This is a genomic window from Rahnella woolbedingensis (assembly GCF_003602095.1).
Lineage (GTDB): Bacteria > Pseudomonadota > Gammaproteobacteria > Enterobacterales > Enterobacteriaceae > Rahnella > Rahnella woolbedingensis.
Genome location: NZ_RAHH01000006.1, coordinates 170,853 through 221,571, shown reverse-complemented (window position 1 = coordinate 221,571; position 50,719 = coordinate 170,853). Strand labels below are relative to the sequence as shown.

The window sequence follows — 50,719 nt, the reverse complement described above, 5'->3', positions numbered from 1 at the left end:
ATGCAAGGGAAGTGAGAGAAAAAAGGTCGAAATATCCTTTAAAAAACAATGCTGGTCACCTTAAGTGACCAGCATTAGGCTTTATGCCTCCGTTTTTTACGTCCGAGATTAACTGAAAATATCGCAAATAAAGGGAAATATTTGCATATAAACTTCAATATCAAAAATTTGATTTAAGTCTGCTGAGACTAAGTGCAATTTTTTGCTGCGGATTCAGACGGATAATAGTTTATTTTTTCGGCCTTATTGTGCATCGGGGGCCGTGGTGTTACATATGAGCCACTTTTTGCCACAGGAATGACTTTTTGTTGCGCTCACTCCTTTCAAGCTCTCTGTTCCGTATTGATCTGCGCCGCCTGATCCTGATTTTAGCCGTGATGAGCGCCTTTGTGACGCTCGCCAATAGCTTTTATGCCAGCTATCGTGTTCAGCGCCAGTTACTTATCGACAATACGCTCGAAGAGAACCGCGTTTACGCGACGAAACTGGCCGCCAGCACCGAACAGTTTCTGAAAAGTATGCAGAAACAGCTCGCCTACAGCAGTGTGATCGCGGCGAGACATTTTGACGATCCTGCCGTTCTGCAATCTGAAACCGCACGCCTCAAATACCAGACTGACAGCTTTAACTCCGTGGTACTCACCAATGCGCAGGGACGGATCCTGGCGACGTCGCCAGACAGCCTGCAACTTGTGGGCCATATCCTCAATACCCCCGGTGCTATTCAGGCTCTGAATGAACGGCGTCCGCTTATCAGTCAGCCCTATATTTCAGCGGCTCAGAATCTGGTGATTGTGATTTCTACGCCGGTTATCACGGCAGAGGGCAAATACCTGGGGTATATCGCCGGCACCATCTACCTGCGCCAGAAGAGCATTTTGAATGAGTTGCTGGGCGAGCATTATTATCGCGATGGTTCTTATATTGCCGTGCTCGATAAAGAGCGACGTATTCTCTATCACCCGGATGCCTATCGCATCGGGGAAGTGGTTAAGCCCCGTCCGCTGACCGAAGCAGCCAGAAAAGAATCCAACGGTAGCCTGATGGTCACTAATCTGGCGGGGCAGAACATGCTCGCCGGTTATGCCGTCGTACCGTCTTCTGGCTGGGAAATTGTCACGCAGCGACCGACCGACTCGACGCTTAAACCGCTCGAAGGGCTGATGGTCAAAGTGCTTAAACACCTGACACCGCTGGCGCTGCTGACGCTGATTTGTGTCTGGCTGTTCTCCCGGATGATCGCCCGTCCGCTCTGGTTACTGGCGCGCAGTGCGAACGAAATGGATAAACCGGATATTTCTACCAACATCCGTGAAATCCCGTCCTGGTATTTCGAGTCGAACCAGCTCAAACGAGCCTTGCTGATCGGCATTAATTTATTGCAGAAGAAAATTGGTAAACTGAAATTCGAGACGCAGACCGATCCGATGACTGGGCTGTTTAACCGTCGCGGGCTGGCGATGGCGCTGGAATCTGTGGTGCAGATGCGTCAGCAGTTTTCTGCCATAGCGCTGGATATCGATCACTTTAAGACGATCAATGATTCCTACGGCCATGATACCGGTGATGAAGTGATCCAATCACTGGCCGAACAAATCCGCCATAACGCCCGTGAAAGTGACATTCTGTGCCGCGTGGGGGGGGAAGAGTTTCTGGTATTGCTGCCAGATACCACCCTGGCTGAAGCACAAATGATTGCCGAACGCCTGCGTCAGAACGTGGAAAACCTAGTGCTGCCGGGGATCCGCCCAATCACCATTTCACTAGGTGTTTCTTACTGGAATCAGCAGCAGGGCGAACCGGAGACGTCATTGAAACGAGCCGATGAGGCGTTATATAAAGCCAAGCAGGAAGGGCGTAACCGCGTAGTTGTCGGGCCGCAATAACGGTTTACTCAGTCAGGGCTCTATCTGCCCTGACAGGGTTATTTAGCAATGAACAAATAATGCTGTGGCAGAAAATGTCACATCAGGTATCCGGCTGTCATTTTGCGCTCTGTAAGCAGGTACTGCCTCTGTTACTCACCACGCCATCAGAAGCCCCGCGCAGGCGGGCATTTGAGTTAAGCAACGGTTACATCTGCCTGCACCGGCAGTTAACAGCTCATTGAACAACGGTTTACCTTGCCTGCCGTCCGCGGGCAACGTCTCACTTTCTTTAACTCTGCTAAACTTAATGTCAGTAACCGGCGAGGATTTTCTTACTTCGCTGTCTCCGGTTATTTTCCACCCGTGAAGAAGGATGCCGCTATGACGCATCAAGAACAATTGCAGGCCCTGATGGTTCGCATTGACGCGCTGGAACAACGTGAAAGACAACTGACTTATGCCTCAAATGCCTATCAGGCCATTTTGACGACATTGCTGGGGATCCTGGACAAACCCACGCGTGACAAGCTGATCAGCATGGTCGATCAGGCGCATGATGTGGCTTATGCCAAAGCCAGTCTGGAGCAGAAGGGAAACATTCTCGGCGCAGATGATATTACGCAGCGCATTTTCTTATTTGCGCAGGGGCGTGCGGCGCAATCCAAATAATGGCAGGCTGATGATGGTTTAACGACTCGTTACCCGAAAAGGTCGCGAGGATTTTGTGTTGCCGTCATTCAGGAACGACGGTCGGTTTTCAGCATATTGATGGCGGCACCGAGCAGAATGCGGCGCTGGACGCCGGTCGCCGTGATCAGTTGTTCATCGAGATACCCAATCAGCGCATCGGCACTTAACGGCTCACCTCTGTGGCGCATCTGAATTACGCCATCACCAATAATTCGCGCGACTTCATCCCAAAGCGGTTGTATCTCACTTTCCGAGAATTTCATAACAGCTCCCGTTTGTGTGATTTACGTACAATCTACCATCTGAGTGGCGCGTGGCAAGTCTGATCACGGAGGCGGGGAAGTCACAGGCAGAGAAGGTAAGAATGATTTCTCCTTCCGTAAAGCGTCAACGGAAGGAGAAATAGGCTGTTGTTAATGCTTAATTACGTACAAGTCTTTGGTGTAAATGTAATTCAGCAGGCTGTCGTTGAAGCCCCCGACATACGGTTTTACCAGACGTGCGCTGACATAGTGATACAGCGGAATAACCGGTGATTGTTCGGACAGTATCTGCTCTGCCTGCTGATAAGCTTTGCCAACGTCGGCTTTGTCGGTGGCTTTCAGTGCATCATTCAGTGCCTGATCATAAGCCGCATTGCTGAATTTTGGCGTGTTCTCGCTGTTGCCGGTACGCAAGGTATTCAGGAAAGTGGAAGGCTCGTTATAGTCCGCTATCCAGGCGTAACGCACGACTTCATACGTTCCCTGATGCATGGTATCGAGCATAGTTTTCCATTCCTGATTTTGTAATACGGCGTCCACACCCAGATTCTTTTTCCACATTGAGGCCGCGGCAATCGCAATGCGCTGATGCGCTTCTGACGTGTTGTAGAGCAGGTTAAATTTCAGCGGATGGTCCGGGCCGAAACCGGCTTCGGTCAGCAACTTTTTAGCTTCTGCGTTACGTTGGTCTTGCGTCAGGCTGGCTTCTTTTGGTTTGGCGAAAGTAAAGCCACCGGTGTTATCCGGCGATAAATGCCATGCCGGAATTTGCCCCTGGCCTAACACTTTATCGGCAATAATCGACTTATCAATCGCCAGATTCAACGCTTTACGTACGCGCACATCGTTAAACGGCGGCTTCTGCGTGTTCATCGCATAGTAATAGACGGCGAGATAAGGGCTGACGTGAACCTGTGAGCTCAGCTCTTTCTTCAGTGAGGCATACAGCGGCGAAGGCACGGTATAAGTGATGTCGATTTCGCCGGCTTTGTAGCGGTTAACATCTGCCGTGCCTGAAGCGATCGGTAAATACGTCACTTTATTAATGACCGTATGCGCGTTATCCCAGTAGTTCGGGTTGCGTACAGCGGTGATGCGCTCGTTGACTGTCCAGGTATCAAGCTTGAAGGGACCACTGCTGACCAGATTTCCCGGCTGGGTCCATTTATCGCCGTATTTCTCGACATCTGCCTGGCTGATTGGCGAAAGGGAAGGGTGCGCCAGCATACCGAGGAAATAGGAAAGCGGCTGATCAAGGGTGATTTCAAGCGTTTGTTTATCCAGCGCTTTGATTCCTAACTGATCGGCGGTCTTTTTACCGTCAATAATCTCTGCGGCATTCAGCACATGCATGCTGCCAAGATAACTTTCATAAGGTGAGGCAGTCTTCGGGTCGATCAGGCGTTGCCAGCTGAAGACCACATCCTGCGCGGTAATAGGTGAGCCGTCAGACCAGACAATGCCGGGGCGCAAATGGAAAACCCAGGTTTTGTTGTCTTTGGTTTCCCAACTGCCAGCGAGTGATGGCTGAGCATCGCCCTTACTGTCTATGGTGACTAACCCGGCAAACAAATCACTGATGATGTTGAATTCCACATCGCTTTCCACTTTGTGCGGATCAAGAGATGCTGGTTCACTGCCATTGTTACGGACAATTTCCTGTTTGGCCGCCAGCTCTACACCTGCGGGAACGGTCGCAGCGTAGGTGGTAAATGAAGCCATAAAAGTGGTAGAGAGAAGAAGCGCGAGGGGGATTTTTTTAAAGCTTCCATAAGTTTTACGTATCGTCATTGCCATTTCCTGCCCTGTCAATATGGTTAAATATCAATGATTAACAGGGTATTCATACCTTTGTTCTGACACTTTAGCAATCTTTATGAGACTTTTGTTATTACTCTGTGAAAGGCAACACAGTGGATCAGAAATCGGCATTTTCGTGCGCAGGGATCCAGTAGCCATCAATAAAATCTTCGATAGGATAGCACCCGGCCTGCCGTAAGCCTTGCTGGTACATTGCAACGGTACATTGTTTCTGAGTGTTAAAGGCATCCACCACCAGGTCTTCACATCCTCCGCCCAGATAACAAATGGTCAAAACTAGAGCGAACATAGCGCGTCTCCTTCTTTGTCATCAGATTAAGCATAGAACTAATGTGCGCGTAACAAAATGTAAGAACGTGCGTTTGCTGGATATTTGTTCGGTTGAAAAGAGGGAAGGAAGCAGAAATGGCAGAAAAGAGAATTTCCATAAAGGGCATGATATCCTCGCGACCATAATTTTTATGAATGACGTAATGGAAGGAGCAGCTCATGTCCGAATCTTTAAACAGAGAACAGGAAATCGAATCTGATCTGGTGGCATGCCAGTTGGTGATTAAGCAAATTCTGGATGTGATTGAAATCATTGCGCCAGCAGAAGTGCGCGAAAAGATGTCCCATCAGCTGAAAAGTATTGATTTCAGCAAGCATCCGGCAGGTGCCGATCCGGTGACCAAACGTGCAATTGAAAAAGCGATTTCATTAATTGAACTGAAATTCACTAAGCACGATAGCTGATCAATGACAGCATAAAAATGATAGTCATGCCCGTGCTGACGGGCATGACAAGCTAAAAATGTGTGTTATTTATTGTCGACCACTTCGCCGATTTTTTTGAATATCGGACAGTTCGCTACACCAATGACTCCGCTGTCTGAATGAATATACTGAGAGCTGACAATCCCTCTGGCCGTTAAGTACTGGCACTTCAGGCCTAATCCCGCCGCATTCTCGCTACTGCCGACCGTTACGCCGTACCCTGAAAAAAGAAAAATGGCATAAATCACGGCCAGCACAATAATCGTCTTGACGATACCCATTCTGAAACTCCCTAAATATCTGTTCCTGAATTATTCAGGATATTGATAAGCATAGTAGAAGTTATTTTTATCAGAATGTCATTGCTGATGTATCTGAATCCGAAAAAGGCAAAAAAATGACCCCTGAAAAGGGGCCATTTTATTGACAGAACGAATGCTCAGACCTGCAAATTACCAGCGGTATTTCATACCGGCGTTTGCTGCCCAAGGCTGATCAACATCGCTGCCGCCAAGGTAGTTAGCACCTGCGTAGATGGTGAAGTTTTTGCTCATGTCGAACTGAGCGCCTAAACCAACGCGTACCGCTGAACCATCAATGCCGTTATCGATACGGTCACCGTTGATGTCGGCATCGTTGTTAGCATCTTCATAGACATAGGCCAGCGTTGCGTAAGGGCTGACGGCCTGGTTAGCACCCAGGTCGAAGGTATAACCGATGTTGGTACCTAACTCATAACGCATGCTGTCATAAGCCTGATCGCTGACTTGCATGTTGTTGCTCATGCTGTAGTCATCATTGCCAATGAATACACCGGTGGTGCTGGCATACGGAGTCAGGTAAGCTTGTGGTGCGAATTTCCAGTCGTAACCGGCTTTCAGACCAAAGCCCCATGCATCCGTTGAACTATCACCAGACACCTGCTGACCATCACTCATGGTGCTGTCAGTAGAGTTGTTGAAGTGGCTATAGCTCAAAGAGGTATCAACGAACAAGCCATTTTTGAAGTCCAGGCTTGAATATACGCGAGCTGACTGGCTGTCTGTATCTGCATCAGCATCATCCATAGACAAACTGGATTTTGCGAAGCTTGCCGCCATACCGACCAGCCATTGACGATCGCCGCCACCTTCAGTGACTTTATCCAGGCCGATCATAATACCGTTGATGTCCTGATCGTAATCAACTACGCCGTTGTCACCATTTTGATGGCCACCGAAGTAGTTGACCCACACGCCGCCTTTGTCATCACCTTGGGTGTGACGTGAGCTGTCCATACGGTTGCTCAGGGTATCCTGCTCCATGTTCCAGGTTTCAGCATTAGAAGAAGGCAGGCTCAGAGCGGCGTTTGCCGTAGAGGTGATCCCTTGCTTAGCCAGAACGACAGTGTCGCCCTGTTGTTGAGCCTGGTATTTGTAGGCACCCAGATCAGCAGTGTTTGCATGAGTAAAGGTAGCGTTGCCGCCGTAGGTGCGGATCAGCTCTTTATTTTCGTAATCAGCAACACGGCCTTCACCGGTCGCGTTATTGACACGAACCTGATAGTTACCGTTAGTCACGCCATTAACTGCAAGGTGACCGTCGGAATTGATACCCACAGTACCGCGATCATAAACATAATCAGCAGCAGTATTATCGCGGGCGTTGTTCATATCGGAATTCAGTACGAACTCACGGCTGCCCACGTTGAAGGTACCGTCATCAGTCAGCACCATATTGTGCGTATCGACCTGGCCTGCGCCTAAGTTCAGCTCAGAACCGTTGCCTACGGTAATGGTGTTTGCATACAGAGACGCGGTTTCTTCGGTCAGGGTTGCTTTACTGCCTGAGCTCAGATTAAGGGCGTCAGTATAAACCTCACCATGTGCAGCAATTTTCAGGCTTGATGCATTAGTCAGGGAAATATTGTCGGCCAGCAGGGCAGAGTCAACAACATTGACCTGTGACTGATTGTTCACTGTCAGATTATCGATGTTAGAATACTTAGTGGTATCCCATTCAGAACCGTTGTTCAGTGCGACATTGAACAGCCCGCTCTGATAGACCTGATCACCACTCAGGTAACCCGTTGTAGTATTGAATACTGAACCAGGCCAGATGCTGTTAGTGCTACGGTCGTACAGCATTGCATCAGCCTGCACATTAGAGGTCGCTGCGCCTACCCATTTGCTGCCATTATCCAGGGTCAGATTAAGTTCGTCAGTATCATCCCAGCCGTTGGTATCAGGTACGCCATCACCGTTGTTGTCGTGACCGCCAACATAGTAATTATGATCAAAGCTGCTTTCGAAATAGACGTCGCCGGAGATTGTTGAGTTATTGAAAACAGCAGTTGTTTTCATTGCGTTATCAGCGGCAGAGTTAGCAATTACGGAAAGTGCGATATCGTCAGCCGCAGTGCCTGAGGCACTGATATTACCGTAGTCACTTGGTTTATCTGACTGGCCGTAGAAACCCGTGGTTTCTAATTCAGTGTATGAACCTGAGGTCAGCACAGAATCATTTACTGTCAGGGTATTATCAAAAGTATTACTGTTATTAACATCAGTATCTACCCACTGATAGCCCTGTGACAGTGCAATACCGGCAACGTGAGAATTATTCTGGATAAGAATATTACTTTCCTGATCCAATGTAACCGCAACGCCCATATCGTAGGTGTTAATGTGGTCATGGTCACGGACTTTATCTGCATCAGTTACGTCATAATCAAAATGTTCGTAAGTATCATTGATAGTAGAATTATCAATGGTCAGTTGCAAAGGTGACTGGTCGTAATCATTACGTACATCGCCGCATTCAGTCGTTATGCACTCGGAAGTGATCATCCCGTTAACGGTTGTGTTAGTAATATTCAGCGTATTATTGGTGCCGTTATCAAAACCCAGATAGTAGGTAGAAAGAACACCGTTCACGACAGAATTATTGATAGAAGAGTAGATGTCTCCCCCGGTGTAACTGGTGTTTGCACCGTCATTGTCGACATAACCGCGGTAGCCGATATGACTCGCCAGTGCGGAGTCATGATAGAAGGTATCGTAGACGGTACCGGAGATATCAGCAGACATCGCCGCAGGTGCAGTTACCGCAACAGCGCAGGCCAGCGCTATTTTAGAAACGAAGAACTTTTTATTCCATGCATGCATTTATTAATCCCTCAACAAAAAATAGTCAGCATGAATCAGCTGGTAATTATTTCAGCCACTATGCTTTCATTTATATAACAGAAGAGACAGAAGAACTGTTCGACGGCGGGATGATATTTTAATGCATGGTGTAATTCAATAAAGAAGTTCCAGTGAAAATTAATTAAATGATGAGATTTATATTTTATTTTCAGGTTTTTTTGCTTTTTAATTTCCTATTAAAGCAAAATACTTTCTTTATGCTTTCTAAATAAAACGCATTTTTTATAAAAAACTATAGTTAACCAGGCAGTACCTGATGCCGATTTAAGAGCGTGTTGGATGTTTTCCGCTGAATGAACCGCTTTTCCAGAGATTATGCTTTGTGATGAATGGCTTTTATCTTTTCCTGTTGTTTCTCTATGCAGCGTTTTAATGTATGAGTAATGAAGTTCATTTTTAAGAAAATCAGAAGGTGAAGTTTTTTTTTGAAAGGGGAATGATTAAGTTGCTTTATTTGATGCAGGTCAACTCTTGCTTAATAGGTATATATAGATAAAATGTATGCATTTCTATATATGATTTACGTATGTGATTATTGCAGGATGTTTAGCCTGTAAAGCCGATGCTTTGTTATATCGCTGTTTAAGATTTTCGTCGTACTATGTCTGTCTGTTCATTCATCCGTTGGACGTCGCCTTTGAGCCCTGATAGACGCTGTTTAAACCAAAAGAGACCTGCCATCAAATTGAAAAAACCTGTTTTCAATGTCAGGAGGGTCGTCACGTTTGTCCTTTTCCTGCTCATTTGCATTGGCCTTTACCTGCTTGCGCTCAACAGCTATTGCGATCAGGGAGGGAATTTTGATCTGGGCGTATGTGCGATCACCTCCTTCATCCCTTTTTAAGGGAATTATGCCTGAAATCATGAACTGTCGGCAGCCGGCGTTAAGAAAAGCCTGTTTTTTCGTTAAGAGATTTGTGAATGACTTCCCTGATCTGCCGGTGATGGTAAGATGAAGGCTCTGAAAATTCAGTGGTAGGGTCGTCAATGTTTGATTTCGCAATGGGCCAAAACAGCCTGGCTTCATTGGTGCTGTGCGCACTCTCAGCTTTGCTATTTCTGCTGGTGTGGTTTTTTATAAGCCGGGCCAGTGTCAGGGCAAATGAACAAATAGCTTTGTTGCAGGAGATAGCTGAGCAGCAACGCCAGCAAACCGAGTTGCTCAAGGTTCTCGCTGCACAGGCGCGAGGCAAATTGCCTCCTGTTGAAGCAGAAGATGATTCTGCTCTCAGCCTGCGTGGTTTTATTCCTGAAAGATAATCTTGTTCCGTAAGCCCGCCTTCTGGCGGGTTTCCCCTGCGGCTAAACCTTCATAAATCTGTCTTATTCTTCCGGTAGTCTCCACGCATGTGCCTTGCAGGATGGAAGAACTAATGATCAAATGGTCGGAAGAAAACGATAGCGAAGTCAACCACAACATTGCTTTACTGACGGGAGAGGAACCTGAGAAGTGGTATCCCTACGGTGGTATGAAGGGCAAAGATTATTGCAACAACCCCTCCGACGCGTGGCCGATTATTTGCGCCAACAAAATCAGCATCAATTTTAAAGAGTTGCAGAGCGATCCGCTCTGGCTGGCTGAGATAAGCAGCCCGAATGGGCAGTGGCAGGCGCAAAGCAAACGGCCTCTTCGTGCAGCAATGGTATGTTTCCTGCTTAGTAAGACTTGCGCATAATCAAAAGCGCAGAGATACTCAGATTGTGACAAAGTTTTGCAAAGAAGTGATTCGAATAAGCGTCGCATAAAGCGATGCGTATCAAGTGATTAATGTTTCCTCATTTTGACAGTTGTGTCTAAGGCGGAGTCCATTATGAAGCGCATCATTAAAGGTGATAAAACTCTTTCCCATCTGGTGGTTGCTCATGCAGCTATCGACAGTCATGAAAAAGCCTACGGCAAACGCCGGCAGGGTTGGCCTTCTACCTATCTTATTAAGTATAAAGATGCGCGTGTTGCAGTCGAAGTCGTGACCCGCAGACAATCCTATGTTGCAACCCTCATGATCGGCGCCAGAAATCTGACCAAACTTTGCGGTATGCCTGCCTGAAAACAGGAATACATCCCCGTAATCTCAAACCGTGTCGTTAAACTGACACGGTTTTGTTTTATACCGGCTTTCTCATCAGCTGGCGGCGGTAAATATTTCCCCGACGGAAAGGGCGCTTCAGTAACCCCGAAATCAGGCTGAAAAGGTCAAGCATCAGCAGCATTGTGCCGGTGATCGCCAGAACCATCAGCGTCAGAACAGCGAAACCGGTGACTTTCAGCGAAACGGGAACTTTCACCCGGCGAAAACGCGAATTGAGCCACAGGCGTCCGTATTGAGTCTGGATCTGCATAATATGCGTGAGTCGCGCAGCAAATGAGCGACGGCGTTGAGTTGTGTTCCTGGTCATAAATTTCCTCCTTTTTGAATGTCCTCAGTAAAACACACAGTTATTAAGATTTTCTTAACCTCATTCAGCTGCTGAATTGGCACATAATTTTTCACTTTCTGCCTGTAGTGCGATTAATAAATATGCTACTTAAAATGATGTGATCACACATTCGTTCAAACCGTAAAGTTTTCCTGTGGAGTCTTATGCCTGGTAAAAATCCCTATTACGACCCTTCAAAATCTCATCATACGCCCGACGGTTTCACCAATGCCGAACCGCAGAACCGGCAGGAGGGGGATTTCAAACGCTGGAGAAAAGAACGTAAAGCTCTTCGTCTGCCCGCGCCACCAGAAAAGGGCTATGAACATTTCATCAGCCAGTGGTGGCAGAGTGCTGATTTTAGCGGAACGGATGATCGCTTATGGTTTTTAGGGCATGCATGTTTATTGCTACGGGTGGCCGGACGTTACGTTCTTATGGATCCCGCACTGTCGGCGCGAGCGTCGCCGCTGAGCTTCTACGGACCTAAACGTAAAACGCCCGTTGCTGCAACGGTTGAAATGTTGCCTCCGATCGACGTGGTGTTATTTTCACATAATCACTATGACCATCTGGATCGCGCGACCGTGCGCAAGCTCCTGCGACGTTTTCCAGATGTGCAGTTTATGGTGCCTTTAGGTATGAAACCGTGGCTCGAACGGCGCGGAGCACGGTATATCGAAGAACTTGACTGGTGGCAGGAACATCAGTTTGGTGATCTGACTTTTTCAGCCGTGCCTGCACGCCACTGGAGCATGCGGACATTTTGGGATCGTAATCAGTCCCTGTGGTGTGGTTGGGTCGTCAGAAACGCTGATTTCCGGTTCTATTTTTCCGGAGACAGTGGCTACAGCAATCAGTTTGAACTCATTGGCCAGCGTCTCGGACCTTTCGATTTAGCCGCAATCCCTGTCGGTGCCTATGCACCAAGATGGTTCATGAGCGCGCAACACATGGATCCGCAGCAAGCTGTGACAGTCTTTTCACAATTGCGTTGTCAGAAAGCCGTTCCGATCCATTGGGGTGTTTTTGAATTAGCGGATGACTCACTGGATCAACCTTTAAACGAATTAGCGCAAGCTATATCTCAAAGTGACTCGCCTGAAATGGCATTTAAACCCTTAAAAATTGGCGCAAGCATTTCTAAAGATTGAATATCATTTGTCGGTTCTCAGGAGAGAGCAAAGTGCAATTATTGATTTATTAAATGAGAAGTATTATCACTTATAGGTGTGCATATACGAAGGCATACCATGTGAAGGGGTTACTGATATGTTAATTAATTTCCAGGGAAAGAGGATTATCCCGTACCGGTTATTTATCTGATGAAATAATTATTTGTATCAGGACGCGCTTAAACCCGCTGGCCGGTGGTCATCCCCGGGATTGCTTAAGATACAGTGCATTATGCTGATAGTGTTGCAACACTGCGTTCGTCAGTCCCGGCATGGGGTGCCGGACAGTGGCTCACAGTTTGTCCGCTTTCCGGCGAATCAGAATGATAATATGAGATTTTGATCACGGTAATTAATACTAAATTTTCATATTGATATTTTATATATGAATAAGCCTGTTAAGAATCTTTGCGCAAGTGTTATACCGATTTAACCAACGCGTAAACTTCAATTCATTATAATGTCAAAAATGAGACTATTAGAAAAATGTATTAGAAGTGCGGGGGGGTTAGAATTGAAATCCGAAGGGGAAGGGGATTTTTTTTGTATTATCTGATGCAGGCCAAAGGCGCACAGTTAAGGTGCATTTATTGTGTGATCCCTCAAGTTTTGCACCATTTTATCTCTCTGTAGCCTAATTGATTATTGCATAACCAGTCATATTGCCGGGTCATGAGTTCTTCCGGTTGCCCGTTCTGTTGCACAACTGTTCATTTTGCCCGACAGACGCGCCCTCACCCGAACGTGACCTTGCTGCAGATGCAACTTTATCACGTCGAATCAGGTCATCAGGAAAAGCTTTTAGTCAGTATTGACAATAAAAATTCAAATAAAGGTGTGTTTTACGCTTACGGTTCTGCATTAAATGATCAATAATCAAAAACAGGTCGTTATTGTTTTGTTTGATATGCAGGTAAAACTGCAAAGCAGAAAAAAGCATGTCTATCAACATATTTCAGCATAACTGAACACTAAGTGCCTTTAACCGGCTCAAATATGTGCGACATGTCCATCACTGATTAAAAATGGCTTGCCATCGAATTCAGAGTATGTGATAACGCATCTGGGTAAAACGAGGTACAGTTCTGTATATGTGTGGCATTTTCAGTATAGAAGTTCTGAGTAAAGACGTTCACGTTGAATACCGCTTCTCTGCCGATTCTAATCTTAGTGCCTCAAGCAGTAACGACTCTAGTTTGTCTATGTAACGCCTACGGGCGGTTTAAACAATCCAAAGGAAATACTCAAGATGGCAAAGATCAAAGGTCAAGTTAAGTGGTTCAACGAGTCTAAAGGTTTCGGTTTCATTACTCCTGCTGACGGCAGCAAAGACGTGTTCGTACACTTCTCTGCAATCCAGGGTAACGGCTTCAAAACTCTGGCTGAAGGCCAGAACGTAGAGTTCGAAATCCAAGACGGCCAGAAAGGCCCGTCAGCAGTTAACGTAACTGCAATCTAAGCAGCGCCAGCTGTAAAAAACCCGCCAAGGCGGGTTTTTTTGTGTCTGCTTTTCATGAATATAGCGGATTTATTGCCAGACAACTTTACCGCAGTATCATAATGGCGGATTGCTGATTGCGTCCGCTGATGCCCGGATGCGAAGGGTCTTTTTCCCGCTGATGGCTGTTGCGCCGAAAACTGGTGTATTTGAATCCTGTCCCCGCTGTTGTGAAACCCGCCGTTGTACAAATCGTGCAACTGCCTGCGTGGTCAATAGCGGCAAATCCCAAAGCTTCCAGTTTAGCCTGTGCAATCGCAGCCAGATTAAGATGACGATGACGGGGTGAAATCAGGGCAGGGGGTAAATCGAGTTGTTGCATAAATGTATCAATCAACTCCTGACTGACTTCGTAACAGCAGGCCTGCGCCGCAGGGCCAATGGAGACAATCCAGTCACGGGTATCACCCGACTGATTAATCCGCTGCGCCATTTTCTCCAGAATTCCGTCGATAATCCCCCGCCAGCCAGCGTGAACAGCAGCTACCTGTTTGCCATCTTTGCGACAAAAAATCACCGGCAGGCAGTCCGCGGTAAATACGGCCAGCAGAACACCGGGCACGGAAGTGATAAACCCGTCAGCTTCACCGCAATCCTGTCCGGGCTGGGTTACATCAACAATCCGGGTGCCATGAACCTGCTTCTTTTCCGGGCGAGTGGCTTCAAAGGCTTGCAGATGAGCAGGGAGTAAGGATTCTTTGTCACCGAAGCCATGCAAAACGCCGGGGATGTGGCTGAGTAAAACTGAGCTGTCACTCATCTCGTGTCTCGGTCAGGAAAATGATATGGCTTCAGTGTAGCTGCCTTTTATGCGCACTTTCCAGCAGTTGCAACCACAAGGCGCCTTCTTTAGACTTAACCCTATTGCGAACTTTCGCCTCCTCAGACTTTCCTTGCAGGTTTCTCCATGACGTATCAGTGCCCGCTTTGTTTCCAGCCGCTTACGCTGACAGGTCAGCAATGGCGTTGCCCGGCCAATCATCAGTTTGATCATGCCAAAGAGGGTTACGTGAATCTGATGCCCGTACAGCACAAACGCTCGAAGCAACCGGGTGACAGCCCGGAAATGATGATTTCGCGTCGTGCCTTTCTTGACGCTGGGCATTATCAGCCTTTGCGGGACCGTCTGTCGGATATCCTCGATGAAGTCATTCCTGAAGATGCGCAGGCGTTACTCGATATCGGCTGCGGGGAAGGGTATTACACCGCGGCTTTTGCTGAACGGTTAGTGCAGCATCGCAGGCTGGAAGTCTATGGCCTGGACGTGGCCAAAGTGGCTATCCGTTATGCCGCCAAACGCTATCACGATGTGTCTTTTTGCGTGGCGTCCAGCCACCGCCTGCCCTTTGCAGACAGCTCGCTGGATGCGGTTATTCGCATTTATGCGCCCTGTAAGGCTCAGGAACTGTACCGGGCCATTAAACCCGGTGGTTTAGTGGTGACGGTCGCACCGGGTCCGCGTCACTTATACCAGCTGAAAGGTCTTATCTATCAGGACGTGCAATTGCACGCCGAACTGGATGAACAACTGGATGGTTTTGAACGGGTAAGCACTGAGGCGCTTTCCTATGACATGAGTCTTACAGGCGAGCGGGCATTTGATTTATTGCAGATGACGCCTTTCGCATGGCGGGCAACAGAAGACGTGATGGCTGATTTAAAGGCTCAGACAGCCTTTGAATGTGAAACAGATTTCCTCATACGGATACATCAGCGCGTTTCGGTGTAATCAGTGCAAATAACCCGGATGCCCGAACAGGATATTCAGTCCTATTCCGATTAGCACCACGCCACCTAAAACTTCGGCCCATTTGCCTAACAGCGGGCCGATAAAGCGGCCTGCCATAATCCCTAACGTGGACATCAGCAGAGTCGCCATACCGATAAAGAGTGCGGTCTGGATGATGTTCACTTCCAGTAGTGCCAATCCCACGCCGATTGCCAGTGCATCCAGACTTGTGCCAATCGCCGTGGCGGCCAGGATCCAGATACTATGGCGCGCTGCCGTCGTAAGGCTTTCATCGGGCTTGTTTTTCAGCCCCTGGGCAATCATTCGTGTGCCAAGTATAACCAGCAGGATAAACGCGACCCAGTGACTCCATTGCGTGATGTACTGGCTGGCAAATAAACCCAGACCCCAACCAATCAGCGGTGTTATCGCTTCAATAACACCGAATATCAGGCCAGTGCGGAGCGCTTCACGCAGGCAAGGGCGGTGAAGGACTGCGCCTTTACCGATGGACGCAGCAAAGGCATCCATTGACATGCCAAAAGCCAGAATAAGCGTTGCGGATAAGTTCACGAGTATATCCCCCAATAACGGCGCAACCTTATCATGATATTTTTATGCACGACAACACCAAATAAAATAGGGTTTTTTATATCCGGGCTTGAATTAATATTTTGCAGGTAAAAGCGTTTTTAAATGTAGGGTTAAATAACAATCAAGTTAGTGTGGTGATATTACTGATAAGCTTAAGTAGAAAAGCCATAAATATGCCTATGGCTATAACTGATAGAGGGGTGGTCATGATTTAACTTACTGATTTTCAACCATTAATTTGTATATTTTTTCAAGATCGTCAAGTTTGTTAACGCGAATTAATAACTTTTTCTGTTCTAATTCAAATGCCAGTACACCGTCTTCTGAAAGGTTCATGCTGCGGATCCTGTCATAGGTGATGAAGGTGTTCGCGAAATAAAAACCCTCCGGTTTGAACAGCATTTTTGGCCAGCGGATGAATGAAAGATAGAAAGCAATCAGGCCCAGTCCAATTAACAGGTAATTCGTTACAGCAGTACCGTTAGCATGGATATTGTTATATAGCAGGATTGCCAGCAGACCGATGAAGATAATGGAATCCAGTTTATTACGACGTCTGAGATTCACACGCAGGCGTGTTTCACCATTTTTGGTCCCCATGATGAACTCATCGTAAATGGCGTAGGCCAGTAACAGGAGGATGAATAACGCGAGGACAATATCGGTAACAGACATGAAAACTCCAGCTTACGGCCACAAAAGGCAAATCAAAAAACAGCAAAATCAGGTCATAAAAAAACCGGGGGAGTGATCCCCCGGTTTAGCGGTTATCAGAGACCTAACAGGCCAATCCAGTAACCGAAGATGCCGATGGCGAAGAAGCCAATGATAATCCACAAGGCGTTAACTTTCTTACGCAGCAGCCACATACAGCCGAAGGTCAGCAGTAATGGCACCAGGCCAGGCATCAGCTGATCCAGAATCGTCTGGACAGTGGTAACCGTAGTATGGCCTGTCTGGTCAGTGATCTTTGAGACCACCAGCGGAATGTTAACGTGCGTCCATTTATTAACCAGGGCCCCCATGACAAAGAGGCCGAGAATTGACGCCCCCTCAGTCAGTTTCTGTAAGAAGCCGCCGCCCATATCGTTAACGATATCGACACCTTTTTTGTAGCCGTAAGACACGCCGTAGTAGCGGGTCAGCAGACGTACAAGGTTAAACAGAACGAAGAACAGTAAAGGACCCAGCAGGCTGCCGGTCATCGCGATACCCGCGCCAAGTGCAGCAAACACCGGACGTACAGTACCCCAGAAGATCGGGTCACCCACACCAGCCAGAGGACCCATCAGACCGACTTTCAGGCCGTTGATGGCCGCGTCGTCGATAGGTGCGCCGTTGGCACGCTGTTCTTCCATCGCCAGCGTTACACCCAGTACAGGGGCGGCAACGTAAGGATGGGTGTTAAAGAATTCCAGGTGGCGTTTGATTGCCGCTTTGCGATCGTCATTGTTTTCAGGGTAAAGACGACGGATGGCAGGCACCATACAGAAACAGAAGCCAAGCGCCTGCATACGTTCGAAGTTCCATGACCCCTGGAAAAGGTTGGAGCGCATAAACACACCGCGAATATCGCTGGCCGTGAGTTTTTTAACTGCAGTTTGATCAACCATGTCCTTCACCCTTAATCCAATTCGTTGTCGAGATCGTTAACACCCGGTGCCGCAGTTGCTTGCGCAGACTTGTTGTATTTCGGGCTCAACTGGATGTAAAGAATAGCCATCACCACACCAATCACACCCAGTGCAACCAGGTTGAAGTTGGTGAATGCAGCAGTAACGAAACCAAGGTAGAAGAATGGCATCAGGTAGCCGGCACGCATCATGTTGATAACCATGGCGTAACCAACCACAACGATCATACCACCGGCAATATTCAGACCGTTGGTGACCACTTCAGGGATAGAAGCCAGCAGGTCATGAACAACCGCAGTACCCACAGACACAGCAACAATCACCGCAGGGATTGCGATACGCATTGCCTGCAGAATCAGCGCAGAAACGTGGATCCAGGTAATGGCGTTCAGGTTACCTTTCTCAGCCGCTTTATCCGCTGCGTGCTGGAAGGCGACAGTGATAGTACGAACGATAATGGTTAATACCTGACCGGCCGCCGCCAGCGGGATAGCCAGTGCGATACCGGCACCGACAGACTGTCCACCTGCGATAACCAGAATGGTAGAAATGATCGAGGCGAGGGCGGCATCCGGTGCAACAGCAGCACCGATATTCATCCAGCCAAGTGCAATCATTTCCAATGTACCGCCGATGATGATCCCGGTTTTAACATCACCAAGAACAAAACCGATCAAAGTACAGGCAACTAACGGGCGGTGAAACTGAAATTCATCCAGGATCGAACCCATCCCGGCAATACATGCAACAATAAATATCAGCACAATTTGTAGTGTGGTGATCTCCATTGCACTTCTCCTATGACCAAAGGACGCTGAGGTTAAACAGGCACATCAGGCAGATAACGTTGATGTCATCTGCACATTGGCGATGTGCTTATTAATTCATCTTATTAATGAGATCCATCATCTTGAGGCGCGAGTCTGTAGAGACTTTACGCACTTCAAGTTCGATACCTTTTTCATTCAATTTCTTGAAAGCTTCGATATCTTTTTCGTCGACAGATACTGCGTTATTCACCTGAGTTTTACCCTGACGGAAAGCCATACCACCGATGTTGATGGTGGTAAATTTCACGCCACCCTCAACCAGACGCAGGACGTCAGTTGGGTTAGTGAACAAGAACATGACGCGGTCGCCAGCGTATTTTGGGTTATCCCAGACACGGATGGCTTTTGCGACGTCGACAACGTGTGCAGTAACACCAGGAGGAGCAACCTGAGTCAGCAACGTTTTACGCACGGTATCGGCAGCTACTTCGTCGCTGACAACAATAATGCGGCTGACGTTGGTTTCTTTGGTCCAGCGGGTCGCTACCTGGCCATGAATCAAACGGTCATCGATTCGGGCAAGGCCGATTTTCATATGATCGTTCGGACCGGCAGGTTTAGCCGGGGCAGCTGCTTTTGGCGCAGGGGCGGCAGCAGGAGCAGAAGCTTGGGCAGCAGGTTCAGGAGTTTTCAGTGCTTTCACACCGATACGACCTGTTTCTACCGCAATGGCAACCAGTTCTGCGAAAGAAGGGTTGTCATCGCGAGCCATGAAAGTTTCTGCCAGCATTGGGATGTTCACACCGGTCACAACTTCGTAATTTTCTTTATCGACAACAATACGGCTGGCAGCATTGAACGGGCTGCCACCCCAGGTGTCGACCAGGAAAAGGACGCCGCTGCTGGTATCTAAACCACCCAACTTTGCCGTGTACTTTTCGATCAGGGTTTCGGCGTTCTCGCCGGGAACGAAATCGATGTAGGCGACATTATCTTGTTCACCTAAAATCATTTCCGCTGTTTTCAGCAACTGCTCAGCTGCTGACCCGTGCGTGCCGATGATAATAGCAATACTCACTCGCTACCTCCTCTGTTAACTCTTGAAAGAGTTATGCACATAAGTAATGGTGCTGATGATATCCGCCCGTTTTTATTCCTGAGGCGGACAGGGCAATCCCTGCGTACAAACGTTCCTTAATTTCTGATAAGACTGCGAAACTGTAAAATTGCCGAACCTCAACAGGTTGAGCGACGTGATTTATTTTAGTGCGTGAAAAAATAATTTTTGTGACGGTTGTCCGTTATTCAACGACGTATTGTGAATACGCTTTCACATCGCGTAATAAAACAGCATAGATGTTTCAGAATGATACTGATCGTAAAAAAACACACTTTATTCAAATATTCATTCCTGATAGAGTGATTTTCCGAATCATTGAACAGGAGTACCGGGCCTCAGCCCTCCCTATGGACTGTCACCGACGTCACTATTCTTCGCATTATCACCTCATTCTTACCGGCAAATCCGCCCCAATAGGCCTGATTACTGCCGCACTGAAACCGCTTTCATCTGACATTTTTGTCGTGACACCGTCTGGCAAGTCTTCCGGCCGCCTGACGTCACGCGTTTCTTTGCGTCATTTTTCTTTAACTCATTGCGGAGTCTGACATGGAATTTTTGATGGACCCTTCAATCTGGGTCGGTTTGCTGACGCTTGTCGTACTGGAAATTGTTCTGGGTATCGACAACCTTGTTTTTATTGCCATTCTTGCCGACAAACTGCCACCCAAGCAGCGCGATAAGGCCCGTATCATCGGTCTTTCGCTGGCGCTGATTATGCGTCTGGGTCTGCTGTCGCTGATTTCGTGGATGGTCAAGCTGACCACGCCGCTGTTTAGCATCGCGCAGTTCAGCTTCTCGGGGCGGGACCTGATCCTGCTGGTCGGTGGTCTGTTCCTGTTGTTTAAAGCCACAACGGAGCTGCATGAACGGCTGGAAGGGCATGACGAACAGGGAACCCCGAACCGCGGCTATGCCAGTTTCTGGTCCGTGGTGGCGCAGATTGTAGTGCTCGATGCAGTCTTCTCGCTGGATGCGGTGATCACCGCCGTCGGTATGGTGAATAATCTGGCTGTGATGATGACAGCCGTCGTGATTGCCATGGGTGTGATGTTGCTGGCGTCCAAATCGCTGACGCGTTTTGTGAACAATCATCCGACGGTGGTGGTGCTGTGTCTCAGCTTCCTGTTGATGATTGGTCTGAGCCTGATAGCGGAAGGTTTTGGTTTCCATATTCCTAAGGGTTACCTGTACGCGGCGATCGGCTTCTCTATTCTGATTGAGTTGTTCAACCAGATCGCACGCCGTAACTTCCTGAAAAGCCAGTCTAACCGTCCGATGCGTGAGCGCACCGCCGAGGCGATTCAGCGTCTGATGGGCGGGAAACGCCAGCATCAGAATGAAGATGAGCCGGCCGGTGATGTGCTGCCTGCTTCAGAAGCGTTCGCAGAAGAAGAACGTCATATGATCACCGGAGTTCTGACACTGGCATCGCGTTCTCTGCGCAGCATTATGACGCCGCGCACCGAGATTTCGTGGGTGGACTGTGAAAAGTCGCCTGCTGAAATCCGCAACCAGTTGCTGGATACGCCGCACAGTTTGTTCCCGATTTGTCGCCATTCCCTGGATGACGTGATCGGTGTGGTGCGGGCGAAAGACCTGCTGGTGGCGCTGGAAAACGGTGAGAGCATTGTGGCTTTCGCTGAAAAAACGCCGCCGATTGTGGTGCCGGAAACCATGGATGTGATCAACCTGCTGGCGGTATTGCGTAAAGCCAAAGGTCGTCTGGTGGTAGTGAGTAATGAGTTTGGGGTGATTCAGGGGCTGGTGACGCCACTGGACGTGCTGGAAGCTATTGCCGGCGAATTCCCGGATGAAGATGAAACGCCAGACGTGATTGCTGACGGTGAGTCCTGGATAGCGAAAGGCGGCACGGACTTGCACCTTCTTCAGCAAATCCTCGACGTTAAAAATCTGGTGAATGCGGATGATGATTTTGCTTCGCTGGCCGGATTGCTGCTGTCGAAATCAGGCCAGATGCCTGTTGCGGGCGAAGTCATCGAAATGGCGTCGCTGCACTTTGAGATCCTCGAGGTGACAGACTATCGCATCGAGCATGTCCGTATTACCCGGATTAAGTCAGAAGACGAGTGGGACGAAAACCACTAAATCTGGCGCAATATCTGAATGCAAAGCGGCGACTCCGGTCGCCGTTTTTTATGTATGAAATCTGAGATACCGCGCGCGATCAGACAGAGGCCTGCACGTCCTGAGGATCCCTATTCTGCGTCGATTTCTGATAGCGTTCCAGCCAGACAGGGAAAACCTCTATCGGCATCGGGCGTGCAAAGTAATAGCCCTGTAACGAATCCACTTTGCGCTTACGCAAATAATCAACCTGCTCGCGGGTTTCCACCCCTTCAGCAATCAGCTTTAAATTCAGGCGTTGCGCCAGCGTAATAATGGTATCCGTGACGGTCGCGTTAATCGCATCTGTGCCTATTGAAGCGGTAAAAGCCTGGTCAATCTTCAGCACGTCGGGATTTAGCGTTTTGAGATAACTGAGTGAGCTGTGACCGGTACCAAAATCATCAATGGCCAGCAGGATCCCCATTTCTTTCAGCTGCGAAATTTCCGCAGCGCGCAGTTCCTGAAGGCGCGTGCGCTCGGTCAGTTCTAGCATCAGGGAAACCGAAGGCTGCGCCGGAAGCCACAGTTTGCGGATATCATCCACGATTTCCATATTATTGAAGTGCTGTGCCGCCACGTTAATGCTGACATAGAAACCCGGAGTTGCCGGAAAGACGGCCAGATTATCGGCAACGGTTTTAATCAGATAGCGGGTCAGCGAGATAATTAACCCGTGCTGTTCTGCCAGCGGGATAAACACATCAGGCGATACCCATTCCTGCCGGCGGTTTTTCCAGCGCATCAGCGTTTCCACGCCAATACAACGTCCATCATCGCTGTTGATAATCGGCTGGCAATAGACCTTAAATTCGCGGTGCGAAATGCCATGGCTGATCGGATAGGCCAGGCTTATCCGGCTGCCGGAAAGCAGATAAACCGCCGTTGCTGTCAGCAGACTGATTAATACCGAAAGTGGCAAGTGAGAGGGGAGTTCATTCCAGGCCAGTTCGCTGGCTTTTTCTCCAAAGATAGAGACAGAGAAATCATATTTTTGCGATTTTTCGCTCAGCAGCGGAGGATGCGGAAGGTTATTGCTGCTGATTATCGCATTTTTGCCATATTCGAGATTTTGCTTCCCGACATTTAACACAATATGGTTGGCGTAAGGAGGTTGCGGTTCGAGCAGGAAATTCGACAAAATACCGATGTTATAAACAAACAGTTCGCCGTTGCGGTTATCCGGCGTTGAAGGGTGCCAGAGAATAAGCGTCGGCGTATCGACGCGACTCCATTTGGACGCGCGAAGCTCCAGCTGCGTAGTCCCCTGAGAAAAAGACGGTAACGTGTCACTGAGGCTCAGATCCAGCGGGCCGACCAGACTTGAACAGATGAGTTTGCCGTCACTGACCACGCTGATTGAGCGCAGTGTCTGCATGCGGGCGACATTTTGCTGCAGGGTGGGTTGCAGGACATTACAACCGAGTGTCAGATCCAGAGGAACAGCTTTTCCCGCAGGTGATGCCGGTTCGAGCAGTTTTTCCAGCTTTTGGACGGTATGAAGCGCGACATGTTGTTGGTCTTCGGCAATGACCTGAGCTTGTTCGTAAATACGAATGCCAAGAGTCAGAAGCAAAGTCATTATCCCCATCGCGCACGCGAGCGCAATGCGATAGTAGCGATACTTCGCAAGTCCGGTCTGGGAGAACAGCATCGTTCTAATCCTTTTATCCCGTGTTAATTGCAGGCTCAAAATTATTATTTTTAAAGGTTTACCGATGCGTAACAGCCAGTGCGTTTGAATTGATAGTAGCTGTAATTCGTCGGATGCTCTGCCTGAGTTGCGGAAAAAACACTCATTTTCTGCGTTAAAACGAAAGAAAATTAGCATGAGTGACGTTGTCACTTAAACTTTTCCTGTGCGTCCCGGCATTTATTTTTCTGTATTAAGAGGCTCACTGATCGGGAAAATCAGGCGGAAAACAGCATGCCGTACCTGCAGGGCATAAAGCAAGTGGCACTTCCAATATGTATTGATAATACAACAGGTTGTCGTTAATGAAGGTTTTATTGCTGCCTGCTCTCATCCGGATGATATTTCCTGCGGCAAACCGGCTGAAAATGCTTCAGCTGAACAACCGCAGGAAAATACCCGGTCAATGACTTCAGAGTCAGTCGCACTGAACCTTTATGGCCAATCCACCACGCGACGTTTCACGGTATTTTGAATTCATATCTTTACCGGTTTCGTACATGGTTTCGATCACTTTATCCAGAGACACTCTTGGCTCGCTGGTGCGGCGTAAAGCCATGCGGGCGGAGTTAATCGCTTTCACGGAAGCTATAGCATTACGCTCAATGCACGGCACCTGAACCTGTCCGGCCACCGGGTCACAAGTCAGACCGAGATTGTGTTCCATGCCAATTTCCGCAGCGATACACACTTGTTCCGGGCTGCCACCCAGTAATTCCGTCAGGCCAGCAGCTGCCATCGAACACGCCACGCCCACTTCGCCCTGACAACCGACTTCTGCACCTGAAATCGACGCATTCATTTTATACAGAATGCCGATAGCGCCTGATGTCAGGAAATAGCGCAGGTAAATGTCCGGGCTGACCGACTGAATAAACTGGTCATAATAGGCCAGCACCGCGGGCACGATGCCGCACGCGCCATTGGTCGGTGCCGTAACAACACGGCCGCCCGCGGCATTTTCTTCATTAACCGCCAGCGCAAACATATTCACCCAGTCGATCACATTCATTGGGTCATTAGAGAGTTTGTCGTTGGAAACCAGCATACGGCGCAGGGCAGAAGCACGGCGCGGAACCCGCAACGGCCCGGGCAGCACGCCTTCGGTATTCAGACCACGGTCGATACAGGCCTGCATGGTGTGCCAGATTTTCTCGAAATACTGGTCGATTTCCTGCTTGCTGTGCTGTGCCAGCTCGTTCTGCATCACCAGTCCGGATAATGACAGTCCGGTCTCTTTGCACTTCGCCAGCATTTCACTGGCCGAATTAAAGCTGTAAGGCACCGCGACTTCGTCAAGAACCGGCTGACCGAAATGTTCGTCATCGACAATAAAACCGCCGCCGATGGAATAATACGTTTTGCTGTAAATCATTTTATCGCCAGCAAAGGCATGAATTTGCATGGCGTTTTCATGGCGCGGCAAATTCTCACCGCGGAAGACCATGCCGGTATCACGCGGAAAATCCACTTCATGCTGGGTTGTGCCCAGCGGCAGACGCTCACGTTGCTCAACGTCGCGGATAAAATGCGGAATGCCGTCAATGTCGACGGTGTCCGGCTGATTACCGGCCAGGCCTAAAATAATGGCGATATCTGTGTGGTGGCCTTTACCTGTCAGAGACAAAGAACCAAAAACGTCCACGGCGACACGCGTAACGGCAGGCATCATGCCCTTTTCCAGCAGGTCATCAGCGAACTGTTTACCGGCCTTCATCGGGCCCAAAGTATGGGAGCTGGAAGGGCCAATCCCGACCTTGAACATGTCGAAAACGCTAATCACGTCGAATACTCCTGTAATAGATTGCGGCAGGGAACGGGATCCCTGGCTTCCATAAATGAACAACAGCAGGAACTCGTCTTTATGGACGGCTCTCTTGTTCTTATGGATAGACTTATAGTTTAAAAGGGCTGAGAGGCAAAAGTTTCATTTTTCGCATGAAATAAACTTATTTGATGCAAAAGTGTGATCGCTATGTAATCAGGGAGCTCAGACTTCAACCTGTCCGGCGAGCTGGCGGATGATGGCGGCGGTGAGACCCCAGACAAATTGCTGCTGATACCAGGACAAATACACGCGGTGATAAATGCCCCGGCGATGAATATCCAGAGGGTGATAACGCGCCAGATCAAAAGCTTCGCGCAGCGGCATTTCAAACAACTCAGCGACTTCATCTTCCGCCGGATGTAGCGGCACGTCGACGGGCAACAGCCCGACTACCGGTGTGACACGAAAACCGCTGCTGCTGTCCTGCGGCGAAAGTGTACCTAATACATAAACCTGTTCTGGCGGAATGGCGACTTCTTCCTGCGCTTCACGCAGGGCGGTGGCGATGATCGACGCATCTGAGGCATCCGCCGCGCCGCCGGGAAACGCCACCTGTCCCGCGTGTTTACGCAACTGGTCAGAGCGTCGTGTCAGTAACAGCGTAGGCTCTAGACGACAAATAATGGGGATCAGCACGGCGGCATGACGGGTTCCGCGCAGCGCCGGAGCGGGCTGGCGCGGTTGCTGCAACTGAAAGCGCAAAATGAAATCTTCCACGGCAGGGGAAAGTGTCTGAATTGGCGCGTGTTGTTCCAGCAAAGTCACGATTATACTTCTCCTAACTGAGGCAGAATGCGGGCAATCTTATCAAACGTTTCCTGATATTCTGCCTGTTCCTGACTGTCCGCCACAATCCCGCCGCCCGCCCAGCAATGAATTTTTCCCTGCGACGTGAGCAATGTGCGGATGGTGATGTTGCTGTCCATGGTGCCGCAACAGCTGATATACACGATGCTGCCGCAATAGCCGTTACGCCGATGGGGCTCAAGTTCTTCGATGATTTCCATCGCCCGTACCTTCGGCGCGCCGGTAATGGAACCGCCGGGGAAGCAGGCCCGTAACAAGGCCGCCGGATGGCACTCTTGCGGCAACTGCGCGGTAATGGTGCTGACCAGATGATGAACCGCCGGGAAAGGCTCAACCACAAACAGTTCCGGCACGCGCACGCTGCCGGGCACCGCGACGCGGCCGATGTCATTTCGCAGCAAATCGACAATCATCAGGTTCTCGGCGCGATCTTTTTCCGATCCCGCAAGCCGTTCTGCCTGTCGTGCATCTTCCGCCGGATCTTCGCAACGCGGCAGGGTGCCTTTAATCGGACGCGTCTGGATCTGATTTTCTTTGAGCCAGATAAAGCGCTCCGGCGAAAGGCTGATCACGGCGTTTTCCGGCAGACGTAAAAACGCTGAGAACGGCGCGCGGTTGACCTGATTCAGGTGCAGAAAAGCCTGCCATTCATCACCGCTGTAATGCGTTGAAAATCGTTGCGCCAGGTTGATTTGATAACAATCGCCGCTGCGGATATATTCCTGAATCTGCCTGAACTTTTGTCCGTATTCTGCGCGGCTCATATTCGCCTGCCACGGCGCATTCAGCCGGAAAGGCGCTGACGCAGAGCGGTCTTGCTGATGCTCATCAAGCCAGCGCAAACGGGCAGAAATATCACCATGACAAACCAGCGTCAGGCGCTGCAAGTGATGATCGGCAATCAGCGCCCAGTCATAAATGCCGACGGCCATATCCGGCAGCTCAATGTCGCGTTCCGCGATTTGAGGCAAATCTTCAATGCGGCGTCCTAAATCATAGCCGAACAATCCGAGCGCTCCGCCAAGAAAGGGAAAGTCCGGCGAGCTTTTAGCGTGTAATCCGCAGGCCGTCAGCTGTTCTTCGAGCAGGGCGAAAGGGTCATCATTACGGTATTGTTCCCCGCCATGTTGTTCAATCTGCGTCAGCCCGCCACGGGTGGTCAGCGTTATCAGCGGATCCGCCACCAGAATATCAAAACGGTTATGCTGATGCTGCGCTGAGCCAGAGTGCAAAAGCATCGCCCAGGGCAGGGCGGAAAGCGGTGTGAAGCGCTCTGTCAGGGCATCTGGCTGATAGGGTAATGAATGAAAAACAACGGACTGGGTGGCTTGCATGGCAGGTTTGAGCTTCTCTGACGCGGTGACGTATTTTAAGTCGATCCTAACACAGAACCGGTGACCTGAAAGCAGCACAGGCGATTTGTCTTAATAAGGCGTATACTGTGCAACCCCGCATTGCGCGGGCTTTTGTTATCTTCTTTGCACTAATAAATGTGCACCATTTAATGCACAACAGGAAACTCCCATGCTGACAGGTATGCCTTCACTTTCACACCAGGAACAAGAACAGGCCGCCGATCGTATCCGCCAGTTAATGGAAACCGGTATGAGCAGTGGCGAAGCCATTGCGACCGTTGCGGCAGAAATCCGCGAAAAGCATCAGGGCGATCGCGTGACCGTCATTTTTGATGACGAAGACGACGAATAAAACTGGCTGACAGTTTTCGTCATGGCCTGCGTCACGACAAAGAAAAACCGGAGCCTTTTCAGGTTTCCGGTTTTTTTTCGTCGCAGAGTTGTGAATAGCTTAGCCTTTAACAACCACGGCGGCCGCTGCTTTTTTAGCCTGTCCAACGGCATCTTCAACATTATCTGCAATCGCCAGCGCTACGCCCAGACGGCGTTTTCCGCTGATTTCCGGCTTACCAAACAGACGAACCTGGTTGAAACCGGTCATCGCATTTTCCAGGCCGCTGAAGGTCACGTTGTTGCTGGTCAGCTCAGGCAGAATGACGGCAGAAGCTGAAGGACCGAACTGGCGGATCTGCCCCACCGGCAGGCCAAGGAATGCGCGAACGTGCAGCGCAAACTCGGACAGATCCTGAGAGATCAGCGTCACCATGCCGGTGTCGTGCGGGCGAGGGGACACTTCACTGAAGATCACGTCATCGCCGCATACAAACAGCTCAACGCCAAATAAGCCTTTGCCGCCCAGCGCTTTCACGACTTTCTCTGCGATCTCTTTTGCACGCTGCAACGCCAGCTCACTCATCTGCTGCGGCTGCCAGGATTCGCGGTAATCGCCGTCTTCCTGACGGTGTCCGATTGGCGCACAGAAGTGAATGCCGTCAACCGCGCTGATGGTCAGCAACGTGATTTCAAAATCAAACTTCACCAGCCCTTCAACAATCACGCGTCCGCCGCCTGCACGGCCGCCTTGCTGCGCGTAATCCCATGCGGTCTGCAACTGACCGGCATCGCGGATCAGGCTCTGACCTTTACCGGAAGAACTCATTACCGGTTTGATAATACAAGGATAACCGATGGCATCGACGGCCTGAAGGAAAGACGCTTCGTCGTCAGCGAACTGATACGTCGATGTCGGCAATTTCAGGGTTTCTGCCGCCAGACGGCGTATCCCTTCGCGGTTCATGGTCAGGCGGGTCGCTTCGGCACAAGGCACGACGTTGTGGCCCTGTTTTTCCAGCTCTACCAGCATGCTGGTGGCAATGGCTTCGATTTCAGGCACGATAAAATCAGGGCGTTCGGTTTCGATAACCGCTTTCAGCGCATCACCGTCGAGCATATTAATCACATGGCTGCGATGAGCGACCTGCATCGCCGGAGCATCGGCGTAGCGATCGACCGCAATCACTTCCAGGCCAAGACGCTGACATTCGATGGCGACTTCCTTACCCAGCTCGCCAGAGCCTAATAACATGACGCGGGTGGCGCCGGTGCGCAGTGCAGTACCAATGGTTAACATAGCTTCGTACCCAGATCTGAGAGGAGTGAAAACAGGAATTTCGGCGCGCAGTATATCTGAAATATTTGGCGACGAAAACGATTGCGCGGCGCATCAGGTGAAATTCTCCTGAGAACAAAAACGTGCTTTACAGGATTTTTTCAGCCTGTTTTGTGCCGTTTAAGGCAGCCGGCGTGCGTCTCTGTTATCATTTAGCCAAACCATGGCGTCAGATTTTCTGCCGCTGCCCCGATTTTTGCCTCACATAAAGAGTTATCGCCTTGAGCACGCATTCCTTTTCTGCCCTGACATTGCCCGCTGAGCAACTTTCCAACCTGAATGAACTGGGTTACACCGAAATGACCCCGATTCAGGAAGCCTCTTTGCCTGCCATTCTGCAAGGTCAGGACGTTCGCGCCAAAGCCAAAACCGGCAGCGGTAAAACGGCCGCCTTTGGTATCGGTTTGCTGAACAGCATTACCGTTTCACAGTTTGTTGCTCAGGCGCTGGTGCTGTGTCCGACCCGTGAACTGGCCGATCAGGTCAGTAAAGAGTTACGTCGTCTGGCGCGTTTTACCCAGAACATCAAAATTCTGACCCTTTGTGGTGGCCAGGCAATCGGGCCACAGCTCGAATCGCTGGTGCATCCGCCTCACATTGTTGTTGGCACGCCGGGCCGTATTCAGGAACATCTGCGTAAAGGCACCCTGAAGCTCGACGAGCTGAAAGTGCTGGTGCTGGATGAAGCCGACCGCATGCTGGACATGGGCTTTAGCGAAGACATCGAAGATGTGGTCAGCTATACGCCGCAGGATCGTCAGACGCTGCTGTTCTCCGCGACCTATCCGGACGGCATTGAGCGCATCAGCTCCAAATTCCAGCGTCAGCCGCTGAAAGTGGAAATCGAAGGCGAAGATGATATCGCTGATATTCAGCAGGTCTTTATCGAAGCCGATAAGCATCAGCGTCTGTCATTGCTGGCAGCGGTGCTGTATCACTATCAGCCGGCCTCCTGTGTGGTGTTCTGTAATACCAAACGTGATTGTCAGGAAGTATGCGACGCGCTGACCGCCAAAGGCATCAGCGCGCTGGCGCTGAACGGCGACCTGGAACAGCGTGACCGCGACCGCGTGCTGGTGCGTTTCTCCAACGGCAGCTGCCGTGTGCTGGTGGCAACAGACGTTGCCGCGCGCGGGCTGGACATTAAACAGCTGGGCCTGGTGATCAACTACGAGTTGTCTTTCGATCCGGAAGTTCACGTTCACCGCGTGGGTCGTACCGGCCGTGCAGGAACCAGCGGTATGGCCGTCAGCCTGGTAACGCCGCAGGAAATGCCGCGTGTGACCGCGCTGGAAGATTACACCCGCCAGCGTTTCACCTGGCAGCCTGCCGCTCAGGCACTGGCCGCAGCGCCGGTATCGCTCGATCCTGAAATGGCGACCTTGTGCATCGATGGCGGCCGTAAAGCCAAAATCCGCCCAGGCGATATTCTGGGCGCGCTGACTGGTGATGCGGGGCTGACTGCCGCTGAAGTCGGTAAAATCGATATGTTCCCGGTGCATGCCTATGTCGCCATCCGCCAGAAAAGCGCGAAGAAAGCATTGCAGCGTCTACAGGAAGGGAAAATCAAAGGCAAAAACTGTAAGGCCATTATTTTACGCTAAGGGTTTGTCTTAACACTTTGCATCGAACGTCTTGTTGTTAATGTTGTGTTATTGCCTTGTTGAGGATTATATTATCTAACGCAAGCGATGGCCTTGTCTTCTGTAGGGATATTCTTCTGCAAGGCCAACTGCTTTTGCAGGGCAACTAAATGAATGACAAAGACTGGGAAGGCGAACGATGAAAAAGATAATCTTGGGCGTTGTGATGGCAGTTGCAGGAATGAGCAGCCTTAGCCAGGTCGCACAGGCTGATGAGCCTGAAGTGAGAACGGCAACGGTGACACCGTGCGCCACGGCCACCAAAGATGACGTGGCGGCACTGGTAAAACGTGATTTCCTGCAAAACCGCATCACGCGTTGGGATGCAGATAAAAAAGTGCTGGGCACTTCCGCACCGGTCGCGTGGGTAGTGACGGACAGTATCAGCGGCACTAACGCCAAATGGGATATCCCGCTGAAAGTGCGTGGTGATCATACCGATAAAACTTATCAGGTGACCCTCAACTGTCAGATTGGCGAAATCAGCTACAGCGCGCCGTTATAAGTACCGACAGCGTCCGTTATTCCCTAGCGGACGCATTATTTCCCCGCATTGACGTCCCTTGGTTTCCCTGTCTAAACCTGTCACTCTTGTCACACCGCAAAGAGGACAAAGAGATCCCGAGATGATGACACCTCCAAAGGCTGAAAAACGCCCGCAAACCCTGAGTATTCACGGTGAAGACCGTGTCGATAATTATTACTGGCTGCGTGACGATGACCGCGCCGATCCTCAGGTTCTGGCCTATCTGACGGCAGAAAACGAATATACCGAACAGGCCATGCAGCCGCAGCAGGCACTGCGCGAAACGCTGTATGGCGAAATGGTGGCGCGCATTGCGCAGCAGGATCATTCCGTTCCTTACGTAAAACACGGTTACCGCTATCAGACCCGCTATGAGCCGGGCAACGAATACGCCATTTATCTGCGCCAGCCTGCCGCCGAACATGAAAACTGGAGCACGCTGATTGATGGCAATGAACGCGCCAAAGACAGCGAGTTTTACACGCTGGGCGGTCTGGATATCAGCCCCGATAACAAACTGATGGCCGTGGCGGAAGACTTTCTTTCGCGCCGTCAGTACGATATCCGTATCAAAAAACTTGATGATGAAACCTGGACTGATGATCTGTTGAAAAACACCTCCGGCAGCAGCGAATGGGCGAACGATTCTCAGACGCTGTATTACGTGCGCAAACACAAGAAAACGTTGCTGCCGTATCAGGTTTATCGCCGTGTAGTCGGCACTGATCCGAAATCCGACAAACTGGTGTACGAAGAAAAAGACGACACCTTTTACGTCGGGCTGGATAAAACCACGTCTGAAAAATACATCCTGATCCACCTCGACAGCACCACAACGTCCGAGATCTTGCTGCTGGATGCCGATGACCCGCAGGCCAAACCGCAGGTCTTCCTCTCACGTCGTAAAGACCACGAATACGCGCTCGATCATTACCTCGGGCACTTTTACATTCGCTCCAATAAAGACGGTAAAAACTTCGGCCTGTATAAAAGTGAAGACGGGGTCGAGGCACACTGGCAGACGCTGATTGCGCCGCGCATCGAAGTGATGCTTGAAGGGTTTAGTCTGTTCCGCGACTGGCTGGTGGTAGAAGAACGTCATCAGGGGCTGACCCAGCTGCGTCAGCTCCACTGGAAAACCGGTGAAGAAAAATCGCTGGCCTTTGATGACCCGACCTATACCACCTGGCTGGCCTATAACCCGGAACCAGATACCGCTTTGCTCCGCTATGGCTATTCTTCGATGACTATGCCGAGCTCATTGTTCGAATTAGATCTCGATACGCATGACCGCACGCTGCTGAAACAGCAGGAAGTAAAAGATTTTGACGCGGCAAATTACCGCAGCGAACGCGTCTGGGTCACGGCACGTGATGGCGTGAAAGTGCCTGTGTCGCTGGTGTATCGCCGCGAGTTGTTTAAGCCGAATGAAAATCCTTTGCTGGTTTACGGCTACGGTTCTTATGGCAGCAGTATGGATCCGGCGTTCAGCGGCAGCCGCCTGAGTTTGCTGGATCGCGGCTTTGTTTTTGCACTGGCACACATTCGTGGCGGGGCGGAACTCGGCCAGCAATGGTACGACGACGGCAAGCTGTTCAATAAGCTCAACACCTTCCATGATTTCATCGATGTGACCAAAGGACTGGTGGCTGAAGGTTATGGCGATGCCGGACAGGTTTACGCGATGGGGGGAAGTGCGGGCGGCTTACTGATGGGCGCAATCATCAATCAGGCGCCGGAGCTGTATCACGGCATCGTGGCGCAGGTTCCGTTTGTCGATGTGGTTACCACTATGCTTGATGAGTCTATTCCGCTGACAACCGGTGAATACGATGAATGGGGCAACCCGAACGACAAAGCCTGTTACGACTATATGCTGCAATACAGCCCGTATGATCAGGTGCGTGCGCAGGCCTATCCGCATATGCTGGTGACCACCGGTCTGCATGATTCGCAGGTGCAGTACTGGGAACCGGCGAAGTGGATAGCGAAATTACGTGATCTCAAAACCGATGACCATCAGCTGCTGATGCACACCGATATGGAATCCGGGCATGGCGGTAAATCTGGCCGCTTCAAAGCCTATGAGGATATCGCGCTGGAATACGCATTTGTGCTGGCTCTTGCGGGAAAACGTTAAAAATATTCCCTTAAATAATTCGGGTCGCAGGAAGGCGGCAATCGAGCGGATCCCCATGAGCTGACGTTGGTCAGTGATTCGGGTGAGTGAGTGCAGCCAACGCACCTGCGGCCCGAAGTATGAAGGGGAATAAAAAAACCCGCTCTCGGCGGGTTTGATCTACGAAGTACATTGTTAAGCAGAAGTTTTCTTGGCTTTTTTCTCAGCCTTTTTCTCAGCTGGAGTTTTCAATGGCTTTTTCTTCGCATTCTTTTTGCTATCCATTCCTTTACTCATCATTGCCTCTCTTAAAGCGGGTGGATTGGGTTGCTCACCTATTTACTGCCTAATTTCGACCAGTTGCAAGCACCTTTGTGTAACCCACAATACTTTACAGAGAGGGCATCGGAGTCCGGCCCGTGGCCAGTGTAATGAAATTGCGCGATTAGTATGCGAACAGCATACAAAACAATGGTTTTTGAGTATAACCACTTGTTGTAAATGGGCGAATGCGCTGTTATTAACATGTAATCACTTCAATCAATACTCTGGCCAAATAGAACAGGAAATGTCATGCCAAAATTAAAGGGTTTGTATCCGCCACGGGAAGCCTATGCCAGTGGCATGCTTGATACAGGTGACGGTCACCAGATTTACTGGGAACGCAGCGGAAACCCGGAAGGCAAACCGGCGGTATTTATTCATGGCGGGCCGGGCGGGGGATGTTCATCGGTACATCGCCAGCTGTTTGATCCCAATGATTATGACGTCATGCTGTTTGATCAGCGTGGCTGCGGACGCTCTAAACCTCACGCCAGCCTCTACAACAACACCACCTGGCATCTGGTCGATGACATTGAGCGTTTGCGTAAAATGGCCGGTGTCGAAAAGTGGTTAGTATTCGGCGGTTCCTGGGGTTCGACGCTGGCGCTGGCATACGCCCAAACGCATCCCGATCGCGTCAGCGAGATGGTTCTGCGGGGCATTTTCACTCTGCGTAAGCAGGAACTGACCTGGTACTATCAGGACGGTGCCTCACGTTTTTTCCCTGAAAAATGGCAGCGTATTTTGTCGATTCTCTCGGAAGAAGAGCGCAAAGATGTGATTGCTTCCTATCGTGCCCGCCTGACATCGGATGATCGCGCGGTTCAGCTTGAGGCGGCTAAAATCTGGAGCCTGTGGGAAGGGGAGACGGTAACACTGTTGCCCGCGGAAGATTCGTCCTCATTTGGCGAAGATAATTTCGCACTGGCTTTCGCCCGCATCGAAAATCACTACTTCACGCATATGGGCTTTTTAGAAACGGATGACCAGTTGCTGAAAAATGTGGATCGCATCCGTCATATTCCGGCAGTAATTGTTCACGGCCGCTACGATATGGCCTGTCAGGTGCAAAACGCCTGGGATCTGGCGCAGGCCTGGCCGGAAGCTGATCTGCATATTATCGAAGGTGCAGGGCACTCTTTTGATGAGCCTGGCATTCTTGACCAGCTAATTCGCACCAATCAGCGTTTCGCCGCCCGGCGCTAACGTTTCCCGCTGCTCCCGCTTACTTTTGTTTAGGTTCATAAGGTAAGCGGGAAAACTTGTGTGATTCCCCGCGATAAAACATGACCCGTTCACGAAAATAGGTGCGCAGGTGTGCAGGCTGTTCGCGCTCGGCCATTTCCGCGACTACTGGCATGTTGTAGCGTTCTTTAAAAGCCACCGCTGAAGCGGCCAGATCGATGTTGATACGATCCATCTCTTCTTTACTGATTTCAGCCAGATTGATGCTCATTACTGCTTCCTGATAACCCGTTTTGTCACATTGTACCCGAGGTCGACGCCATCGTGAATGTTGTGATTACATTTTTAGGTTTGTCCGCGTGGGCAAGAAATGACGAATTATTATTTTCAGTAAATAAGAATTATTTCCAAATACGAAGTGGCATTATATTCAACAAATGACATCTGATTAATATTGTGAATAAGAATGATTCTTTTTAATAGCACTTCATATGTTAATGATTATCATTGTTATATATTTAATTTGAAATTAAAGTCATTAAAATCAATGTGTTGAATTTATTTGTTATAGTGGTGAATATTAATGTGAATCGGGTGTGTTTATTTTGTATTGATGCGGGCATAATACGGATAAATAACTCAGCCCACCTGCCTAAATTTAATTTATGGAGCCGTGCCATGCTTAAAAAAGAAATGATCGATCAGCTTAATGAACAGCTGAACCTCGAGTTTTATTCTGCTAATTTATATTTGCAGATGAGTGCATGGTGCAGCGATAAAGGCTACGAAGGTGCAGCCGCATTCCTGAAACAGCATTCAATGGAAGAAATGGATCACATGCATCGCCTGTTCAAATATGTCAGCGATACCGGTGCTCTGCCATTGCTGGGCGCGATTGCCGCTCCCCCGGTTTCTTTCGAATCTCTGACCGATTTGTTCAAGCAGACTTACGAACACGAACAGCTGATCACCCAGAAAATCAACGAACTGGCTGATCTGTCCATGACGCTGAAAGATTACTCATCCTTCAACTTCCTGCAGTGGTACGTTTCAGAGCAGCATGAAGAAGAGACGTTGTTCAAATCCGTTCTCGATAAACTGGCGCTGGTCAGCAATACTGGCAATGGTCTGTTCTTTGTTGATAAAGACCTGAAGAACATGGTTGGACAGGCTCCGGCAGTTTAATTTAACTGCTGAGCAGGCCCACAAAAACGCAGAGTGCTCAGGCCTCTGCGTTTAATAAGATGGTCACCCCCACCCTGTGAGCGGTACGCTGACAGGGTGTTTTTCTTTCTGAAGGGGATCATCATGCAAAACGTTACGCTCATCGGTATTGACCTCGGCAAGCATTCGTTCCATGTCCACGCTCAGGATAAAATGATAATGCATTGCTACGTAAGAAGTTTTCCCGCAACCCGTTAACCGCCTTTCTCTCTACTTGTGCCGCTTCTACCGTTGTGATGGAGTCATGTGCGGGTGCTCATTTTATGGCTCGGCACATCAGCCAGTTCGGGCATCACGTGAAACTCATCTCTCCTCAGTTTGTCCGCCCCTTTGTTAAAAGCAACAAGAACGATTTCATTGATGCCGAGGCTATCTGCGAAGCCGCATCACGACCTTCTATGCGCTTCGTGACTCCGCGAACCGAAGACCAGCAGGCTATGTCAGCCCTACATCGCGTCCGTGACGCGCTCGTCAGAGACCGCGTTAAAACCACCAACCAGATGCACGCTTTCCTTTGGCATTAGCATGCCGCGCGGCATCGCGGTTATCAGGCGTCTTGCCGCGGTGCTTGAAGAGCACGAACTGCCGCCTTATTTAGCGCGATTACTTATGCGACTCCATCAGCATTACGCCTACCTCACTGAACAGATTGAAGAGCTCGAACAAGAGTTAAAAAACCACATGACGGATGACGATACCGCGCAGCGCCTGCTGACTATTCCTGGCGTTGGACTTATCACGGCAAGCCTTTTAGCCACGAAGTTTGGCGATGGAAAAAGTTATGCCAGCAGTCGGGACTTTGCTGCATCGACGGGGTTAGTCCCACGTCAGTACAGCACTGGCGGAAAAAGTACGCTAATGGGCATCAGTAAGCATGGGGATAAAAATCTGCGACGCCTTCTGGTGCAATGCGCCCGTGCTTTTATGCAACGACTTGAACATAATCAGGGGCGGCTGGCTGACTGGGTGAAGGCGCAGCTCTTGCGGCATCACTCGAACGTAGTGGCCTGCGGGCTGGCCAACAAACTGGCCCGAATAGCCTGGTCGGTGACAACCCATCGCACAGTTTTCACCCAATAAAAAGAGCCAACAGGGACGAACTGTTAGCTCTTAGGTGTTACGTAGTGACTTTCTGGTTTTGCGACGACAGATTATTGATGACATGAACGGCACAGCGACCTGCGGATGAACCTGACACGGGGGTGACCATAGATTTTTATGGCTTTTTGGCAATCGTTTTGTGGCGGATTGCGCTAAAGTGTCGGCGTTATAAATTCATCATCAAGCAAGCCAAGGAAATTATCGTGTTCAATAAAACCACTTCTCTTTGCCGTGCCCTGGCAGTCTCCGCCGTATTGCTGAGCGGATTTATCTCACAGCAGGCTTCTGCTCATGCTCACCTCAAAACGGAAACCCCTGCGGCGGATGCGGTTCTGTCAGCCAGCCCGACCGAATTATCTCTGGGTTTCAGTGAAGGTATCGAGCCAAACTTCAGTAAAGTCACTCTGACAGACGCCAGCCAAAAAACCGTGAAAACCGGCAAAATGGCACTGGCTGCGAACGACAATACACAGGCGGTGCTACCGCTGACCGATGCGCTTGCCGCCGGGAAATATGTCGTGACGTGGAATGTCGTTTCCGTTGATGGTCATAAAACTCACGGTCAGTACAGCTTCACCGTCAAATAAGCCATGAGTCTCACAGCACTGTTCGTCCTGTGCCGGTTTCTGCATTTTGCGTCATTGATGCAAATTTTCGGACTGAGCGTATTTTGCTCTTTGCTGGCGCCTGAGGGATTTTCAGCCATTTTACAGCGTAAAAATCAGACGCTGCTGGTCTGGTCCGGACTTCTCGCCGCGATGACTTCCATCGGTATGCTGGCTTTACAGGCGGCTCTGATGGGCAACGGCTGGGACGATATCCTTAACATCAATGTCTGGATACTGGTACTAACCACTGCATTTGGCGAAGTGTGGAGCTGGCACTTATTGCTGACGGCCGTGCTATTGCTGGTTCTGTTAATGGAATGGCTGCCCGGACGCAATGTTCTGCTGTTTCTTTGCTCGCTGGGTTTACTGGTAACTCAGGCACTGATTGGCCATGCCGCGATGCATCAGGGCTTCATTGGGCTGGTCCAGCGAAGCAATCACGTAGTACATCTGCTCAGCGCAGCTTACTGGTTCGGGTCTTTACTGCCTTTGCTGACCTGCATGATGTATACCCGACAGCTATCGGCAAGGCCTTATGCGATTGTTACGCTGATCCGCTTTTCCGTTTGGGGGCATTTTGCTGTGGGTCTGGTGATGATCACCGGTATTATAAATACCGCCATTATCTTGCAGCGGTGGCCAACCGATATGACGTCACGGTATCAGAGCCTGCTGGTGGCCAAAGTGATACTGGTCGGGATGATGGCGGCAGTGGCAGTTTATAACCGTTACCGGCTGGTGCCGCTGATGGGCAAAGATCCCGAGCGGGCGCAGAGTCGTTTTATCGCCATGACCTGGCTTGAATGGGGGCTGGCGCTCGGCGTTTTACTGCTGGTGAGCTGGTTCGCGACACTTGCCCCGCGTTGAAAATGGTCATCTGAAGATTACAAAGAATTTAATATCATCGAGGAAAAATCATGAGGAAAACACTGCTTGCCTGTGTGCTGCTGACCTTGTCTGCCAGCAGTTTTGCCGCACCGCAACTGGAGACTATCAGCCGTCTGCAATACGGCAAGGCCTGGGCATTCACCCGCGAAGAGGTCATGCTGCAATGCCGTCCGGGCAAAGCGCTGTACGTGATAAATGACAGCACGCTGGCGCAATATCCTCTGAATGACGTGGCCAGAGAGCAGGTCAAAAACCACCAGGTTCAGGCTGTCCCGTTGGAGAAAATCTGGCTGGATGACCCGCAGAATCCCGGACAAAAAATGAGTCTGGCTCCTTTTATCGCCAAAGCTGAATCGCTCTGCTGAAGCGCCGTGCCGCCAGTAAACGACTGATGTTAATCCCATGTTTTGCGTATGTTGTCACACAATGAAAATAATACATCATTGTTATTATCACTATGTTTCAAACTGGGTGGAAATTAGTCATCTGTCGTCTACTCTTTAAGTTGTACGGCTTAACCGCCTGCATTAATGCCAACTTTTAGCGCACGGCTCTCTCCCAAGAGCCATTTCCCTAGACCGAATATAGGAATCGTATTCGGTCTTTTTTTTGCCCTTTTTTCAAATCAACCACTTATAGTAAAAACAATCACTTAGGTTATTTTCACTTACCTTCAAGGTTACAATGTTCGCGCCTTTCTAGCTCATCCTGCACCTAATCCCTTAGCAGATGTACCGGACAATACACTATGCGAAAGCAGCTATCGCCACCTACGCAACCGGCGAAGTGGTTTACTGAGTTTGGCCACCAGACAAAGATTGGCAAATCACGCTCTACCGCATATGAAAAAATCCCCGGCCGAAGCCAGGGATTGCTTAAGGTAAAAACAGGTTAGAAGTTATGAAACCTGATGTAACTCCAGACCATGCTGAACCAGCAGCTCAACATCACTGCCGGTGTGCTGATACACTTCATACTGAACGCCGCCTGCTGTTACTGCACCGGTATCCTGCCATTCAGCGTGAGCAATATCTTCCACTTTCAGCTCAACCACATCACCTTTATCGCCAGTGACAGCCAACTGGGACTTACCGTCCTGCGTGAAGAGATTGTCCTGCACGTGGTTCAGAATATCGTTCAGGGTCAGTACGAGTGTATCCTGAGCGCCATTGTGCAGGTCGACCTGCGAATGCTGTGTCAGCGTCTGTTCCTGAGCGTCATTCAACGTCGCCACTGTCAGGGCATGCACAGCACTCACATCCGCATGCTCCAGACTTACAGTATCAACATGCCCGGTGCTGTCCTGGTTAGCGGCGACATGTTTAACGCTATAACTTGCTGAGCCACTACTCGTATTGCCCGCTTGATCGACAGACCAGACAATGTAGGTGTACTTACCCTGCCAAGGTAATACTAGTGGCAGCGTCCAGTGACCATCATGATCGGCCTGCACACTGTAGCTGGTATTCTGCCGTGGGCCGCGGCGTAAGAAGTGGACAATACTGTCTGCCTCTGCAGTACCCGTCAAGGTGCTGATATGAGAGATATCCGTCGTACCACCGTTTTTTACCAGGCCAGTGTACGTTCCGTCGTTATCCTGCAAACCAATAACAACCGGCACATCATTGTGAGTATCGACATTTATGACAAAGCCGGGTGTCTTACCACTGGTGTTGCCGGACGCATCCGTTGCGGTCGCGATAAAGGTGTGTGCACCATCATCAAGAGCAGCAGGTGTGAAGCTCCAGTTTCCATTGCCATCTGCGGCAACAGAACCCATAACGGTAATACCATCGTAAATTTTAACAATACTGTTGGCTTCTGCCTGGCCGTCCAGGGTCGGTGTTTTGTCCTGAGTGAAGACGCCACTATCAAAGACTGTCGCACCATCATGAACAGCATTGATAGTCGGCACATCCGGTGGCGTCGTATCCTCTCCATTCGTTCCCACATGGACAAGCACGAATTTGGAGCTTTGGCTGCTATAGTTACCTGCTGTGTCAACGGCTGTCGCGTAGAAAGTCCAATTACCTGTTCGAGTCGTGCTGGAGAACGTCGGCGTCTTCGTCCAGTGACCATTATCATCAGCTCTGGTTGTACCCATGTCGTGTTTTACCCAGCCCGGACCGTAGGCCCATAAATGGATAAGACTGTTGGCCTCTGCGGTACCGTGGAATGTTGGTGTGAGGTCATCACTGCGATCGCCGCTGTGGAACGTACCCTGTGTTACGCCTGAATCGTCTAAGAAATCAGTAATAACAGGACGTTCGGTAGTTGTGTCAACATCAACCACGAAGCTCTGAGATTTTGCACTGATATTGCCTGCCGGGTCTGTCGCCGTCGCAGTGTAAGTGTGCTTGCCGTCAGTGCTCACTGTTGGAGTGAAGCTCCAGACGCCATCGACATTTGCTGTGGTTGAGCCAACAAGAGTGCTGCCTTCATAAATTTTCACAACCGAATCAGCTTCGGCATGTCCGTTTAACGTTGGAGTGGTGTCATCAGCAACATGGCCGCTCGCGAAATTACCTTTATGAACACCTACATTATCCGTGAAGCTGTCAATAAGAGGGGCATCCGGTGGCGTGAAATCATCTGCATTGTGAGCAACGCTTTCAACACTGTATTTATTGCTGGCATCACTATTGCCAACCTCATTTGACGCAACCGCTGAGAATGTCCATTTACCGAAGGTGCTGGTGATGCTTTGAGCACCATCAAGCTGATAGCTCCAGTGTCCATTGTCGTCGGTAACCACACTGCCTAATACAGTAGTGATGCCTTTCGGGGAAGTAACAGAGACTGTGACGACGCTATGCGCATCAGCCTTACCGGAAACTTCGGGCTGGCTGTCATCTGTTTTACCACCCTGAGCGACGTTTCCTTTCTGGCTACCCTCGTCATCAATGACATTAATGATTGTCGGAGCCGTTGGGACCACATCCTGATCCAGAGCAGTGGTATGAATGGTGTAGATATTGGATGGCCAAAGTGAGTTATCATTTGCCGGATCTAGCAAGAACACTTGGAAATCATAGGTCTTGCCCGGCTCGAGCGGTGTGGTCGGTGTGAAGCTCCAGTTGGCATTGTCCCCTACTTCAGCGTAACCAATGACATTGCCATTCAGGTAGACACGCAACGACTCGCCTTCGCCACCTGGAAGGAACCCTGTAAGGGTCGGTTGCAAATCGTCGGTATAGCCATTATTTAACACTGGGCCTTGCGAGTTGCCGTTAGAATCGGTGATACCGTCAATATGTGTGTAGGTATCGTAATCTTTTCCCACTGATGTGCTCGTAGTCGCTTCATTATCTTTTTTATTAGCCATGGTGTTCAAAATCCTTAGACGTAAATAATCTTTTTTAACCCCCGCCGCCTATAACAACAGACTGCTGGTGTTGTGCAGTAGACAATAACAGGCATAGCACAGTCCGTTATGCTGCTAAACAGGATATTAATGTCGCTACCGTTTGGAAATAGGACAAAGAAAATAGGTTATTCGTTAAAATAAAAACAGCAAAGTAATGGAAACTAACAACATGAATAACAATGAGATAACCACTGGCCAATTTAAACAACAAACTAAATCAATTGGCTACACATAAAAATGAGTGGTGATTCCAATTAGTAAAGCATGTATTTTTCAATGAAGGTTTCGATGACTTTTTCATGCAGCTCAACACAGTGTGAGAAGCAGATGGTCCGGCGGGCAAGAAGCTTGATCCTTGTTCTCAGCGTCAGGTAGTTGCGCTCTATGCGTTGAGTGAAGATTATACAGGTCAGATGTTTATCCTTCGACGCTTATCTGCGATAACTCTCCCAGCCATCGCTGGTTATCATGCCAATATTAAACGGTGTGAGCAGAGGCAGCAGTGGGCGATCCTAACGTATATGCCAGCACACTCGTCTTGGTATTGTATGCATACCAGAGCCAGTGCTGGCAGGCTTTACTGCCGACAAAGCCCCATTGCTCATCGAGTTCATAGATAAAAGCTACATCAGCATGGGTAACCGGAGATGATGTTATTCGCTTCGGCGCGAGTTTTATAAAGTGCGAATGACGCTATTAATGCTGATTTTGAGCGTCCTTGCAGTATCCTGGACACCGGCACCGTACAAGGCCATTTCGGTGATTTTCTCTTTGACACACGGCTTACACGCATCATAGGTATAGGTGAGTAAAAATACGCGGTGGCTGTCCCAGCAGCGAAACCTGTCACTGCCGTTAGGGTTGTGTTCATGATGTTAAATCGGAGCAGACTGACAACGTGGACAATGAACAGTTCATGAGGCTGCCAGTGAACGTCATCCAGATGTTAAGCGGGTCGAATAACTGGGCGAGAAGTGTCGTGTTGCGCTAACAGATGTTAGATAAAAAAAAGCCCGCTCGGGGCGGGCTGAAAGGGGTATTGCGAGGGTCTTACACACTATGAAGGACAGTTCACAGTGGACACAGGAGAAGAAACTTCGTCTTCGGTAATAAAAGTAACAAACTCAATGTCGATTTATGTCAAATTTTCGTAAGTTTATTGCCCGACTTGTAACCCCGTCAGACTCTTATTTACTCAGGCACTATACTCAGGATATTACTCCCGAAAAATCAAGGGACTGCTGCGGCACAACCGTGTAAGGAGCATTATGCGATACTGGGTAAGTCTCATTTTGATATTAGTGGCAGTTTATTTCGGCGGTCCGTGGATAAGTCGTTATGTACCCTCTGAATATAATCCTTTCACACCGCTGGCTATTACAGACCCGCCGAATTTAATAACCCGCTACAAATTAAGGCAGCTAGATAATAATCCACACGAATGCCTGGCGGCGCTCGAGCGTGCTCAAAAAGAGGGTGCGATCCAGTTCAGCACTGCAGACGATACAGGAGGTAAGTGTCCGCTGATTGATCCTGTGAGGGTCCGCGGATTTGGTGAGGTTACCCTGAGTTCGAGTTATCTGGCGAGTTGTCGTCTTGCCCTGAGCAGTGCGATGTTTGTCACGCAGGTGGCGAAGCCTTTAGCATCGCAGGAATTAGGTTCACGGCTGCTGAAAATTGACCATCTGGGCAGTTATGCCTGTCGGAATGTTTATAATAAACCCGATGCCCGGCTTAGCGAACATGCGACTGCTGAAGCACTTGATATTGCCGGTTTTGAGCTGGCAGATGGCCGTCATTTAACCGTACTAAAACAATGGCAACAGAAGGGGACTGAGGCGCGGTATATTCATACTTTGTTTGCAGAAAGCTGCCCGTTTTTCGGAAACTCTATAGGGCCAGATTATAACGCAGCACATGCCAACCACTTTCACCTGGGCATGCGCTGGTTTGGGTTTTGCCGCTAAGCGGTTACGGCATTAATCTGCAAGATAACGTTCAACCAGACGCGTCCAGTAAGCTGTGCCGAAACTCAGGCTTTCATCATTAAAGTTGTAAGCCGGATTATGCAAAACCGCGCTGTCTCCGTTGCCCAGGCGCAGGAAACAGCCCGGTTTGTTCTGCAGGAAATAAGCAAAATCTTCACTGCCTGAAATTGGCGGCAGATTATCGATCACATTCTCTTCACCCAGTAACTCTTTTGCGACCTCGGTTGCAAATGCTGTTTCCTTATCATGATTCACCAGTACCGGATATCCGGGCACATATTCGATTTCGGCCCGCGCGCCATATCCGGCCGCATGATTTTCCACCAGCTGACAAATTCGCTGCTCGAGGATTTTGCGCACTTGCGGATCGAACGAACGGACACTCATTTCCAGACGAGCAGTTTCCGGGATGACATTCGCTGCATGACCGGAGTGTAATGAACCTATCGTGACTACGGCTGTTTCATTCGGGTCGATATTACGTGAAATCACCGACTGCAATGCAACTACGAGGCTGCCGGCAACCAGAATAGGGTCGACAGTCATGTGAGGGCGAGCCGCATGACCACCTTTGCCATGAATAGTGATATTAACGGTGTCGCAGGCCGCCATAAACGGCCCTGAGCGGAACATCATTTTTCCGACCGGATATCCCGGATGGTTATGTAATCCGTAAACGGCATCACACGGGAATCGCTCAAAAAGTTGTTCTGCAAGCATGCGCTCTGCGCCGCTGTTAAAACCGATTTCTTCGGCTGGCTGGAAAATCAGGTGTACGGTGCCCGAAAATTTTTTGCTGCGCGCCAGCTGTTCGGCAGCACCCAGCAGCATGGTGGTGTGGCCGTCATGTCCGCACGCATGCATTTTTCCCGGGTTCTGGCTGGCGTAGCTCAAGCCCGTTTGTTCCGTTATAGGCAAAGCATCCATATCCGCGCGGATACCAATGCTGCGTGAACCATTGCCCAGCGCCATTGTACCGATCACGCCATAGCCGCCAACGGCAGTCGTTACCTGATAGCCCAGCGATTCTAATCTTTCAGCGACGAGGGCAGCCGTTGCCGATTCTTCATTGGAGAGTTCCGGATGTTGGTGCAGGTGTTGGCGAACTTTACGCAGCTCAGGAACAAGATCAGCTACGTCAGCGATGGTGCAAAGTGATTTATTATTCATTATGAGATATCTGTTTTTGCCTGAAAGAAGTCCGGTGAACTGACCGGCGCCACGTCGTTACATCAACAGAATGCAATGTGAAATCACCGCTGGCAATCAATTAATCAGGCCAAAAAAGAGGATTTTGAATTTATGGAATGTTCAATTCAATAACGCTATGTAACTGATGTAATAAGCTAAAGTTTCTTACGCGATGTTACGCAAGAATTCACTTTGCCGGTAGATGATATTCCCGGTGGCCTATACTTTAAGGGGCAGAAAAATGTCGGCCTGCAAGGTATGAAGATCAGGCAAATGGTTTCCCATTCGCCTGAGAAATATATAAGCAGAGATGAAGGCTGTTTTTATATAAGAAGGATAAGAGGATGATCAGGCAGGAAGATAGCTGATGGAATGCTCCAGAGAGTCGCACTTGGAATCGATAAGGACATCCCAGATGCCTTTATAGGGGATCCCTACATAAGCCGTATTTTGATCGCTAATCGTCAAGATATCGCCGAAACCTGAGTGACGTCCTTTTCGCTCAGCCTCATTTTCACACATCAGATGTATGTGACATTTTTCTGAACAACGTATGACGACGGTGTCGCCACCAAACAGATTCAATCTGGCTCGAACAATAGGCATGACTCTTCCCCAATTAGATAAAGCACCTGAAATACGCTGTAACCGAACACTGCCAGGTTTTAAGCTACACAGACCGGAAGTGATATTGGTCACACAACGCTCATTTATCTATAAAACCAGACTAAAGCTGGGGGAATAATGACTTTAATCAAAAGTTATAAGAATTTTTTAGAGATTAATTATTCGCCATTTTTATGCTTGTTAGAGAAAACGATCCTATTTTTAGGAAAGAAGTCAAAATGTAATAATGGAGTTAACGAAAGGTGCTGAAGAAAATCGAATAGTAACACCTGTAGCGTACCTTTGAGCGAAGTGATGAAGTGTATTCATTCGTTACAGTGTAATAAATTAGCTGCTTTTTCTTTCACAAGCTGACACCCTATAGACGTATAACATGTGCGCGCGCTTGAAATTGATTATTATCGGATTTATTACCGTCTCACACACCCTTTTTGCGGGTGATGAAAAAAAAGCGTGCGATACACTTTCCTATTTTATCCAGTTATAAGGGCATCGGATGAATTGCTCCGAAAAATTCAAATACATCAGAAATTTCAGCGCGTTAACCCTGGTTCTGAATGCTTTTTTTAACATGCCAGCACATGCGGATGACGCGCAGTTACGGGCATGTGGCAATGCAAAAACCGCAAAAGATTGCCAGTTGCCTTTCCAGCAGGGGCTTTCGCCTGTTCAGGTCAGCCTGTCACGCGAACCTCAGTGGGGTTACGTAGATGCTACCGGACATATGGTCATCAAACCTGATTTCAGCGCAGCGCGGGGTTTTGTGAATGACCTGGCCGCTGTTAAAAAGGGCGATCAGTTCGGGTATATCGATAAAAAAGGCCATTGGGTCATTGAGCCACGCTTTACGCGCGCCACTGATTTCAATGCGCAAGGTACTGCGTTGGTGGTGACCGATAATCGTCTGGCGCTGATAGACAAGAAAGGAGCGGTGATTAAAACGCTGCCGTTTGCTGTTGCGCTTGATAGCCGTGGTTTTACCGGCGGTCAGGCACTGGCAAGTGTTCAAACTCAGGTATCACCTGCGTTGTGGAATGCATCTACGGATCGCTCTCTGTCTTTACCTGATGATGTTATGGCGCTGGATTTGCCACAGGCAGGGCTGATACCCGCCAAAAAACGTGATTCTGCAGAAGAAGGTTACTGGGGGTATCTCGATGAGAACGGTGACTGGGCGATAAACCCGATGGTACTCAAAACCCGGGATGAACCACAGCTTAACGGCGACGTCGTTGCGGTAAAAACCAAGAACCTCTGGTCGTTTGTCGACCGCCAGGGTGTTGCTTTAAACAAAGAACAATACAAATCAGTGCGACCGCTCGCTTCCGGCAGCTGGCTGGTGACGGGCAACGATAATAATAAACAGCTACTCAGCAGCAAACTGGAAAAAGTGCAGGATATTCCTGCTGATCAGACTGAAAATATTTTGGTCTGGGGAAAGGCAACGCTGGGAACGGGTAGCAAAGGCATCGTTATCATCGGTGCAGATAACCAAATTGTTTCGCTGAAAGTTAACAAGCCGCAGGTGTTGCAACAGGGCAACCATCTCTGGGTTATGCAAACAGAAGGTAAGGCACCCCAGGTTGCGCAGATTTATGACAACAATGGTGTGGCGCTGCTTAATGATGCCACGCTTGCTGCACTGAAAGACTATAAGCTACGGCCGCTGGGCACAGTGGCGATGACAGATGATGTGACTACATTACCGGAATCAAACGGCGATGCGGCGCACAGCCTCCCTTGGGCCGTTCTGACGCCTGCAGATGCAAGCAAACCGCCAGCTATTCTCACTTCTCAGGGGAATGTCTTGTCTGATCCCCAATGGGCATCAGTAGAAACTACCGGGTCTCAGGCGCCGCTCATCATCCACACTCAAAATAAAAAAGTGGGTGCTGTCGATGCTTCAGGCAAGTGGGTTATTCAGCCAACGTATACCCAGATCACTCCTTTTGAAGGTGATTACACCTGGGCCGTTGATAACGCCAACAATGTCGATGTTAAGCATCTTATTGACCGAAATGGCAATGCCGTCGAGATCCCCGCAGATATTGAGAAAAATGCCCAGCGTTTGTCATCAGGATTGATCTATTACACCGAGGGTGAAAAAGAAGCGCAGCGCTGGGGCTTATGGGATATTGCGAGCAAAAGCATTAAGGCAGCACCACAGTTCACTGAAATCGATGCTTTCAACGAGGGTTATGCCCTGGCTAAAGCTGATGACGGATGGGGTGTTCTCAACACGAATGGCACCTGGGCAATAGCACCGGATGCGGACCGAAGCGGTAAATTCCAATATATCGGTCAGGGCACTTTCACCCTTTCTGATAACGATCAGCCGGGAGAACGCGGTGCGCTTTCCAGCCATTACAGTCTCTACAGCGCCCAAAGCGGACAAGTACTCGCAACGGATTTACTCGCCAGACCGCAAGCTGTCGGGCAGAACCATTGGCTGGTTCAACCTTCCGAAGGGGGCGTGGCGTTACTTGATAACGCAGGGCGTTTCCCGGTCAGTAAAGCCATTAACGCTTCTTCGAGCTCTGTGGAGGGTGACTGGATAAAATTGAGTTTTTCACCGCACTACGGGGCGATTAACAGTCAGGGTGACTGGCAGATTCAACCAGTTTACACCGCCGAATTTAATTTCGTTGCACCTCTGAATCTGAGCCGTGCAGTCAGTGATGGACGAACTACGCTGATTAATGACCATGGCGCTTCGGCAGAGGGCTTCGATCAGGCACAACCGTTGAATTCAATGGCTCGTCTGGTCATGAACGATGACGTAACCGGTGAAACCGTTTTGTATGACAACGATGGCAATGAAATCCAGCGTTTCGCCGGGCCTGACAGCCTGCTGGCTGACAAAGCCAGCTCAGGTGTTATTCCTCTGCGTGATCAGAAAGGCCTGTATGGATTTGTCGATCAGCAAGGCAAAAAGCTGATTGGTTCATACTTCGATCAGGTCGGAGCGATGAGCAACAATTTTGCGACCGCCATGAAAAAATCAACCTACGGCAACCTGCTGGGATATATCAATACCACGGGGCGCTTTGCGATTTTGCCTAAATTTGATTGGGCCACTGATTTTAGTGAGAAGCGTGCCTGGGCTGGCGGCAAGGGTGTCGTGAATTTGCTTAATGCCGACGGTAATGTTCAGGCAAAAATTCAGGTGCGTTGTAATCAGCGCGTCATCGTGGATGCGAAAGGTGCTTATCTTTGGCCTGCCAAAGCACCCGCTTGTGGTACCGGGGGTAATTAATGATTGTCAGCAAACCTTCAAGGCTACGCCACGCACTTCGCTGCGCGCTGAACACCGGCAGTACATTGGCCTTATTGACGCTGACCGGCTCCGCTATTGCGGCTGAACCCGTAAAGGCTGAATCTGCACCAGCATGTTCGGCACCGTTGCCGGCTTCCCAGGCTGATACCCAGCTACGTGCAGCGTTGCCATTAACCCAAAATTTATGTATCCGTGACGTTCGTGAAGGGCGTGCCGCTGTGCTTTTACCTTCCGCTGAAGCAGCGGATGAGCGTTGGGGTTTTTTGGATAATCAGGGGCAGCTCGTTATCAAACCTGTTTTTGAGCAGGTCGGGGATTATCACTTCGGTGCTGCCGCTGCCATGCAGCAGGGGAAGTGGGGCTATATCGATCTGACTGGAAACTGGATGATTCAGCCGTCCTTTGACCGCGCACAACCCTTTACTGAAGCCGGTCTGGCTGTTGTTAAGGTGGATGGAAAGTCTCAGATAATTGACCGCAAAGGTGTTCAGGTCGGTAAAGCACTGGATGATTTGGTGGATGACGCTGTTCTGAGTAATGGCGTTCCTGCCCGGCTCAGCCTGACGTTTAACAGCGTACTGCTCTCACCAGATGGTGTTCGCCATGTGGCGACGGACAAAATGGAAGTGGCAGAGCCGTTCGGTTCCGGTGATCTGTTCATTGCTGTCGATGACAGCAAAGGCTACGGCATTGTGGATGGAAATCTGGCCTGGCGCGTTCAGCCTCAGTACACGTCCATCACTCTGGATCCACACAATCCTTCTGTCGCACTGGCGAAAAAAGCGGACGGCATTACCTTAATCCGTACTGACGGAGTTCAGGACGAGCAGAAATATCTTTCTGTCAGCGAGGAAACCGGTGCCTTCTGGCTGGCGAAAACGGCCGATGGCATCAAGCTGCTGGATAATTCCGCCACTGTGATTGCCAGCTTCAGTGAAACTGACACAAAAGCTCTGCACGTTTCCGGTGACTATGTTTTATATCCTGCCAGCAAAGACTCTCTTACTTTGTATGTTCCGGGGCGTAAACAAGCCCTATCGCTGCCTGCTGGCAGTGAGCCCTGGGAGCAAAATACCGGTGAGTTCCTGATAACGACTAAGGGTGAGCAGAAAAAGGTGAATGCCATTATTGCTCCTTCTGGCGGAGTCATTGGTGGCACCCAGAATGTTGGCTGGCTGGGGCAAATTTCCAACGCAGAAGTTATCGATCACCGTTTATGGTTGCGCAATGAGCAAGGTGATGTGGTGAATGTGGTTGATACCACAGGCAAAGCCTTGCTGAATCAGAAGAGTATCAGCACTCTGAATGGCAGCAGGATCGAACCTCTGACTGCTCCCATCAATTCCCCTTCTGCTTCATCGCCACTGGCGCTGGTTCGCCCTGCTGATGCGGCCAGCAAAAACGGTGCGGGTTTCCTGCGCCCCGACGGCTCTCTTCAGCTTGATACCAAATGGCAGGATATTGAACCTGCTGACAGCAGCAACAACATCGGTCAGTTCATTGTAAGAACCACCGATGGCACCGGCGTGGTGGATGCGCAGGGCAAAGTGATTATCCCGCTGACTGAAGATAATATTTCTCCTTTTGTACAGGGCTACGCTCTGGATTATCTGGATGGAAAACTGACAGCACTTGATCACGCCGGTAA

General features: G+C 49.6%; 45 protein-coding genes and 2 pseudogenes (1 of these 47 running past the window's edge). 25 read left to right on the top strand and 22 right to left on the bottom strand.

Translation table 11 applies throughout. The features are described 5' to 3' along the window. Nucleotides 1-377 precede the first annotated feature (377 nt). Together D6C13_RS06930 and D6C13_RS06925 are read left to right on the top strand one after the other, a co-directional pair. Entirely contained in the window at nt 378-1,886 is a 1,509-nt protein-coding gene (locus D6C13_RS06930; RefSeq protein ID WP_120132077.1) for a sensor domain-containing diguanylate cyclase, read from the top strand. A 363-nt stretch (nt 1,887-2,249) separates the two neighbouring features. Then, the gene (locus tag D6C13_RS06925) at nt 2,250-2,537 is read left to right on the top strand and encodes a hypothetical protein (protein WP_120132063.1); all 288 of its coding nucleotides are present in this window, start codon (nt 2,250-2,252) and stop codon (nt 2,535-2,537) included. A 68-nt stretch (nt 2,538-2,605) separates the two neighbouring features. On the opposite strand, the gene D6C13_RS06920 is transcribed toward D6C13_RS06925, so the two are convergent. The 3 genes from D6C13_RS06920 to D6C13_RS06910 form a co-directional block, all read right to left on the bottom strand. Next, on the bottom strand, nt 2,606-2,821 hold the full coding sequence (locus D6C13_RS06920; protein ID WP_120132062.1) for a hypothetical protein: 216 nt from the start codon (nt 2,819-2,821) through the stop codon (nt 2,606-2,608). A 150-nt stretch (nt 2,822-2,971) separates the two neighbouring features. After that, the gene (locus tag D6C13_RS06915) at nt 2,972-4,612 is read right to left on the bottom strand and encodes an ABC transporter substrate-binding protein (RefSeq protein ID WP_120132061.1); all 1,641 of its coding nucleotides are present in this window, start codon (nt 4,610-4,612) and stop codon (nt 2,972-2,974) included. 127 nt (nt 4,613-4,739) lie between these two features. Continuing rightward, on the bottom strand, nt 4,740-4,931 hold the full coding sequence (locus D6C13_RS06910) for a YdfD/YebW family protein (protein ID WP_120132060.1): 192 nt from the start codon (nt 4,929-4,931) through the stop codon (nt 4,740-4,742). 200 nt (nt 4,932-5,131) lie between these two features. On the opposite strand from D6C13_RS06910, the gene D6C13_RS06905 reads away from it, so the two are divergent. Next, the gene (locus D6C13_RS06905) at nt 5,132-5,377 is read left to right on the top strand and encodes a DUF2766 family protein (protein WP_015697897.1); all 246 of its coding nucleotides are present in this window, start codon (nt 5,132-5,134) and stop codon (nt 5,375-5,377) included. Between the two features lie 65 nt (nt 5,378-5,442). Here D6C13_RS06905 and D6C13_RS06900 read toward each other — a convergent pair whose 3' ends face one another. Together D6C13_RS06900 and D6C13_RS06895 are read right to left on the bottom strand one after the other, a co-directional pair. After that, entirely contained in the window at nt 5,443-5,679 is a 237-nt protein-coding gene (locus D6C13_RS06900; protein ID WP_120132059.1) for a YobH family protein, read from the bottom strand. Nucleotides 5,680-5,850: 171 nt separating this feature from the next. Beyond that, complete coding sequence (locus tag D6C13_RS06895; RefSeq protein ID WP_120132058.1) at nt 5,851-8,544, bottom strand: autotransporter outer membrane beta-barrel domain-containing protein; 2,694 nt, start codon at nt 8,542-8,544, stop codon at nt 5,851-5,853. A 778-nt stretch (nt 8,545-9,322) separates the two neighbouring features. On the opposite strand from D6C13_RS06895, the gene mgrB reads away from it, so the two are divergent. The 4 genes from mgrB (at nt 9,323) to D6C13_RS06875 (ending at nt 10,634) form a co-directional block, all read left to right on the top strand. Next, on the top strand, nt 9,323-9,430 hold the full coding sequence (gene mgrB / locus D6C13_RS26285; protein WP_482822411.1) for a PhoP/PhoQ regulatory lipoprotein MgrB: 108 nt from the start codon (nt 9,323-9,325) through the stop codon (nt 9,428-9,430). Nucleotides 9,431-9,573: 143 nt separating this feature from the next. Continuing rightward, complete coding sequence (locus D6C13_RS06885; RefSeq protein WP_120132056.1) at nt 9,574-9,846, top strand: YebO family protein; 273 nt, start codon at nt 9,574-9,576, stop codon at nt 9,844-9,846. Nucleotides 9,847-9,959: 113 nt separating this feature from the next. Beyond that, nucleotides 9,960-10,262, top strand: coding sequence for a phage protein NinX family protein (locus tag D6C13_RS06880; RefSeq protein WP_120132055.1), 303 nt, complete (start codon nt 9,960-9,962; stop codon nt 10,260-10,262). Nucleotides 10,263-10,397: 135 nt separating this feature from the next. After that, nucleotides 10,398-10,634 carry a DUF4060 family protein gene (locus D6C13_RS06875; RefSeq protein ID WP_013576199.1) on the top strand — a complete coding sequence of 79 codons (237 nt, stop codon included), beginning with the start codon at nt 10,398-10,400 and terminating at the stop codon, nt 10,632-10,634. A 58-nt stretch (nt 10,635-10,692) separates the two neighbouring features. On the opposite strand, the gene D6C13_RS06870 is transcribed toward D6C13_RS06875, so the two are convergent. Then, entirely contained in the window at nt 10,693-10,983 is a 291-nt protein-coding gene (locus D6C13_RS06870; RefSeq protein WP_120132054.1) for a hypothetical protein, read from the bottom strand. Nucleotides 10,984-11,168: 185 nt separating this feature from the next. Here D6C13_RS06870 and D6C13_RS06865 point away from each other — a divergent pair, with 185 nt between their 5' ends. The 3 genes from D6C13_RS06865 to cspE all read left to right on the top strand — a co-directional run bounded on the left by D6C13_RS06865 (nt 11,169) and on the right by cspE (nt 13,638). After that, a complete protein-coding gene (locus tag D6C13_RS06865; protein ID WP_120132053.1) occupies nt 11,169-12,158 on the top strand; it encodes an MBL fold metallo-hydrolase in 990 nt (329 codons plus the stop codon). A gap of 1,112 nt (nt 12,159-13,270) precedes the next feature. Further along, nucleotides 13,271-13,387 (top strand): DUF2627 domain-containing protein, encoded by a 117-nt coding sequence (locus D6C13_RS06860; RefSeq protein ID WP_071823629.1) that lies wholly within the window; start codon nt 13,271-13,273, stop codon nt 13,385-13,387. 41 nt (nt 13,388-13,428) lie between these two features. Beyond that, a complete protein-coding gene (gene cspE, locus D6C13_RS06855) occupies nt 13,429-13,638 on the top strand; it encodes a transcription antiterminator/RNA stability regulator CspE (RefSeq protein ID WP_002221949.1) in 210 nt (69 codons plus the stop codon). 85 nt (nt 13,639-13,723) lie between these two features. Here the strand turns inward: cspE and pgeF are convergent, their stop codons facing one another. Further along, complete coding sequence (pgeF, locus tag D6C13_RS06850; protein ID WP_120132052.1) at nt 13,724-14,437, bottom strand: peptidoglycan editing factor PgeF; 714 nt, start codon at nt 14,435-14,437, stop codon at nt 13,724-13,726. Between the two features lie 147 nt (nt 14,438-14,584). On the opposite strand from pgeF, the gene rlmA reads away from it, so the two are divergent. Then, nucleotides 14,585-15,406, top strand: a complete 822-nt coding sequence (gene rlmA, locus D6C13_RS06845) for a 23S rRNA (guanine(745)-N(1))-methyltransferase (RefSeq protein WP_120132051.1) — start codon at nt 14,585-14,587, stop codon at nt 15,404-15,406. On the opposite strand, the gene mntP is transcribed toward rlmA, so the two are convergent. The 5 genes from mntP to manX all read right to left on the bottom strand — a co-directional run bounded on the left by mntP (nt 15,407) and on the right by manX (nt 19,482). Beyond that, nucleotides 15,407-15,979 (bottom strand): manganese efflux pump MntP, encoded by a 573-nt coding sequence (gene mntP / locus D6C13_RS06840; protein ID WP_120132050.1) that lies wholly within the window; start codon nt 15,977-15,979, stop codon nt 15,407-15,409. A 237-nt stretch (nt 15,980-16,216) separates the two neighbouring features. Beyond that, the gene (locus D6C13_RS06835) at nt 16,217-16,675 is read right to left on the bottom strand and encodes a DUF986 family protein (protein WP_120132049.1); all 459 of its coding nucleotides are present in this window, start codon (nt 16,673-16,675) and stop codon (nt 16,217-16,219) included. A gap of 95 nt (nt 16,676-16,770) precedes the next feature. After that, nucleotides 16,771-17,613, bottom strand: a complete 843-nt coding sequence (locus D6C13_RS06830) for a PTS mannose transporter subunit IID (protein ID WP_120132048.1) — start codon at nt 17,611-17,613, stop codon at nt 16,771-16,773. An 11-nt stretch (nt 17,614-17,624) separates the two neighbouring features. After that, complete coding sequence (locus D6C13_RS06825; RefSeq protein ID WP_120132047.1) at nt 17,625-18,422, bottom strand: PTS mannose/fructose/sorbose transporter subunit IIC; 798 nt, start codon at nt 18,420-18,422, stop codon at nt 17,625-17,627. Between the two features lie 91 nt (nt 18,423-18,513). Next, a complete protein-coding gene (manX, locus tag D6C13_RS06820) occupies nt 18,514-19,482 on the bottom strand; it encodes a PTS mannose transporter subunit IIAB (RefSeq protein WP_120132046.1) in 969 nt (322 codons plus the stop codon). A 591-nt stretch (nt 19,483-20,073) separates the two neighbouring features. Here manX and D6C13_RS06815 point away from each other — a divergent pair. Next, on the top strand, nt 20,074-21,633 hold the full coding sequence (locus D6C13_RS06815) for a TerC family protein (protein WP_120132045.1): 1,560 nt from the start codon (nt 20,074-20,076) through the stop codon (nt 21,631-21,633). Between the two features lie 79 nt (nt 21,634-21,712). Here the strand turns inward: D6C13_RS06815 and D6C13_RS06810 are convergent, their stop codons facing one another. From D6C13_RS06810 to pabB, 4 genes are all read right to left on the bottom strand, one after another. Then, the gene (locus D6C13_RS06810; RefSeq protein ID WP_120132044.1) at nt 21,713-23,305 is read right to left on the bottom strand and encodes an EAL domain-containing protein; all 1,593 of its coding nucleotides are present in this window, start codon (nt 23,303-23,305) and stop codon (nt 21,713-21,715) included. 457 nt (nt 23,306-23,762) lie between these two features. After that, nucleotides 23,763-25,127 (bottom strand): L-serine ammonia-lyase, encoded by a 1,365-nt coding sequence (sdaA, locus tag D6C13_RS06805; protein WP_120132043.1) that lies wholly within the window; start codon nt 25,125-25,127, stop codon nt 23,763-23,765. A gap of 207 nt (nt 25,128-25,334) precedes the next feature. Then, a complete protein-coding gene (locus tag D6C13_RS06800; protein ID WP_120132042.1) occupies nt 25,335-25,937 on the bottom strand; it encodes a CoA pyrophosphatase in 603 nt (200 codons plus the stop codon). Between the two features lie 2 nt (nt 25,938-25,939). Next, nucleotides 25,940-27,313 (bottom strand): aminodeoxychorismate synthase component 1, encoded by a 1,374-nt coding sequence (gene pabB / locus D6C13_RS06795; protein WP_120132041.1) that lies wholly within the window; start codon nt 27,311-27,313, stop codon nt 25,940-25,942. Nucleotides 27,314-27,503: 190 nt separating this feature from the next. On the opposite strand from pabB, the gene D6C13_RS06790 reads away from it, so the two are divergent. Then, entirely contained in the window at nt 27,504-27,686 is a 183-nt protein-coding gene (locus D6C13_RS06790) for a YoaH family protein (RefSeq protein ID WP_120132040.1), read from the top strand. A 99-nt stretch (nt 27,687-27,785) separates the two neighbouring features. Here D6C13_RS06790 and purT read toward each other — a convergent pair whose 3' ends face one another. Beyond that, nucleotides 27,786-28,964, bottom strand: a complete 1,179-nt coding sequence (purT, locus tag D6C13_RS06785; RefSeq protein WP_120132039.1) for a formate-dependent phosphoribosylglycinamide formyltransferase — start codon at nt 28,962-28,964, stop codon at nt 27,786-27,788. 260 nt (nt 28,965-29,224) lie between these two features. Between purT and dbpA the strand changes: the two genes are divergently transcribed. From dbpA to pip, 4 genes are all read left to right on the top strand, one after another. After that, nucleotides 29,225-30,607, top strand: coding sequence for an ATP-dependent RNA helicase DbpA (gene dbpA / locus D6C13_RS06780; protein ID WP_120132038.1), 1,383 nt, complete (start codon nt 29,225-29,227; stop codon nt 30,605-30,607). 178 nt (nt 30,608-30,785) lie between these two features. Next, nucleotides 30,786-31,151: a protein YebF gene (gene yebF / locus D6C13_RS06775; RefSeq protein ID WP_120132037.1), complete on the top strand. Its 366-nt coding sequence runs from the start codon at nt 30,786-30,788 to the stop codon at nt 31,149-31,151. A gap of 121 nt (nt 31,152-31,272) precedes the next feature. Continuing rightward, a complete protein-coding gene (locus D6C13_RS06770; protein WP_120132036.1) occupies nt 31,273-33,312 on the top strand; it encodes a S9 family peptidase in 2,040 nt (679 codons plus the stop codon). A 552-nt stretch (nt 33,313-33,864) separates the two neighbouring features. Then, on the top strand, nt 33,865-34,821 hold the full coding sequence (gene pip, locus D6C13_RS06765) for a prolyl aminopeptidase (RefSeq protein WP_120132035.1): 957 nt from the start codon (nt 33,865-33,867) through the stop codon (nt 34,819-34,821). A gap of 19 nt (nt 34,822-34,840) precedes the next feature. Here pip and D6C13_RS06760 read toward each other — a convergent pair whose 3' ends face one another. Then, the gene (locus D6C13_RS06760; RefSeq protein WP_120132034.1) at nt 34,841-35,071 is read right to left on the bottom strand and encodes a DNA polymerase III subunit theta; all 231 of its coding nucleotides are present in this window, start codon (nt 35,069-35,071) and stop codon (nt 34,841-34,843) included. Nucleotides 35,072-35,478: 407 nt separating this feature from the next. On the opposite strand from D6C13_RS06760, the gene ftnA reads away from it, so the two are divergent. From ftnA to D6C13_RS06735, 5 genes and pseudogenes are all read left to right on the top strand, one after another. Next, nucleotides 35,479-35,985 (top strand): non-heme ferritin, encoded by a 507-nt coding sequence (gene ftnA / locus D6C13_RS06755; RefSeq protein WP_120132033.1) that lies wholly within the window; start codon nt 35,479-35,481, stop codon nt 35,983-35,985. A 123-nt stretch (nt 35,986-36,108) separates the two neighbouring features. Beyond that, nucleotides 36,109-37,104 (top strand): annotated as a pseudogene (locus D6C13_RS06750) (IS110 family RNA-guided transposase). A gap of 221 nt (nt 37,105-37,325) precedes the next feature. Continuing rightward, nucleotides 37,326-37,712, top strand: coding sequence for a copper homeostasis periplasmic binding protein CopC (gene copC / locus D6C13_RS06745; protein WP_415838539.1), 387 nt, complete (start codon nt 37,326-37,328; stop codon nt 37,710-37,712). Between the two features lie 3 nt (nt 37,713-37,715). Then, the gene (gene copD, locus D6C13_RS06740) at nt 37,716-38,600 is read left to right on the top strand and encodes a copper homeostasis membrane protein CopD (RefSeq protein WP_120132031.1); all 885 of its coding nucleotides are present in this window, start codon (nt 37,716-37,718) and stop codon (nt 38,598-38,600) included. Nucleotides 38,601-38,650: 50 nt separating this feature from the next. Further along, nucleotides 38,651-38,986 (top strand): YebY family protein, encoded by a 336-nt coding sequence (locus D6C13_RS06735; RefSeq protein WP_120132030.1) that lies wholly within the window; start codon nt 38,651-38,653, stop codon nt 38,984-38,986. 533 nt (nt 38,987-39,519) lie between these two features. Here the strand turns inward: D6C13_RS06735 and D6C13_RS06730 are convergent. Together D6C13_RS06730 and D6C13_RS06725 are read right to left on the bottom strand one after the other, a co-directional pair. Continuing rightward, nucleotides 39,520-41,946: an Ig-like domain-containing protein gene (locus D6C13_RS06730; protein ID WP_120132029.1), complete on the bottom strand. Its 2,427-nt coding sequence runs from the start codon at nt 41,944-41,946 to the stop codon at nt 39,520-39,522. Between the two features lie 296 nt (nt 41,947-42,242). Continuing rightward, nucleotides 42,243-42,869: pseudogene (locus tag D6C13_RS06725) on the bottom strand (IS1 family transposase). A gap of 387 nt (nt 42,870-43,256) precedes the next feature. On the opposite strand from D6C13_RS06725, the gene D6C13_RS06720 reads away from it, so the two are divergent. Continuing rightward, entirely contained in the window at nt 43,257-43,955 is a 699-nt protein-coding gene (locus D6C13_RS06720; protein ID WP_120132028.1) for an extensin-like domain-containing protein, read from the top strand. 12 nt (nt 43,956-43,967) lie between these two features. Here D6C13_RS06720 and D6C13_RS06715 read toward each other — a convergent pair whose 3' ends face one another. Together D6C13_RS06715 and D6C13_RS06710 are read right to left on the bottom strand one after the other, a co-directional pair. Beyond that, the gene (locus D6C13_RS06715; protein WP_120132027.1) at nt 43,968-45,146 is read right to left on the bottom strand and encodes a M20 aminoacylase family protein; all 1,179 of its coding nucleotides are present in this window, start codon (nt 45,144-45,146) and stop codon (nt 43,968-43,970) included. A 369-nt stretch (nt 45,147-45,515) separates the two neighbouring features. After that, nucleotides 45,516-45,773, bottom strand: a complete 258-nt coding sequence (locus D6C13_RS06710) for a DUF1883 domain-containing protein (RefSeq protein WP_120132026.1) — start codon at nt 45,771-45,773, stop codon at nt 45,516-45,518. 592 nt (nt 45,774-46,365) lie between these two features. On the opposite strand from D6C13_RS06710, the gene D6C13_RS06705 reads away from it, so the two are divergent. Together D6C13_RS06705 and D6C13_RS06700 are read left to right on the top strand one after the other, a co-directional pair. Next, a complete protein-coding gene (locus D6C13_RS06705; RefSeq protein ID WP_244212643.1) occupies nt 46,366-49,050 on the top strand; it encodes a WG repeat-containing protein in 2,685 nt (894 codons plus the stop codon). Next, nucleotides 49,050-50,719: the 5' portion of a WG repeat-containing protein gene (locus D6C13_RS06700; RefSeq protein ID WP_120132024.1), read on the top strand. It continues 1,189 nt past the right edge of the window; only the first 1,670 of its 2,859 coding nucleotides appear in the window; the start codon lies at nt 49,050-49,052; its stop codon lies beyond the right edge, outside the window. Before D6C13_RS06705 ends, D6C13_RS06700 begins: the two co-directional genes overlap by 1 nt.

Excerpts from the sequence above, each read along its gene's own strand:
- purT (WP_120132039.1), bottom strand. The coding sequence starts at position 28,964 with ATGTTAACCATTGGTACTGCACTGCGCACCGGCGCCACCCGCGTCATG.
- D6C13_RS06885 (WP_120132056.1), top strand. The coding sequence starts at position 9,574 with ATGTTTGATTTCGCAATGGGCCAAAACAGCCTGGCTTCATTGGTGCTG.
- D6C13_RS06880 (WP_120132055.1), top strand. The coding sequence starts at position 9,960 with ATGATCAAATGGTCGGAAGAAAACGATAGCGAAGTCAACCACAACATT.
- D6C13_RS06910 (WP_120132060.1), bottom strand. The coding sequence starts at position 4,931 with ATGTTCGCTCTAGTTTTGACCATTTGTTATCTGGGCGGAGGATGTGAA.
- D6C13_RS06730 (WP_120132029.1), bottom strand. The coding sequence starts at position 41,946 with ATGGCTAATAAAAAAGATAATGAAGCGACTACGAGCACATCAGTGGGA.
- D6C13_RS06860 (WP_071823629.1), top strand. The coding sequence starts at position 13,271 with ATGTGTGGCATTTTCAGTATAGAAGTTCTGAGTAAAGACGTTCACGTT.
- D6C13_RS06760 (WP_120132034.1), bottom strand. The coding sequence starts at position 35,071 with ATGAGCATCAATCTGGCTGAAATCAGTAAAGAAGAGATGGATCGTATC.
- D6C13_RS06790 (WP_120132040.1), top strand. The coding sequence starts at position 27,504 with ATGCTGACAGGTATGCCTTCACTTTCACACCAGGAACAAGAACAGGCC.
- D6C13_RS06870 (WP_120132054.1), bottom strand. The coding sequence starts at position 10,983 with ATGACCAGGAACACAACTCAACGCCGTCGCTCATTTGCTGCGCGACTC.
- pip (WP_120132035.1), top strand. The coding sequence starts at position 33,865 with ATGCCAAAATTAAAGGGTTTGTATCCGCCACGGGAAGCCTATGCCAGT.
- D6C13_RS06770 (WP_120132036.1), top strand. The coding sequence starts at position 31,273 with ATGATGACACCTCCAAAGGCTGAAAAACGCCCGCAAACCCTGAGTATT.
- rlmA (WP_120132051.1), top strand. The coding sequence starts at position 14,585 with ATGACGTATCAGTGCCCGCTTTGTTTCCAGCCGCTTACGCTGACAGGT.
- pgeF (WP_120132052.1), bottom strand. The coding sequence starts at position 14,437 with ATGAGTGACAGCTCAGTTTTACTCAGCCACATCCCCGGCGTTTTGCAT.
- D6C13_RS06915 (WP_120132061.1), bottom strand. The coding sequence starts at position 4,612 with ATGACGATACGTAAAACTTATGGAAGCTTTAAAAAAATCCCCCTCGCG.
- D6C13_RS06920 (WP_120132062.1), bottom strand. The coding sequence starts at position 2,821 with ATGAAATTCTCGGAAAGTGAGATACAACCGCTTTGGGATGAAGTCGCG.
- D6C13_RS06715 (WP_120132027.1), bottom strand. The coding sequence starts at position 45,146 with ATGAATAATAAATCACTTTGCACCATCGCTGACGTAGCTGATCTTGTT.
- D6C13_RS06810 (WP_120132044.1), bottom strand. The coding sequence starts at position 23,305 with ATGCTGTTCTCCCAGACCGGACTTGCGAAGTATCGCTACTATCGCATT.
- D6C13_RS06720 (WP_120132028.1), top strand. The coding sequence starts at position 43,257 with ATGCGATACTGGGTAAGTCTCATTTTGATATTAGTGGCAGTTTATTTC.
- pabB (WP_120132041.1), bottom strand. The coding sequence starts at position 27,313 with ATGCAAGCCACCCAGTCCGTTGTTTTTCATTCATTACCCTATCAGCCA.
- D6C13_RS06895 (WP_120132058.1), bottom strand. The coding sequence starts at position 8,544 with ATGCATGCATGGAATAAAAAGTTCTTCGTTTCTAAAATAGCGCTGGCC.
- D6C13_RS06710 (WP_120132026.1), bottom strand. The coding sequence starts at position 45,773 with ATGCCTATTGTTCGAGCCAGATTGAATCTGTTTGGTGGCGACACCGTC.
- D6C13_RS06900 (WP_120132059.1), bottom strand. The coding sequence starts at position 5,679 with ATGGGTATCGTCAAGACGATTATTGTGCTGGCCGTGATTTATGCCATT.
- D6C13_RS06865 (WP_120132053.1), top strand. The coding sequence starts at position 11,169 with ATGCCTGGTAAAAATCCCTATTACGACCCTTCAAAATCTCATCATACG.
- D6C13_RS06735 (WP_120132030.1), top strand. The coding sequence starts at position 38,651 with ATGAGGAAAACACTGCTTGCCTGTGTGCTGCTGACCTTGTCTGCCAGC.
- D6C13_RS06930 (WP_120132077.1), top strand. The coding sequence starts at position 378 with ATGAGCGCCTTTGTGACGCTCGCCAATAGCTTTTATGCCAGCTATCGT.
- copD (WP_120132031.1), top strand. The coding sequence starts at position 37,716 with ATGAGTCTCACAGCACTGTTCGTCCTGTGCCGGTTTCTGCATTTTGCG.
- D6C13_RS06705 (WP_244212643.1), top strand. The coding sequence starts at position 46,366 with ATGCCAGCACATGCGGATGACGCGCAGTTACGGGCATGTGGCAATGCA.
- cspE (WP_002221949.1), top strand. The coding sequence starts at position 13,429 with ATGGCAAAGATCAAAGGTCAAGTTAAGTGGTTCAACGAGTCTAAAGGT.
- D6C13_RS06815 (WP_120132045.1), top strand. The coding sequence starts at position 20,074 with ATGGAATTTTTGATGGACCCTTCAATCTGGGTCGGTTTGCTGACGCTT.
- D6C13_RS06925 (WP_120132063.1), top strand. The coding sequence starts at position 2,250 with ATGACGCATCAAGAACAATTGCAGGCCCTGATGGTTCGCATTGACGCG.
- D6C13_RS06835 (WP_120132049.1), bottom strand. The coding sequence starts at position 16,675 with ATGTCTGTTACCGATATTGTCCTCGCGTTATTCATCCTCCTGTTACTG.
- D6C13_RS06825 (WP_120132047.1), bottom strand. The coding sequence starts at position 18,422 with ATGGAGATCACCACACTACAAATTGTGCTGATATTTATTGTTGCATGT.
- ftnA (WP_120132033.1), top strand. The coding sequence starts at position 35,479 with ATGCTTAAAAAAGAAATGATCGATCAGCTTAATGAACAGCTGAACCTC.
- yebF (WP_120132037.1), top strand. The coding sequence starts at position 30,786 with ATGAAAAAGATAATCTTGGGCGTTGTGATGGCAGTTGCAGGAATGAGC.
- D6C13_RS06830 (WP_120132048.1), bottom strand. The coding sequence starts at position 17,613 with ATGGTTGATCAAACTGCAGTTAAAAAACTCACGGCCAGCGATATTCGC.
- D6C13_RS06905 (WP_015697897.1), top strand. The coding sequence starts at position 5,132 with ATGTCCGAATCTTTAAACAGAGAACAGGAAATCGAATCTGATCTGGTG.
- D6C13_RS06875 (WP_013576199.1), top strand. The coding sequence starts at position 10,398 with ATGAAGCGCATCATTAAAGGTGATAAAACTCTTTCCCATCTGGTGGTT.